General features: G+C 42.7%; 59 protein-coding genes, 1 tRNA gene, 2 pseudogenes and 2 other annotated features (1 of these 64 running past the window's edge). Of the genes and pseudogenes, 52 read left to right on the top strand and 10 right to left on the bottom strand.

From position 1 onward, the window contains the following. A protein-coding gene (htpX, locus tag ACIY14_RS04070) for a zinc metalloprotease HtpX (RefSeq protein WP_409001615.1) crosses the window boundary here: on the top strand, positions 1 to 704 show its 3' portion. 196 nt of this gene lie to the left of the window's left edge; only the last 704 of its 900 coding nucleotides appear in the window; its start codon lies beyond the left edge, outside the window; it ends in the stop codon at positions 702 to 704. Positions 705 to 748: 44 nt separating this feature from the next. Here the strand turns inward: htpX and ACIY14_RS04065 are convergent, their stop codons facing one another. Next, positions 749 to 2,308 carry an ATP-binding cassette domain-containing protein gene (locus tag ACIY14_RS04065; RefSeq protein ID WP_409001613.1) on the bottom strand — a complete coding sequence of 520 codons (1,560 nt, stop codon included), beginning with the start codon at positions 2,306 to 2,308 and terminating at the stop codon, positions 749 to 751. A 443-nt stretch (positions 2,309 to 2,751) separates the two neighbouring features. Next, complete coding sequence (locus ACIY14_RS04060) at positions 2,752 to 3,081, bottom strand: hypothetical protein (protein ID WP_049485337.1); 330 nt, start codon at positions 3,079 to 3,081, stop codon at positions 2,752 to 2,754. 167 nt (positions 3,082 to 3,248) lie between these two features. On the opposite strand from ACIY14_RS04060, the gene ACIY14_RS04055 reads away from it, so the two are divergent. The 7 genes from ACIY14_RS04055 to ACIY14_RS04025 all read left to right on the top strand — a co-directional run bounded on the left by ACIY14_RS04055 (position 3,249) and on the right by ACIY14_RS04025 (position 12,405). After that, a complete protein-coding gene (locus tag ACIY14_RS04055) occupies positions 3,249 to 3,791 on the top strand; it encodes a YceD family protein (RefSeq protein WP_409001612.1) in 543 nt (180 codons plus the stop codon). After that, positions 3,792 to 4,421, top strand: a complete 630-nt coding sequence (gene nth / locus ACIY14_RS04050; RefSeq protein ID WP_409001610.1) for an endonuclease III — start codon at positions 3,792 to 3,794, stop codon at positions 4,419 to 4,421. A gap of 211 nt (positions 4,422 to 4,632) precedes the next feature. Then, a complete protein-coding gene (pyrR, locus tag ACIY14_RS04045; RefSeq protein WP_000850018.1) occupies positions 4,633 to 5,154 on the top strand; it encodes a bifunctional pyr operon transcriptional regulator/uracil phosphoribosyltransferase PyrR in 522 nt (173 codons plus the stop codon). An 18-nt stretch (positions 5,155 to 5,172) separates the two neighbouring features. Then, positions 5,173 to 6,096 carry an aspartate carbamoyltransferase catalytic subunit gene (locus ACIY14_RS04040; protein WP_409001609.1) on the top strand — a complete coding sequence of 308 codons (924 nt, stop codon included), beginning with the start codon at positions 5,173 to 5,175 and terminating at the stop codon, positions 6,094 to 6,096. Between the two features lie 49 nt (positions 6,097 to 6,145). Then, positions 6,146 to 7,225: a carbamoyl phosphate synthase small subunit gene (locus tag ACIY14_RS04035; protein ID WP_061417970.1), complete on the top strand. Its 1,080-nt coding sequence runs from the start codon at positions 6,146 to 6,148 to the stop codon at positions 7,223 to 7,225. Positions 7,226 to 7,672: 447 nt separating this feature from the next. Continuing rightward, positions 7,673 to 10,849 (top strand): carbamoyl-phosphate synthase large subunit, encoded by a 3,177-nt coding sequence (gene carB / locus ACIY14_RS04030; RefSeq protein WP_409001608.1) that lies wholly within the window; start codon positions 7,673 to 7,675, stop codon positions 10,847 to 10,849. Positions 10,850 to 11,070: 221 nt separating this feature from the next. Beyond that, positions 11,071 to 12,405: an Nramp family divalent metal transporter gene (locus tag ACIY14_RS04025; protein WP_409001607.1), complete on the top strand. Its 1,335-nt coding sequence runs from the start codon at positions 11,071 to 11,073 to the stop codon at positions 12,403 to 12,405. Positions 12,406 to 12,521: 116 nt separating this feature from the next. On the opposite strand, the gene ACIY14_RS04020 is transcribed toward ACIY14_RS04025, so the two are convergent. Both ACIY14_RS04020 and ACIY14_RS04015 read right to left on the bottom strand, forming a co-directional pair. Continuing rightward, the gene (locus tag ACIY14_RS04020) at positions 12,522 to 12,764 is read right to left on the bottom strand and encodes a type B 50S ribosomal protein L31 (protein WP_000710762.1); all 243 of its coding nucleotides are present in this window, start codon (positions 12,762 to 12,764) and stop codon (positions 12,522 to 12,524) included. A 95-nt stretch (positions 12,765 to 12,859) separates the two neighbouring features. Further along, complete coding sequence (locus ACIY14_RS04015) at positions 12,860 to 13,795, bottom strand: DHH family phosphoesterase (protein ID WP_409001606.1); 936 nt, start codon at positions 13,793 to 13,795, stop codon at positions 12,860 to 12,862. A 103-nt stretch (positions 13,796 to 13,898) separates the two neighbouring features. Between ACIY14_RS04015 and ACIY14_RS04010 the strand changes: the two genes are divergently transcribed. From ACIY14_RS04010 to ACIY14_RS03990, 5 genes are all read left to right on the top strand, one after another. Beyond that, entirely contained in the window at positions 13,899 to 14,342 is a 444-nt protein-coding gene (locus ACIY14_RS04010) for a flavodoxin (protein WP_001162125.1), read from the top strand. A gap of 116 nt (positions 14,343 to 14,458) precedes the next feature. After that, complete coding sequence (locus ACIY14_RS04005) at positions 14,459 to 14,731, top strand: chorismate mutase (RefSeq protein WP_409001605.1); 273 nt, start codon at positions 14,459 to 14,461, stop codon at positions 14,729 to 14,731. Then, on the top strand, positions 14,724 to 15,941 hold the full coding sequence (locus ACIY14_RS04000) for a chloride channel protein (protein ID WP_409001604.1): 1,218 nt from the start codon (positions 14,724 to 14,726) through the stop codon (positions 15,939 to 15,941). Before ACIY14_RS04005 ends, ACIY14_RS04000 begins: the two co-directional genes overlap by 8 nt. A 123-nt stretch (positions 15,942 to 16,064) precedes the next feature. Further along, complete coding sequence (gene rplS / locus ACIY14_RS03995) at positions 16,065 to 16,412, top strand: 50S ribosomal protein L19 (RefSeq protein ID WP_001068669.1); 348 nt, start codon at positions 16,065 to 16,067, stop codon at positions 16,410 to 16,412. Positions 16,413 to 16,453: 41 nt separating this feature from the next. Continuing rightward, a tRNA-Arg gene (locus ACIY14_RS03990) sits at positions 16,454 to 16,525 on the top strand. A 56-nt stretch (positions 16,526 to 16,581) separates the two neighbouring features. On the opposite strand, the gene yidA is transcribed toward ACIY14_RS03990, so the two are convergent. Both yidA and ACIY14_RS03980 read right to left on the bottom strand, forming a co-directional pair. Beyond that, positions 16,582 to 17,388, bottom strand: coding sequence for a sugar-phosphatase (yidA, locus tag ACIY14_RS03985; protein WP_198464773.1), 807 nt, complete (start codon positions 17,386 to 17,388; stop codon positions 16,582 to 16,584). Between the two features lie 12 nt (positions 17,389 to 17,400). Next, positions 17,401 to 18,705, bottom strand: coding sequence for an HD domain-containing protein (locus ACIY14_RS03980; protein ID WP_409001603.1), 1,305 nt, complete (start codon positions 18,703 to 18,705; stop codon positions 17,401 to 17,403). Between the two features lie 71 nt (positions 18,706 to 18,776). On the opposite strand from ACIY14_RS03980, the gene ACIY14_RS03975 reads away from it, so the two are divergent. Continuing rightward, positions 18,777 to 19,154 carry a DUF1934 domain-containing protein gene (locus ACIY14_RS03975; protein ID WP_125840304.1) on the top strand — a complete coding sequence of 126 codons (378 nt, stop codon included), beginning with the start codon at positions 18,777 to 18,779 and terminating at the stop codon, positions 19,152 to 19,154. Positions 19,155 to 19,178: 24 nt separating this feature from the next. On the opposite strand, the gene ACIY14_RS03970 is transcribed toward ACIY14_RS03975, so the two are convergent. Both ACIY14_RS03970 and ACIY14_RS03965 read right to left on the bottom strand, forming a co-directional pair. After that, a complete protein-coding gene (locus tag ACIY14_RS03970) occupies positions 19,179 to 20,261 on the bottom strand; it encodes a DEAD/DEAH box helicase (RefSeq protein WP_409001602.1) in 1,083 nt (360 codons plus the stop codon). Next, entirely contained in the window at positions 20,258 to 21,235 is a 978-nt protein-coding gene (locus ACIY14_RS03965) for a Gfo/Idh/MocA family protein (RefSeq protein ID WP_409001601.1), read from the bottom strand. The genes ACIY14_RS03970 and ACIY14_RS03965 overlap by 4 nt, the downstream gene beginning before the upstream one ends. A 156-nt stretch (positions 21,236 to 21,391) precedes the next feature. On the opposite strand from ACIY14_RS03965, the gene ACIY14_RS03960 reads away from it, so the two are divergent. The 4 genes from ACIY14_RS03960 to rpmA all read left to right on the top strand — a co-directional run bounded on the left by ACIY14_RS03960 (position 21,392) and on the right by rpmA (position 23,280). Then, positions 21,392 to 22,087, top strand: a complete 696-nt coding sequence (locus ACIY14_RS03960; RefSeq protein WP_409001600.1) for a YoaK family protein — start codon at positions 21,392 to 21,394, stop codon at positions 22,085 to 22,087. 54 nt (positions 22,088 to 22,141) lie between these two features. Beyond that, positions 22,142 to 22,261 (top strand) — a sequence feature (ribosomal protein L21 leader region). Between the two features lie 34 nt (positions 22,262 to 22,295). Further along, positions 22,296 to 22,610, top strand: a complete 315-nt coding sequence (gene rplU, locus ACIY14_RS03955) for a 50S ribosomal protein L21 (protein WP_000109141.1) — start codon at positions 22,296 to 22,298, stop codon at positions 22,608 to 22,610. A gap of 15 nt (positions 22,611 to 22,625) precedes the next feature. After that, positions 22,626 to 22,970, top strand: a complete 345-nt coding sequence (locus ACIY14_RS03950; RefSeq protein ID WP_000613705.1) for a ribosomal-processing cysteine protease Prp — start codon at positions 22,626 to 22,628, stop codon at positions 22,968 to 22,970. A 16-nt stretch (positions 22,971 to 22,986) separates the two neighbouring features. Then, positions 22,987 to 23,280 carry a 50S ribosomal protein L27 gene (rpmA, locus tag ACIY14_RS03945; protein WP_000916509.1) on the top strand — a complete coding sequence of 98 codons (294 nt, stop codon included), beginning with the start codon at positions 22,987 to 22,989 and terminating at the stop codon, positions 23,278 to 23,280. Between the two features lie 144 nt (positions 23,281 to 23,424). On the opposite strand, the pseudogene ACIY14_RS03940 reads toward rpmA, so the two are convergent. After that, positions 23,425 to 23,520, bottom strand: a pseudogene (locus ACIY14_RS03940) (AraC family transcriptional regulator); the annotation flags it as partial. Here ACIY14_RS03940 and ACIY14_RS03935 point away from each other — a divergent pair. The 16 genes from ACIY14_RS03935 to ACIY14_RS03860 all read left to right on the top strand — a co-directional run bounded on the left by ACIY14_RS03935 (position 23,513) and on the right by ACIY14_RS03860 (position 37,046). Further along, complete coding sequence (locus ACIY14_RS03935) at positions 23,513 to 24,421, top strand: LysR family transcriptional regulator (RefSeq protein ID WP_409001599.1); 909 nt, start codon at positions 23,513 to 23,515, stop codon at positions 24,419 to 24,421. The pseudogene ACIY14_RS03940 and the gene ACIY14_RS03935 overlap by 8 nt on opposite strands. Then, complete coding sequence (gene lspA / locus ACIY14_RS03930; protein WP_409001598.1) at positions 24,418 to 24,885, top strand: signal peptidase II; 468 nt, start codon at positions 24,418 to 24,420, stop codon at positions 24,883 to 24,885. Before ACIY14_RS03935 ends, lspA begins: the two co-directional genes overlap by 4 nt. Then, positions 24,869 to 25,768 carry an RluA family pseudouridine synthase gene (locus tag ACIY14_RS03925; RefSeq protein WP_409001597.1) on the top strand — a complete coding sequence of 300 codons (900 nt, stop codon included), beginning with the start codon at positions 24,869 to 24,871 and terminating at the stop codon, positions 25,766 to 25,768. Before lspA ends, ACIY14_RS03925 begins: the two co-directional genes overlap by 17 nt. A 101-nt stretch (positions 25,769 to 25,869) precedes the next feature. Continuing rightward, entirely contained in the window at positions 25,870 to 26,979 is a 1,110-nt protein-coding gene (proB, locus tag ACIY14_RS03920) for a glutamate 5-kinase (RefSeq protein ID WP_409001596.1), read from the top strand. Positions 26,980 to 26,988: 9 nt separating this feature from the next. Then, positions 26,989 to 28,251 carry a glutamate-5-semialdehyde dehydrogenase gene (locus ACIY14_RS03915; RefSeq protein WP_409001595.1) on the top strand — a complete coding sequence of 421 codons (1,263 nt, stop codon included), beginning with the start codon at positions 26,989 to 26,991 and terminating at the stop codon, positions 28,249 to 28,251. A 3-nt stretch (positions 28,252 to 28,254) separates the two neighbouring features. After that, positions 28,255 to 29,052: a pyrroline-5-carboxylate reductase gene (gene proC, locus ACIY14_RS03910; protein WP_409001594.1), complete on the top strand. Its 798-nt coding sequence runs from the start codon at positions 28,255 to 28,257 to the stop codon at positions 29,050 to 29,052. 120 nt (positions 29,053 to 29,172) lie between these two features. Further along, a complete protein-coding gene (gene tmk, locus ACIY14_RS03905) occupies positions 29,173 to 29,811 on the top strand; it encodes a dTMP kinase (protein ID WP_409001593.1) in 639 nt (212 codons plus the stop codon). Next, positions 29,808 to 30,698: a DNA polymerase III subunit delta' gene (locus ACIY14_RS03900; RefSeq protein ID WP_409001592.1), complete on the top strand. Its 891-nt coding sequence runs from the start codon at positions 29,808 to 29,810 to the stop codon at positions 30,696 to 30,698. Before tmk ends, ACIY14_RS03900 begins: the two co-directional genes overlap by 4 nt. Before the next feature lie 36 nt (positions 30,699 to 30,734). Continuing rightward, positions 30,735 to 31,052 carry a DNA replication initiation control protein YabA gene (gene yabA / locus ACIY14_RS03895; protein ID WP_000358229.1) on the top strand — a complete coding sequence of 106 codons (318 nt, stop codon included), beginning with the start codon at positions 30,735 to 30,737 and terminating at the stop codon, positions 31,050 to 31,052. Positions 31,053 to 31,054: 2 nt separating this feature from the next. Beyond that, positions 31,055 to 31,933, top strand: coding sequence for a 16S rRNA (cytidine(1402)-2'-O)-methyltransferase (rsmI, locus tag ACIY14_RS03890; RefSeq protein ID WP_409001591.1), 879 nt, complete (start codon positions 31,055 to 31,057; stop codon positions 31,931 to 31,933). A 186-nt stretch (positions 31,934 to 32,119) separates the two neighbouring features. Next, positions 32,120 to 33,454 carry a methylenetetrahydrofolate--tRNA-(uracil(54)-C(5))-methyltransferase (FADH(2)-oxidizing) TrmFO gene (trmFO, locus tag ACIY14_RS03885; protein ID WP_409001590.1) on the top strand — a complete coding sequence of 445 codons (1,335 nt, stop codon included), beginning with the start codon at positions 32,120 to 32,122 and terminating at the stop codon, positions 33,452 to 33,454. An 83-nt stretch (positions 33,455 to 33,537) separates the two neighbouring features. Beyond that, positions 33,538 to 34,275: a UMP kinase gene (pyrH, locus tag ACIY14_RS03880; protein WP_000002996.1), complete on the top strand. Its 738-nt coding sequence runs from the start codon at positions 33,538 to 33,540 to the stop codon at positions 34,273 to 34,275. An 8-nt stretch (positions 34,276 to 34,283) separates the two neighbouring features. Beyond that, on the top strand, positions 34,284 to 34,841 hold the full coding sequence (gene frr, locus ACIY14_RS03875; protein ID WP_409001589.1) for a ribosome recycling factor: 558 nt from the start codon (positions 34,284 to 34,286) through the stop codon (positions 34,839 to 34,841). A 59-nt stretch (positions 34,842 to 34,900) separates the two neighbouring features. Further along, the gene (gene cvfB, locus ACIY14_RS03870) at positions 34,901 to 35,755 is read left to right on the top strand and encodes an RNA-binding virulence regulatory protein CvfB (RefSeq protein ID WP_409001588.1); all 855 of its coding nucleotides are present in this window, start codon (positions 34,901 to 34,903) and stop codon (positions 35,753 to 35,755) included. A gap of 8 nt (positions 35,756 to 35,763) precedes the next feature. After that, positions 35,764 to 35,979: a YozE family protein gene (locus ACIY14_RS03865; protein ID WP_001232084.1), complete on the top strand. Its 216-nt coding sequence runs from the start codon at positions 35,764 to 35,766 to the stop codon at positions 35,977 to 35,979. Positions 35,980 to 36,059: 80 nt separating this feature from the next. Beyond that, positions 36,060 to 37,046 (top strand): PhoH family protein, encoded by a 987-nt coding sequence (locus ACIY14_RS03860; RefSeq protein WP_409001587.1) that lies wholly within the window; start codon positions 36,060 to 36,062, stop codon positions 37,044 to 37,046. 51 nt (positions 37,047 to 37,097) lie between these two features. On the opposite strand, the gene ald is transcribed toward ACIY14_RS03860, so the two are convergent. Next, positions 37,098 to 38,210: an alanine dehydrogenase gene (ald, locus tag ACIY14_RS03855; RefSeq protein ID WP_409001586.1), complete on the bottom strand. Its 1,113-nt coding sequence runs from the start codon at positions 38,208 to 38,210 to the stop codon at positions 37,098 to 37,100. Between the two features lie 176 nt (positions 38,211 to 38,386). Here ald and ACIY14_RS03850 point away from each other — a divergent pair, with 176 nt between their 5' ends. From ACIY14_RS03850 to ACIY14_RS03765, 18 genes and pseudogenes are all read left to right on the top strand, one after another. Continuing rightward, positions 38,387 to 38,956, top strand: a complete 570-nt coding sequence (locus ACIY14_RS03850) for a GNAT family N-acetyltransferase (RefSeq protein WP_409001585.1) — start codon at positions 38,387 to 38,389, stop codon at positions 38,954 to 38,956. Between the two features lie 65 nt (positions 38,957 to 39,021). Next, positions 39,022 to 39,672, top strand: a complete 651-nt coding sequence (locus ACIY14_RS03845) for a helix-hairpin-helix domain-containing protein (RefSeq protein ID WP_409001584.1) — start codon at positions 39,022 to 39,024, stop codon at positions 39,670 to 39,672. After that, positions 39,656 to 41,896: a DNA internalization-related competence protein ComEC/Rec2 gene (locus ACIY14_RS03840; protein ID WP_409001583.1), complete on the top strand. Its 2,241-nt coding sequence runs from the start codon at positions 39,656 to 39,658 to the stop codon at positions 41,894 to 41,896. The genes ACIY14_RS03845 and ACIY14_RS03840 overlap by 17 nt, the downstream gene beginning before the upstream one ends. A 73-nt stretch (positions 41,897 to 41,969) precedes the next feature. Continuing rightward, positions 41,970 to 42,101 (top strand) — a sequence feature (ribosomal protein L20 leader region). 15 nt (positions 42,102 to 42,116) lie between these two features. Further along, on the top strand, positions 42,117 to 42,647 hold the full coding sequence (infC, locus tag ACIY14_RS03835) for a translation initiation factor IF-3 (RefSeq protein WP_000848184.1): 531 nt from the start codon (positions 42,117 to 42,119) through the stop codon (positions 42,645 to 42,647). A 32-nt stretch (positions 42,648 to 42,679) separates the two neighbouring features. Further along, positions 42,680 to 42,880, top strand: a complete 201-nt coding sequence (gene rpmI, locus ACIY14_RS03830; RefSeq protein WP_001125942.1) for a 50S ribosomal protein L35 — start codon at positions 42,680 to 42,682, stop codon at positions 42,878 to 42,880. Positions 42,881 to 42,931: 51 nt separating this feature from the next. After that, on the top strand, positions 42,932 to 43,291 hold the full coding sequence (rplT, locus tag ACIY14_RS03825; protein ID WP_000124830.1) for a 50S ribosomal protein L20: 360 nt from the start codon (positions 42,932 to 42,934) through the stop codon (positions 43,289 to 43,291). A 58-nt stretch (positions 43,292 to 43,349) separates the two neighbouring features. Next, positions 43,350 to 43,730 carry a VOC family protein gene (locus tag ACIY14_RS03820; protein WP_409001582.1) on the top strand — a complete coding sequence of 127 codons (381 nt, stop codon included), beginning with the start codon at positions 43,350 to 43,352 and terminating at the stop codon, positions 43,728 to 43,730. 246 nt (positions 43,731 to 43,976) lie between these two features. Next, positions 43,977 to 44,777, top strand: a complete 801-nt coding sequence (locus tag ACIY14_RS03815; RefSeq protein ID WP_409001581.1) for a dihydroorotate dehydrogenase electron transfer subunit — start codon at positions 43,977 to 43,979, stop codon at positions 44,775 to 44,777. Then, positions 44,740 to 45,726 (top strand): dihydroorotate dehydrogenase, encoded by a 987-nt coding sequence (locus ACIY14_RS03810; protein ID WP_409001580.1) that lies wholly within the window; start codon positions 44,740 to 44,742, stop codon positions 45,724 to 45,726. Before ACIY14_RS03815 ends, ACIY14_RS03810 begins: the two co-directional genes overlap by 38 nt. A gap of 110 nt (positions 45,727 to 45,836) precedes the next feature. After that, positions 45,837 to 48,089 (top strand): glucosaminidase domain-containing protein, encoded by a 2,253-nt coding sequence (locus ACIY14_RS03805; RefSeq protein ID WP_409001579.1) that lies wholly within the window; start codon positions 45,837 to 45,839, stop codon positions 48,087 to 48,089. Positions 48,090 to 48,256: 167 nt separating this feature from the next. Next, positions 48,257 to 49,276, top strand: a complete 1,020-nt coding sequence (locus ACIY14_RS03800; RefSeq protein WP_409001578.1) for a DNA/RNA non-specific endonuclease — start codon at positions 48,257 to 48,259, stop codon at positions 49,274 to 49,276. A 91-nt stretch (positions 49,277 to 49,367) separates the two neighbouring features. Next, complete coding sequence (locus tag ACIY14_RS03795; protein ID WP_000141913.1) at positions 49,368 to 49,604, top strand: DUF2829 domain-containing protein; 237 nt, start codon at positions 49,368 to 49,370, stop codon at positions 49,602 to 49,604. Beyond that, positions 49,597 to 50,295, top strand: coding sequence for a 3-oxoacyl-ACP reductase (locus ACIY14_RS03790; RefSeq protein ID WP_409001577.1), 699 nt, complete (start codon positions 49,597 to 49,599; stop codon positions 50,293 to 50,295). Before ACIY14_RS03795 ends, ACIY14_RS03790 begins: the two co-directional genes overlap by 8 nt. Before the next feature lie 10 nt (positions 50,296 to 50,305). Further along, positions 50,306 to 50,791: pseudogene (locus tag ACIY14_RS03785) on the top strand (NUDIX hydrolase); the annotation flags it as partial. Between the two features lie 9 nt (positions 50,792 to 50,800). Continuing rightward, entirely contained in the window at positions 50,801 to 51,241 is a 441-nt protein-coding gene (locus tag ACIY14_RS03780; RefSeq protein WP_409001720.1) for an ASCH domain-containing protein, read from the top strand. A gap of 121 nt (positions 51,242 to 51,362) precedes the next feature. Next, on the top strand, positions 51,363 to 53,909 hold the full coding sequence (locus ACIY14_RS03775; protein WP_409001576.1) for a M1 family metallopeptidase: 2,547 nt from the start codon (positions 51,363 to 51,365) through the stop codon (positions 53,907 to 53,909). A gap of 110 nt (positions 53,910 to 54,019) precedes the next feature. Further along, positions 54,020 to 54,694: a two-component system response regulator CiaR gene (gene ciaR, locus ACIY14_RS03770; protein WP_000590630.1), complete on the top strand. Its 675-nt coding sequence runs from the start codon at positions 54,020 to 54,022 to the stop codon at positions 54,692 to 54,694. Next, positions 54,684 to 56,021 carry a sensor histidine kinase gene (locus tag ACIY14_RS03765; RefSeq protein WP_409001575.1) on the top strand — a complete coding sequence of 446 codons (1,338 nt, stop codon included), beginning with the start codon at positions 54,684 to 54,686 and terminating at the stop codon, positions 56,019 to 56,021. Before ciaR ends, ACIY14_RS03765 begins: the two co-directional genes overlap by 11 nt. Positions 56,022 to 56,123 lie beyond the last annotated feature (102 nt).

Genomic DNA, 56,123 nt, shown 5'->3' with positions numbered 1-56,123 from the left:
TGTCTATGAATGGGGCGCGTGAGGTTGATGAGCAAACGGCGCCAGACCTCTACCATGTTGTGGAAGATATGGCCATGGTCGCTCAGATTCCCATGCCACGTGTTTTCATCATTGAGGATTCTTCTTTAAATGCCTTTGCAACAGGTTCGAATCCGCAGAATGCGGCAGTTGCAGCCACTTCAGGTCTTCTGGCTATCATGAATCGCGAGGAACTGGAAGCTGTTATGGGGCATGAGGTCAGTCATATCCGAAACTACGATATCCGCATTTCGACCATTGCTGTCGCCCTTGCCAGTGCCATTACCCTTCTGTCTAGTATGGCAGGCCGTATGATGTGGTGGGGTGGTGCTGGTCGCAGACGGAGCGATAATGATCGTGATGGCAGTGGACTTGAGATTATCATGCTTGTCATCTCTCTCTTAGCCATTGTTCTGGCACCTCTCGCTGCAACCTTGGTGCAATTAGCCATTTCCCGTCAGAGAGAATTCCTGGCGGATGCATCCAGTGTGGAGCTGACCCGCAATCCTCAAGGGATGATCAATGCACTGCGCAAGTTGGACAATAGCGAGCCAATGCATCACCATGTCGATGATGCTAGTAGTGCACTTTATATCAATGATCCCAAGAAAGGTGGCGGACTTCAAAAACTCTTTTACACCCACCCACCTATCTCAGAACGAATCGAACGCTTGAAACAAATGTAAACAAAATCCAGAGATTGGCTCTGGATTTTTGCTATATTCAAAATTTATAAATCTTGTAAATCAAGGACTTCTAAACCATCTTCTGTCATTCGATAGAGGCTCGTACAGACCTCTTTTAAGAAACGTCGATCATGAGATACAGTAATCAGCCCACCTGGATAAGTGGCAAAGAGTTTTCGGATTTCTGGTTGAGAAGTGGGAGAAAAGTTTCGTGTAGGCTCATCCAGGAGAAGAAAGTTTGGTTTGCGCAGGACTAATTCCAAGAGAAGCAGTTTACCTTGTTGACCACCAGATAAGGAACGGATTTGGTGTTGCATCTCTGGATAACTGAAATTGAGACTGGCTAAGTGGGATTGGATTTTCTGTAGTTCCTCTTTTTGCCCTGTTTGGCTGAGGTAGCCTACTGGAGATAGATTTAATTCCAGTTTTTTGTGGTAATCTTGTGGCATAAATCCAAGCGAAATCTCTCTTTTGTCGCTTAGAAGTTGATGTAATTTTGCTAAAAGAGTGGATTTGCCAACGCCATTAAGACCGATAATACCGATTTTATCTTGACCACGGACAGTTAGTTGAATTCCTCGAACCAAAACTTGCTCACCAATGGACAAATTTTCCTTCTCCAGTTGGATTAAGACTTTAGAAGCTGCTAATGGCTGTATATCTGAGAAGAATAGTTGAATTTGTTCTTCTTCAAGTGGCTTTTGGGTCATGGACTGGGCTTCCTTTTCAAAGCGTTTTTCTTGAGAGAGAACAGTTTTCATCTTTTTAGCCAGTAAGCGCCCAGCAACATCGTTTTTAGTGTTACGCAAGGCAGTTTCTACATTTTGCTTGACGCGACGATGCTTTTCCATGGTTTTGTCATAGGCTCTCTGGTCGTTAGTAGCTTGCTGGCTTTGTCTGGCAAAATTAGCCTTTCTCTGCTCACTGTAGAGATCATAGTCTAAATGCTCGACTAGCGTTTCCGCTTCTTTCCGGTGCTTGACCAGTCGTAAGTGGACAATAGTATCTGCCGTCTGAGAAAGAAAGTCTTCATCATGGGAAATGAAAATAACGGTTTGCCTCATCTTTTGTATCTGACTTTTTAGCCAATCAACCGTTTCAAGGTCTAGGTCATTTGAAGGTTCATCCAAAAATAGAATCTCAAAGGGTTTGGCTAACTCATGTATGAGCTGAATTTTCAAAGCTTCGCCACCTGATAGACTGCCAATTTCTTGGTCGCTAGCAAAACGGTCGCTATCAAAGTGCAACTCCTCCGCCAAACGATAAAGAATACTGTAGTCTAAATCAGCGGAATCTAAAAAGAAGTAATCGTGTAGAGTCCTACTTTTTAGATCCTCAGGTAACTTTTGAGGAATGTAGGCCAGTGACTGAAGGTCAGACTGGATGTCTCCCTTGATAGTGAAATCAGGAAATGCTTCCCCCATTAAAGCTCGTAGTAAGGTTGATTTGCCATTTCCTTCTTCACCAATAATAGCAACTTTTTCCCCGTCTTGGATAGTCATGCTTAAGTCAGATACAAGGTCTCGTAAATCTTTGTTTTGTGTGATGGTTAGATGATTGATTTTTATCATATTGTTGCCCTTTCTAGAATGTCCATAATGCATAACAAAAAGCTCTACTTTACCTAGTAGAGCCCAAAGTCACTGTCAAGAACGCCATTATCCATGTCAAAAATCTTGTCAACCTAGGTCAGTCTAACCCTATCCAACCTAAGAGGATCAGATGGTTAGCTTTCTAGTTTTTTGGATTTTCAAAGAGGATAAAGTACTAGAAAATCTAGTACAAAAAGAGCATGCAAAAAGAGACAAAAACAAGATCTACTAAATAAAGTTCTTTATTTGATAGACTTAGTTCTTCATGTCTCCCTTACCTCCGAGTATTAGTATCTCTATCCTATACCTTTCAGGAAATTTTGTCAATAGAAAACTGGAAATTCTAGGTTTTATACTCAATGAAAATCAAAGAGCAAACTAGGAAGCGACCCGAAGGCTTTACTTGAGTACGGCAAGGCGAAGCTGACGTAGTTTGAAGAGATTTTCGAAGAGTATCAGAATCCGAAAACAGGTCCATAAAGAGTCAGTACGTGTTTGACGTGCTCGTAATGGAACTTGTCATAGTTGCGCCAAGCAGTACGAGCTTGATCGTTTAGTTTTAGGCTCCCTAGTCCAATCAGTAGACTGGTACGTTGGTAAAATTTCTCGAGGTCGATTAAGATACTGTTGTCAAGCTTTTCCGCTTTTTTAAGTTCCTTGAGAGTGCTGTTCAGCAGTTCTTGTAGACGGAAATCATCGGCTGTACCTTGTTTGCAACTTTGGTAGCTTTTATTTAACTCGGATAGGAGTTGGTAAGCTTGGTTGATTAGTGCTTTGTCTTCCATATGAGCATCCTCCTTGCTCTGATGTATTCTTGCCTATAGTATAGCACTAAACAGAAAATATGTCATAGTAAATATGTTAAAAAGGAGATTTTAATATCAAAGTTTGGAAGGCTGACTTGTAGCCTTTTCATGGTATAATCAAGTGAGTAAATCTTTATGGAGGAAATATGAAGTTAAATATTCAAGAAATCCGTAAGCAGCCTGAAGGCCTACATTTTGAACAAGCTTTAGACCTGGCATCAGACTTGCGTGCCCGTAATCAAGAAATTTTAGATGTCAAAGATATCCTTGCGGTAGGGAAGGTCCAATACGAAGACCGCATGTATTTCTTAGATTATCAACTATCTTACACCATTGTCCTTGCTTCCAGTCGCAGTATGGAGCCAGTTGAGTTGGCTGAGTCATATCCAGTGACAGAGGTCTTCATGGAAGGAGCAACCAATCAACTAGATCAGGAAGTTTTAGATGATGATTTGGTCCTTCCTATCGAAAATGGAGAAATCGACCTTGCTGAAAGTGTTTCGGATAATATCTTGCTAAATATTCCAATCAAAGTCTTGACAGCTGAAGAAGAGGCGGGACAAGGTTTTGTGTCAGGGAATGACTGGCAAATCATGACTGAGGAAGAATACCAGGCCCAACAAGCAGTCAAGAAAGAAGAAAACAGTCCATTTGCTGGCTTGCAAGGACTATTTAATGGAGACGAGTAGATGGTTTTATCCAAGAAACGTGCTCGTCATGTCATAGAGGAAATCATTGCCCTTTTTCCAGATGCTAAGCCTAGTCTTGATTTTACCAATCATTTTGAACTCTTGGTTGCAGTGATGCTGTCAGCCCAGACCACAGATGCCGCAGTAAATAAGGCCACACCAGGCCTCTTTGCTGCCTTTCCAACGCCGCAAGCCATGTCTGTCGCGACAGAGAGTGAAATTGCTTCACACATTTCTCGCTTGGGACTGTATCGAAATAAGGCTAAATTCCTTAAAAAATGTGCCCAACAGTTACTAGACGATTTTGATAGTCAAGTGCCTCAGACTCGAGAGGAATTAGAAAGTCTAGCTGGTGTTGGTCGTAAAACAGCAAATGTAGTATTGAGTGTGGGGTTTGGAATTCCTGCTTTTGCAGTGGATACTCATGTGGAGCGTATCTGTAAGCATCACGATATCGTTAAAAAATCAGCTACGCCACTTGAAGTAGAAAAACGTGTCATGGACGTCCTACCACCAGAAGAGTGGTTAGCAGCCCACCAGGCCATGATTTACTTTGGACGAGCTATCTGTCATCCCAAAAATCCAGAATGCGATCACTATCCCCAATTATATGATTTCAGTAATGTTTGAGGGGAACTCTGAAAAAGTTTTTACTTGATTTTAAGGGTGCTTTGTGCTATAGTAAATGATAACTAAATAATCCTTTAAACCTGTCCCGTGAGGCAGGCAAGGAGCGCGATAAAGTAGAAGGGTGAAGTCTATACTGTTTACAGTAGGGCTCGCTTGGCTATACATTTCAAGTCTCCTTGTAGAAGGAGACTTTTCTTTTTGGAGGTTTGTCATGAAGACAAAAGAAGTTGTAGACGAATTGACTGTCAAACGAGCGATTACGCGAATTACTTATGAGATTATTGAGCGCAATAAAGATTTGAATAAGATTATCCTAGCGGGGATAAAAACGCGTGGTGTTTTTATCGCTCATCGTATCAAAGAACGCTTGGAGCAGTTGGAAAACATCACTGTACCTGTTGTGGAATTGGACACCAAACCTTTCCGTGATGATGTTAAAAGTGGAGAAGATACTTCTTTGATTTCTGTTGATGTGACAGACCGTGAGGTTATTTTAGTGGATGATGTACTCTATACAGGCCGTACTATCCGTGCTGCTATCGATAATATTGTCGGACATGGCCGTCCTGCGCGCGTGAGTCTTGCGGTGCTAGTAGATCGTGGACATAGAGAATTGCCTATCCGTCCAGATTACGTTGGGAAAAATATCCCAACCAGTCGTTCTGAAGAAATCATCGTAGAGATGACAGAACTTGATGGTCAAGACAGAGTTCTGATTACTGAAGAAGCTTAGAAAGCTGAAGGAGTAGCCATGTCAGAAAATCAACAAGCATTGAACCATGTGGTTTCTATGGAAGACCTCACTGTCGATCAAGTGATGAAATTGATTAAGCGAGGAATTGAGTTTAAAAATGGAGCCCAGCTTCCTTATGAAGACCATCCGATTGTTTCAAATCTTTTCTTTGAGGATTCTACACGGACACATAAGTCCTTTGAAGTGGCAGAGATTAAGCTAGGGCTGGAGCGACTTGACTTTGATGTGAAGACCAGCTCAGTAAATAAGGGTGAGACACTCTATGATACCATCTTAACCTTGTCTGCGCTTGGTGTAGATGTCTGTGTGATTCGTCACCCAGATGTCGACTATTACAGAGAGTTGATTGCGAGTCCGACGATTACGACTTCCATCATCAATGGTGGAGACGGCTCAGGTCAACATCCTAGTCAGAGCTTGCTTGATTTGATGACTATTTATGAAGAATTTGGTCACTTTGAGGGTCTCAAGGTTGCTATTGCAGGTGACTTGGACCACTCACGTGTTGCCAAATCTAATATGCAGATTTTGAAACGCTTGGGTGCTGAACTTTTCTTTGCGGGGCCTGAGGAATGGAGAAGTCAAGAGTTTGCGGACTATGGACAGTTTGTAACCATTGATGAGATTGTTGATCAGGTGGATGTTTTGATGTTACTCCGAGTTCAACATGAACGCCACGAAAGTGGAGCCGTTTTTTCAAAAGAAGACTACCATGCTCAACACGGCTTGAACCAAGAGCGCTATAATCGCTTAAAAGAAACAGCAATCATTATGCATCCTGCTCCAGTTAATCGAGATGTGGAAATTGCTGACAACTTGGTTGAAGCTCCAAAATCACGCATTGTCCAACAAATGACCAACGGTGTCTTTGTTCGAATGGCAATCTTAGAATCCGTATTGGCGAGTAGAAACGCCAACTAAAACACAAGACGTTAAAAGACGCCAGTGAGCGTCCACGAGAGGTGAAAATATGACAAAAAGACTTCTAGTATTAGAAGATGGCACAGTTTTTGAAGGCAAGGCCTTCGGAGCAGATATTGATGTAACAGGCGAAATCGTCTTTAACACAGGGATGACCGGCTATCAAGAATCCATTACAGACCAGTCTTATAATGGACAAATCTTGACCTTTACCTATCCTTTGGTGGGAAATTATGGAATTAACCGTGATGATTATGAATCCATCATTCCAACTTGTAAAGGAGTTGTTGTTTTCGAAGAAGCGCGTAGAGCAAGTAACTGGCGCAACCAAATGACCTTGGATGAATTTTTGAAAGCCAAGAAAATCCCTGGTATTTCAGGAATTGACACCCGTGCTCTGACAAAAATTATCCGTAAGCATGGTACCATGCGTGCAACCCTTACACATGTTGGCGATACCATGGACCATATCACAGCCCAGCTCCAAGCAACAGTCTTGCCGACAGACAATATCAAGCAGGTTTCTACTAAAACTTCCTATCCAGCTCCTGGAGTTGGTTTGAGCGTGGTGCTAGTGGATTTTGGACTCAAGCACTCAATCCTACGTGAACTTTCTAAGCGTAACTGTAACGTGACGGTCGTTCCGTATTCAACAACGGCGGAAGAAATTCTCCACCTCAATCCTGACGGAGTTATGTTGTCAAATGGTCCAGGTAACCCAGAAGACGTTCCAGAAGCACTGGACATGATTCGTGGTGTGCAAGGGAAAATTCCAATCTTTGGTATCTGTATGGGACACCAACTCTTTGCTATGGCAAACGGGGCTAAGACCTACAAGATGAAGTTTGGTCACCGTGGATTTAACCACGCGGTACGTGAGATTGCAACAGGACGTGTAGACTTTACCAGCCAAAACCATGGTTATGCAGTTAGCCGTGAGGACTTGCCAGAGCATTTGATCATTACCCACGAAGAAATCAATGACAAGTCAGTTGAAGGAGTTCGTCACAGATACCAACCAGGTTTCTCTGTTCAATTCCACCCAGATGCAGCTCCTGGTCCACATGACGCAAGCTACCTATTTGACGAGTTTATCGAGATGATGGAAGCCTTTAAACAAGCAAACTAAGAACGAGTAAAAGCTCGTCGGAGAATTTATGTAACTGAACACGGACGGAAAGCTAGGAATTTAGAGAAACCAACTTGGATTGTCAATCCTTCCTTGGTTTCCTAAAATTCAATCGCTTTCTATTCGTCCTTTGTATCTTATTTAATGGCAACCTGAGAGTTGCCGAATAGAAAGGCAGGTCGTTTCTTTTAGTCGCTACCAGGCGAACTAAAAACTCCCTGCACTAGATTTTTTATCGAAAAATATCGTTTCTCTAAAAAATCGTCGTAGAATTTATTTAATGGCAACCCGAGAGTTGCCGAATAGAAAGGAGAAGATACATTGTTCGCGGAAGTGAACACGCCCTAAGAACTGTGTGAAAAAGATAAACATCGTCTTGACGCTAAAGGCGTCTGCACCGAGTTTCCTATTTTCACTTTGTTCTTGACGGGCTTTGTATCATAAACTATGCCTAAACGTACTGATATTCAAAAAATTATGGTGATTGGTTCTGGTCCGATTATTATTGGTCAGGCTGCTGAGTTTGACTACGCTGGGACCCAGGCCTGCTTGTCTTTGAAAGAGGAAGGTTATGAAGTTGTCTTGGTGAACTCAAACCCTGCCACTATCATGACGGACAAGGAGATTGCGGACAAGGTCTACATCGAACCGATTACACTGGAGTTTGTGACACGTATTCTCCGTAAGGAACGCCCAGATGCTTTGCTTCCAACTCTTGGTGGTCAAACAGGGCTCAATATGGCCATGGAATTATCTAAAAATGGTATCCTAGATGAACTTGGTGTCGAACTTCTGGGTACTAAATTATCGGCCATCGACCAAGCTGAGGACCGTGACCTCTTTAAACAATTGATGGAAGAGCTTGAGCAACCCATTCCAGAATCTGAAATTGTTAACACAGTAGAAGAAGCAGTTGCCTTTGCAGCAACAATCGGTTACCCAGTTATCGTCCGTCCAGCCTTTACCCTAGGTGGTACTGGTGGTGGTATGTGTGCCAACGAGGAAGAACTACGTGAAATCGCTGAAAATGGGTTGAAATTGTCACCTGTTACCCAATGTTTGATTGAACGTTCAATCGCAGGTTTCAAGGAAATCGAGTACGAAGTCATGCGCGATTCAGCTGACAATGCCCTCGTTGTTTGTAACATGGAAAACTTTGACCCAGTTGGAATTCATACAGGGGATTCCATTGTATTCGCCCCTGCGCAAACCATGTCAGACTATGAAAACCAAATGCTACGTGACGCGAGCTTGAGCATTATTCGCGCCCTCAAGATTGAAGGTGGGTGTAACGTTCAGCTGGCCCTTGATCCCCACAGCTTCAAGTACTATGTCATCGAAGTAAACCCTCGTGTATCGCGTTCGTCAGCCCTTGCTTCTAAGGCGACAGGTTACCCAATTGCTAAGTTGGCTGCCAAGATTGCAGTTGGCTTGACCCTAGATGAGGTTATCAACCCAGTTACAGGTTCAACCTATGCCATGTTTGAGCCAGCCCTCGACTATGTAGTTGCCAAGATTCCTCGTTTCCCATTTGACAAGTTTGAAAAGGGCGAACGCCGTCTTGGTACACAGATGAAGGCGACTGGGGAAGTTATGGCGATCGGTCGTAACATCGAGGAATCTCTTCTAAAAGCCTGTCGCTCACTTGAAATTGGGGTTCACCACAATGAAATGCCGGAGCTTGCTTCTGTTTCTGATGATGCCTTGATTGAAAAGGTTGTGAAAGCCCAAGATGACCGTCTCTTCTACGTTTCAGAAGCTATTCGCCGTGGTTACACACCAGAAGAAATTGCTGAATTGACCAAGATTGATATCTTCTATCTTGATAAACTCTTGCACATCTTTGAAATTGAGCAAGAATTGGGTGTCCATCCACAAGATCTAGAAGTCTTGAAAACTGCTAAACTTAATGGTTTCTCAGACCGTAAGATTGCGGAACTCTGGAAAACGACAGCTGACCAAGTTCGCCAAGTTCGCTTGGAAAACAAGATTGTCCCAGTTTACAAGATGGTCGATACTTGTGCGGCAGAATTCGACTCTGAAACACCATATTTCTATTCAACCTATGGATGGGAAAATGAGTCTATCAAATCTGACAAGGAATCTGTTCTAGTTCTAGGTTCAGGTCCAATCCGTATCGGACAAGGAGTTGAGTTTGACTACGCAACCGTTCACTCGGTTAAGGCTATCCAGGCAGCTGGTTATGAAGCCATCATCATGAACTCGAACCCAGAGACCGTTTCGACAGACTTCTCTGTGTCTGACAAGCTCTACTTTGAACCATTGACATTCGAAGATGTCATGAATGTCATTGACTTGGAGCAACCAAAAGGCGTTATCGTTCAGTTTGGTGGTCAAACAGCTATCAACCTTGCGGAGCCTTTGGCAAAAGCAGGTGTGACCATCCTTGGTACGCAAGTCGCTGACCTAGACCGTGCAGAAGACCGCGACCTCTTCGAGCAAGCCCTCAAGGATTTGGACATTCCACAGCCACCAGGACAGACAGCAACCAATGAAGAAGAGGCAGTGCTTGCAGCACGCAAGATTGGTTTCCCAGTCCTTGTTCGCCCGTCTTATGTCTTGGGTGGACGTGCCATGGAAATTGTTGAAAACGAAGAAGACCTTCGTTCTTACATGCGAACTGCTGTTAAGGCTAGTCCAGACCACCCAGTTCTTGTTGACTCTTACATCGTTGGGCAAGAGTGTGAAGTTGATGCCATCTCAGACGGAGAAAATGTCCTTATCCCTGGTATCATGGAGCATATCGAACGTGCTGGTGTCCACTCAGGTGACTCAATGGCCGTTTACCCACCGCAAACCTTGTCGCAAAAGGTTCAAGAAACCATTGCAGACTATACCAAACGCCTAGCAATCGGTCTTAACTGTCTCGGAATGATGAACATTCAGTTTGTAATTAAGGATGAAAAAGTCTACGTTATTGAGGTCAATCCACGTGCCAGCCGTACGGTGCCCTTCCTTTCTAAGGTAACTAATATTCCTATGGCTCAGGTAGCGACTAAGCTCATTCTTGGTCAAAGTCTTGAAGAACTTGGCTACCAAGATGGCCTTTATCCAGAAAGCACTCGCGTTCATATCAAGGCGCCTGTCTTCTCCTTTACGAAACTAGCTAAGGTAGATAGCTTGCTCGGGCCTGAAATGAAGTCAACAGGGGAAGTTATGGGTTCTGATACAACTCTTGAAAAAGCTTTGTACAAGGCTTTTGAAGCTTCTTATCTTCACTTGCCAACCTTTGGAAATGTGGTCTTTACCATTGCTGTTGATGCCAAAGAAGAGGCCTTGGACTTGGCTCGTCGTTTCCAAAATATCGGCTATGGTATCCTCGCAACAGAAGGGACAGCAACCTTCTTTGCCAGTCATGGACTTCAAGCCCAACCTGTTGGTAAGATTGGTGACGATGAACATGATATCCCAAGCTATGTCCGTAAAGGAAAAATCCAAGCTATCATCAATACTGTCGGAACCAAACGAACTGCTGATGAAGATGGTGAGCAAATCCGCCGTTCAGCCATTGAACACGGGGTGCCCCTCTTTACAGCCCTAGATACAGCCAATGCCATGCTCAAAGTACTGGAAAGCCGTAGTTTTGTCACAGAAGCGATCTAGTTGAGAAATATTTTTCACAGTTTTAAAGCCAGCGTCAAAAAACGCTGGCTTTTACAATACTGATATTGTTTATTTCAACTATCATTTGTTTTCTTAGGAATCATTCAAAAATGTGATATAATAAGGGTGAATTGGAAATAGGTAAACTATTTTCATCATTCTTTCAAAAAAATATTCTATTAAGAAATATGTAAAGACAGATTAGAAAGTGGGAAATCCCTATGTCCTCTTATGAAAAAGTCTCTCTTTCTGAGATCAATCAATCTATTGAGACTCCAAATAACAATCATTTTTGGCAAAATCTAAAAGCATTCTTAGGACCTGGTGCACTTGTGGCAGTTGGCTACATGGATCCAGGAAACTGGATCACCAGCGTGGTTGGTGGTGCCTCCTACAAATATAGTCTCTTATTTGTTATTTTGATTTCTTCCATCATTGCTATGCAGTTACAACAGATGGCTGGAAAGCTCGGTATCGTAACTAAGATGGACCTAGCACAGGCAACAGCTCATCATGCTCCCAAGTGGCTTCGCTATAGTTTGTGGGTGATTTTAGAATTAGCTTTAATGGCGACAGACTTGGCTGAGGTTCTAGGTTCAGCGATTGCCTTAAATCTTTTGTTTAAAATACCGATTATGATTGCTATCCTTCTAACCGTTTTAGATGTATTTTTGTTACTTTTATTGATGAAATTTGGCTTCAAAAAAATTGAAGCCATTGTTACGACTCTTATTTTAACCATATTAGCCATCTTTACCTATCTTGTGGCCTTATCTAATCCAAGTATCCAGGGGATCATTGGTGGTTATTTGCCAACTTCAACTTTATTCGAAACACCGTTACCAGGTCATGAAAGTCAATTGACCTTGGCTCTAGGGATTGTAGGTGCGACAGTCATGCCCCATAATCTCTATCTTCATTCCTCTCTATCCCAAACAAGGAAAATCAATCACAAAGATAAGAAGGATGTTCGAAAAGCAGTTCGCTTTATGACCTGGGATTCAAATCTTCAGTTGTCCCTAGCCTTTATTGTCAATTCCTTACTTCTCATTTTAGGGGCCTCCCTCTTTTTCGGTCATGCATCTGAAATTTCAGCTTTCTCCCAAATGTACAATGCTTTACAGGATTCGACAATAGCAGGAGCGATAGCCAGTTCCACTCTGTCAACTTTATTTGCTCTAGCCCTCTTAGCAAGTGGTCAAAATTCGACCATTACAGGCACTTTGACAGGACAGATTGTCATGGAAGGTTTCTTACATCTAAGATTGCCTCAGTGGCTTATCCGTATCGGTACCCGTATTTTTGCCTTGCTACCTGTGATTATAGTCGCCGTTTTATTTGGGTATCAGGAAAAAACCTTGGATCAGTTATTGGTTTATTCACAGGTCTTTCTTTCAATAGCTCTTCCGTTTTCAATCTTCCCCTTAATCTATCTGACTTCTAAGAAGTCACTGATGGGAGAATTTACCAATGCCAAGTGGAACACCATCCTAGGTTACGCAGTTTCTATTATCTTAACCATTCTCAATATCAAACTTCTTTTCGATATTTTTTAAACTTGTTTGAAATTAGTTCTCGGCACTAGCTTAAAGCTTGATATTGAGATAATAGTAGCAGTTGATTCATAAAAAGAAGTAAAAAAAAAGAACAGTTGAAACTGTTCTTTTTCTTATTATTTGAGACCGTATTTTTTGTTGAAACGATCCACACGTCCATCTGCTTGAGTGAACTTTTGACGTCCAGTGTAGAATGGGTGTGAGTCTGATGAAATTTCCACACGGATCAATGGGTAAGTTTCGCCTTCGAACTCAACAGTTTCGTTAGAGCGTTTAGTTGAACCGCTAAGGAATTTGTAACCAGTAGTTGTGTCCATGAAGACAACTGGGCGATATTCTGGATGGATATCTTTTTTCATTTTGCAATATTTCCTTTCTGCCATGGTCTCTTTGCGAGCCATAGATTGTTACCCTACTAGTCTATCAGATTCTGAAAAGTTTGGCAAGTATTTTATCAGTTTTTAAGCAAGTTTTTTAACTTTTGATAGATGATTTCGTTTTCTTCTAGACTATAGGAATTGGCGCCACTAGCTAATGGATGTCCTCCTCCGTCGTGTTCTTTGGCAATTTCATTGATAGGGGTGATTTTACTGCGCATACGCACACGGAAGTGACCGTCAACTTGCTCAACAAAGATGGCCCAAGCCTTAACGGTATCAATTCGACCAGGTGCCCCAACAATCGCTGCTGTTTCAGCATCCGTAACCTTATATTTTTCCAAGATGTCTTGAGTAAGCAGAACGCGTGCAGCCCCATTCTCATCAACTTCTAAGTGATCATAAACATACCCTTGCAATTTTGCAATCTTGAAGCTCATGGTATCCATTTGACGAGACAATCCAGCAAAGTCAAAATCAATCTCTCGGAGCTGGGCAGCTATTTTAAAGGTACGAGCACTAGTTGACGGGTAGAGAAAACGGCCCGTGTCCCCGACAATTCCTGCATAGAGAAGTCGTGCTGCTTCACTAGACAAAGTTAGCTGATTTTCTTGAGCAAATAATGCAATCATTTCACTGGCACTGCTCGAACTTGTATCCACCCAAGATAGGTCACCATAGATATCATCATTTGGATGGTGATCGATTTTGATGGTGAAAGCAGCTTGTTCGTAGCGTTTATCATCGATACGAGGACGATTCGCTGTATCACAAATAATAGCAAGAGCACCTTGGTAGTCACTATCTTGGACAGTATCCATTTCTGCCATCCAGGTTAGAGTTGGTTCGTTAAAACCGACTGCTTTGATGGTCTTTTCTGGAAAATGGTGTGTAAGAAGAACTTTTAAGCCTACCTGACTCCCTAAGGCATCAGGGTCTGGCTTCATATGACGATGAATAATAATGGTATCGTATTCTTTGATTTTCTTTAAAATTTGCTGGCAAATTTCCATAAATAACCTCAATTCTTTCTCATTTCATTGTAGCACAAGAATTTTTATTTTTAAAATGAAAAAGATATGATATAATGGAGAAAGATAAATTGAGGAGGACGATATGGCATTAGCAAAAATTGTATTTGCCAGTATGACCGGTAATACCGAAGAGATTGCAGATATTGTAGCAGACAAATTACGTGACTTGGGCTTGGATGTCGATGTTGATGAATGTACGACTGTTGACGCTTCAGACTTCTTGGAAGCGGATATCGCAATCGTTGCGACCTATACTTATGGTGATGGAGAATTGCCAGATGAGATGATGGACTTTTATGAAGACCTAGCAGACCTCAACTTAAATGGCAAAATCTACGGAGTGGTCGGTTCAGGAGATACCTTCTACGACGAATTCTGTAAGGCTGTTGATGACTTTGATCGTGTATTTGTAGCGACAGGAGCAGAAAAAGGTTCAGAATGTGTCAAAGTTGATCTTTCTGCTGAGGAAGAAGACATCGAACGCTTGGAACAATTCGCAGAAGAATTGGCTGCAAAAGTAGGATAAGAATCAAACTGCGCTGACTAGAAGGAGTCAGTGCGTTTTTTATTAGTTATTTTGGGATTTTACTAGCCTATTTGGTGGCTTTTTGATACAATAATTCAAATAAAGGAGGAGACACTATGGATTTAAATAGTATTCGGCAAGAAATTGATCAAATCGATCAAGAGCTTGTAGCCTTGCTGGAAAAACGGATGGTTTGTGTCGGTCAGATTGTAGAATATAAGGAGCAAAAGGGACTCCCTGTGCTCGACCAGGGAAGGGAAAGAGAAGTGCTAGAAAAAGTCGGTTCTCTTGTGATGGATGAGCAGTATCGCACGACCATTCAAGCCCAGTTTCAAGATATGATGAAACACTCTAGAACTTACCAAGAGGAGGTCAGGGCGCGTGACTAGTCTATCCATCAAGGAAAAAGCAAAACAGTATATGGTGCTGACAGGGATGGCCCTCTTCATTGGTCTCTTGGTCGGTACCATTGATGTGATTTTTGGCCAAGGCCTTCTCCTAATCGGAGATGTTCGAAGCCAGCACTGGCCCTTGATTCTTTTCCTAGCTTTAGCAGGGCTTGTCATCGTTTATCTCTATAAACGTTTTGGTGGCAAGGCATCAAAAGGGATGGGCCTAGTTTTTGATGTTGGGCACGCGCGTGAGGAGGAAATCCCCGTGGTCTTGGTGCCTTTGATCATGCTGACGACCTGGATGAGCCACCTCTTTGGTGGTTCGGTTGGTCGGGAAGGCGTAGCTGTCCAGATTGGAGCAACCCTTTCGCATCGTTTTGCCCGTCATATCAAGATAGCCGATGCTTCACGTATTTTTCTTATGACCGGGATGGCAGCAGGTTTTGCGGGGCTCTTTCAGACGCCACTAGCTGCTACCTTCTTTGCCCTTGAAGTTTTGACCGTTGGGGAATTTCAGCTGATTGCCCTCTATCCAGCTCTCATCGCCTCGATCGTGGCGAGCTTCACCTCTCATGCTCTTGGCTTGGAGAAATTTGCTGTGCCACTCAAGGAAACGTTGAGCTGGACACCAGAGACCTTGATCAAAGTTGCCCTTCTTGGCTTGGCTTTTGGCCTCGCTGGGAAGCTCTTTGCAGTTAGCCTTTCTTGGTTGAAAAAAACAGTCGCTCAAGTCTTGCCTAATCCGTATATCCGGATTGCTGTCATAGGGGCTGGACTCAGCTTGGTCCTCTTGACGCTTCAGCTGACCAAGGTAGGCTCTTATAGTGGGCTCGGAACCAATTTGATTGATGTAGCCTTTCATCAGGGGAGTGCGCAGCCTTATGACTGGATCCTCAAGCTCCTCTTTACCGTGGTGACTATCTCTGCTGGATACCAAGGAGGAGAAGTGACGCCGCTCTTTGCGATCGGAGCTACGCTTGGCGTTTTTCTCGCACCTATACTGGGGCTTCCAGTCTTGGTCGTTGCTGCTATCGGTTATGCCAGTGTCTTTGGTAGTGCGACTACAACCTTGCTCGCACCAATCTTGATCGGAGGAGAAGTCTTTGGCTATGGCAATCTTCCTTTCTTTGTGATTGCTTGTGCCATCGCCTATTGCCTGCCGAAAGAGTGGAGCATTTATTCCGGTCAAAAAGTTGCAAAAAAGTAGAGAAAAGAGCTTTACAAACCTGAAAATATCTGATATGATAGTTTCTGTGTGTAATGGACGCACAAAAATACAGTTTATCCGCTGAGGAAGGTTCCTCAAGATTGACAAAGATAGGAGAATAAAATGAATCCATTAATCCAAAGCTTGACTGAGGGTCAACTTCGTACAGATATCCCATCATTCCGTCCTGGTGACACTGTTCGTGTACACGCGAAAGTTGTCGAAGGTAACCGTGAACGTATCCAGATTTTTGAAGGTGTTGTTATCGCACGTAAAGGTGCTGGCATCTCAGAAAACTACACAGTTCGTAAAATCTCTAACGGTGTAGGTGTTGAGCGTATTTTCCCAATCCACACTCCACGTGTTGAAAAGATCGAAGTTGTTCGTTACGGTAAAGTACGTCGTGCGAAATTGTACTACTTGCGTGCACTTCAAGGTAAGGCAGCTCGTATCAAAGAAATCCGTCGTTAATTCGACTAAAAACTCTGCTTTTTCAGCAGAGTTTTTATCTAGCTCCCTTAGTTCAATGGATATAACAACTCCCTCCTAAGGAGTAGTTGCAGGTTCGATTCCTGCAGGGGGCAGTAAGTAGATATCAAAAAACCGCTCAGCTGAGCGGTTTTTGTCTATTCTTACCCTTCTACAGTACCCACGTACGGATGGCATGGGCTACGCCAGATTCGTCATTTGTTTTGGTGATGTATTTGGCGATTTTTTTGAGTTCTGGATTTCCATTTTCCATAACAACGGGGTTGCCAACGACTTCCAGCATGGCACGGTCATTTTCTTCGTCCCCGATCGCCATGGTTTCATCTTTGGTCAATCCGAGTTTTTCAGCTAGGTGAGTGATGGCTGAGCCCTTGTCTACATTCTTTTTAAGGAGTTCGAGGTAGAAAGGAGCAGATTTGTTGATGGAGTAGCGTTCGTAAAATTCTGCTGGGATTTTTTCAATCGCAGCATCGAGAATCTCAGGTTCATCGATAAACATACATTTGACGATTTCCTTGTCAGCCATTTCTTCAGGAGTGCGGTAGAAAATAGGCATGCTGACGAGGGTTGATTCGTGCACCGTGTATTTTCCGATATTGCGATTGGCAGTATAGATTCCGTCCTTGGTAATCGCGTGCATGTGGACACCGAGCTTACGACTGAGGAATTCCATATCCAGATAATCCTCATAAGTCAAGGATTCACTGATAATCTCATGGCCAGTAGCAGTCTCTTGGACAAGGGCACCGTTGAAGGTCACTACATAGTCACCTTGGTCTCTCAGCTGCAAGTCGTCCAGAAGTTTGGCAACGCCTGCGATAGGGCGGCCCGTTGCAATCACGACTTTGACACCGGCTTGTTTGGCGTCTTGGATGGCAGAAAAGACTTCCGGAGTGATCTCCTTTTTACTGTTGACTAGGGTACCATCGATATCAACGGCGATTAGTTTAATACTCATAAATTTCCTCTTCTAGTTTTTATTTGGGGTAAAATGATCGTTCTCAATCAAGTGTAAAAATTGCTGGGTAATGCTAGCAAAGATACTGTTTTGGTCCAACATTTCTTTTGGAAAATAGAAACGATTATCTCCGTGGCGACTGCCAGCAAGGGATTGGACGATAGGAGACAGGCTAGAGAGTTCCGCCAGTTCACCATTTTTCTGTAAAATCTCAATCTGAGTCCGTGGATTTTCAGATTCGGGACGATAGATATCATAAGGAAGGTCAAAGTTCTTATGAATGGCAGTGTAGTAGTCTGGATCAAAACCGATTTCTTCAACCAGTTGTCTCATGGTTGCGAGTTGGTCTTGGTCTTCTTGTGAAAAGGTGATGGATTTAAAGACCTTGCGGTTGACAAAGCGTTGCGACAAGTCTGCTAGTATCTTGTCAGGACTGGTCATCCAGAGTTGGAAGTAGGTATTCATCACGCCATCATCCAGAGCCAGATAGTCAGATAGATCAACTTTCTTTTCAAAAAAAGGTAGCAAATGAGGAGAAGTGCGTGCAAAGAAGTCCTTGTCTTCAGGATAGAGTTCCTTGGCACGTTTGAGGAGATTCTGTAGGAGAACTTCCATGGCCCGAGTTGCTGGGTGGAAATAAACCTGCATATACATCTGGTAGCGACTGAGGACATAGTCTTCAATAGCGTGCATGCCATTGCGCTGAAAGGCGATCCCATTTTCGACTGGGCGAATCACTCGGAGGATCCGTGTCAGGTCAAATTCCCCATAAGATGCTCCTGTAAAATAGGAGTCGCGCAAGAGATAGTCCATACGGTCCGCATCAATCTGACTAGAAATGAGCTGTACGACCTGCTTGTTAGGATAGGTATGGTCGATGACGCTAGCCACCTTTTTGGGGAAATCAGGTGCCACTTGTAGCAGGACTTTGTGAATCTCTGTCTCAGGACTTTGGATGATTTCCTGGGTAATGGCTTCATGATCTGTATCAAAGAGATGCTCAAAAGTATGGGAATAGGCACCATGCCCGAGGTCATGAAGGAGCGCAGCGGTCATGGTCAAGAGAGATTCAGCAGGATCCCATTCTTCAGGATATTTTTCTTCAAAAATCTCCGTGATACGACGAGCGATCTCATAGACTCCTAGACAGTGGGAAAAGCGACTGTGTTCTCCACCATGGAAAGTATAGCTGGAAGTCCCTAGCTGTTTGATACGACGCAGACGTTGAAATTCTTTTGTATTGATCAAGTCATAGATGACCTGGTTGTTTACATGGATATAGTTGTGAACAGGGTCACGGAATACTTTTTCGTTCATATGACCATTATAGCAAAAAGCTAGAGTTTTTGGTAAAATAGTAGGACAAGAGACAAGAAAGAGGACCTGATGTGAAGATTCGGATGCGAAATACGATTCAGTTTGATGAACAGTTGGAAGTGATTGACCAGCTCTATAACGTGGAAGTGCGTGAAAAAGGAGATTTTACCTATTTACTCTTTTATAATGAGGAAAAGGAAAAAGTTGTTCTCAAGTTTCATGAAGAAGAACTAGTGATGACCCGTTTCTCGAGTCCGAAGGCTATCATGCGTTTTCTAAAAGATAGTGATAGCTTGGCCTATATTCCTACTCCGATGGGGATGCAAGAGTTTATCATTCAAACGAATCACTACAAACTGGATGGGCAAAAGATTGAGCTAGCCTATCAAATGCAAAATCAAGAGGGACATCCCTTTGCCAGCTATCAATTAGAAATTACTTGGGGATAAGAAAAAGGTTGGCGGAAGCCAACCTTATTTTATATAGAGTTCTTGATTTTTTAGGACAATTTCACGCACACTTGCGAATTTCTTGAGTTTTTTAAGGTCTTCAGGATGGGTTACCAGAGTGATAACATAGCCTTCTTTACCCATGCGACCTGTACGGCCAGCACGGTGGGTATAGGTTTCCATATCTCTAGGGACGTCGAAGTTGACAACACATTCCAAGCTATCAATGTCAATACCACGAGCCAGAAGGTCAGTTGCAAGGAGCAGGGTTAGCTGTTTGTCTTTAAACTTTTCTAAGATGACTTTTCGAAATTTAACATTGACATCGCTAGCAAGGGAAACAACCAAGATATCCCGATACTGCAATTTCTCCTCTGCACTTCCAAGGTCTGACAAACTGTTAAAGAAGACAAGGGCACGAAAATCCTCTACATGAGCCAGTTTTCGTAGCATATCCACTCGGTGACGTTGGTCCACCTGCATGTAGAAGTGTTGGATGTTGTCCAACTTTTGGTCAGAAAGATCAATGGTGCGCGTGTTTGGAGCAATCTTTTCTTGGTCAAACTTGGTCGTAGCACTCATGTAGATGAGTTGATGGTCACGAGGTGCGTAGTGGGTGATTTTCTCGACAAAGTGAATCTGAGAATCATCGAGCAATTGGTCAAATTCATCCAGGATGAGGGTTTCCACATTCATCATCTTGATTTTTTTCAATTTAATCAACTCAAAGATACGGCCAGGAGTTCCGATGAGAATTTCTGGTCCTTTTTTAAGGCGTTCAATCTGGCGTTTTTGACTGGAACCTGATAAGAAGAGCTGAGCAGTCAAGCCGATAGCTTCAGCCCACGTTTTACATACGTCAAAAATCTGCCCAGCCAGTTCTGTATTTGGTGCTAGAATCAAGAGTTGCTGGGCTTTTTTCTTTTGTAGTCTGAGAAGGCTTGGTAGGAGGTAAGCGAGGGTCTTACCAGTTCCTGTTGGGCTCACTCCTAGGAGGTTTTCTCCAGCAAGTATAGGCTCAAATAGTTGAGTTTGAATGGGGGTAAATTCTTGGAAACCGAGTTGGTCACTCAATTCCTGCCATTCAGTCGGTAGTTTGGTTTTCATTTTTCTGCCTCAAATCTAATGCCAGCAGTCTGGCGCATGGTATAGAGTAGCTCATGAATAGAGCTTGCATCATCCAGCCAAGTCTGGTAGATCGTCTGGTCTGGTTGCTGGATCATCTGAGCAAACGCAGCAACTTCCTCAGTCATCGTATGAGGAGCCTGTTGGATAGGGAGTTGAACTTGATTTCCTTGGTGGTCGCTAAAAATAGCTGAGCGGACATGTTCAATCGTGTTAAGGGTCAAGGTTCCATCTGCTGTGTAAATCTCACAAGGAAGATTGGAAGTGATGTTTTTCCCAGCTTTGATATGAACTTGAAAGTCAGGGTAGAAGAGGATACCGTCTCCATTTAGGTCAATGCTATTGTCAAGCTGTTGAGCTTGATAAATCGCGTCTTGAGCCTTTCCAAAGAGGCGAACGGCAGCATAGAGAGGATAAATCCCCAGGTCCATAAGGGCTCCACCAGCAAAACGGTCTGAAAAGACATTTGGAGTGTTTCCAGCCAATAAGTCAGGCATCTTGGAAGAATACTTGGCATAGTTGAAATCTGCTCCCCAAATTTGCTTGTCTGCCAAAAAAACCTTAATAGTAGTAAAAGCTTCCTCGTGGTAATTACGAGTCGCTTCAAAGATAAAACAGTGATTTTTCTCAGCTGTCTGTCTCAAATCCAGCCACTCTTGTGGCTGAGTGACAGCTGGTTTTTCAAGAATGACATGCTTGCCAGCAGACAAGGCGGCCTTGGCTTGAACAAAATGCAAGGAGTTTGGACTGGCGATATAGACCACATCAAAGGAAGACTTAAAGAAGTCTTCTAATTGATCAAAGAGTTGGATATTTTCATAGCGAGAAGCAAAGGTTGCGGCAGTTTCTAGTTTTCTAGAATAGACTGCAACCAGCTGGTATTCTCCGCTAGCATGGGCTGTTTCTATGAAATGATGGCTGATAGCCCCTGTTCCGATGACACCTAATTTAAGCATAAATACTCCTTTTCCGACTTCAAATTCTTCCTTCATTATAACATAGAAAAGAAGGACTATCCAACAGATGATAAAAATTTTCAAATGGGCTACGAATTTCTTGGAGAAAGTGGTACAATATTTAGATAAGTAGATGAAATGAGAAGGGGGGAGAAAATGAGATTATTACCAATAAGAAAAATATCACGTCAGTCTAAGAGGCTAGCGCTTTTTTTGACTTTTTGTGCAGGATATGTCGATGCCTATACATTTATCGTGCGAGGGAATACCCTAGTAGCAGGCCAAACAGGGAATGTGGTTTTTCTATCAGTTGAATTAATCCAAGACAATGTTTCAGATGTTAGGGACAAGGTCCTCACTTTACTAGCTTTCATGATGGGGGTCTTTTTACTAACAGTTTATAAGGAAAAATTGAGAATTGTTAAAAAGCCAATTTTGTCCGTAATTCCACTTGCAGTCCTGTCCCTAATTATTGGCTTTGTGCCGCAAACTGTAGAAAATATCTATCTCGTACCGCCATTGGCCTTCTGTATGGGACTGGTGACAACTGCTTTTGGAGAAGTATCAGGGATTGCCTATAATAATGCTTTTATGACGGGGAATATTAAACGTACCATGTTGGCTTTTGGAGATTATTTCCGGACCAAGCATACGCCTTTCCTACGAGAGGGCTTGATTTTTATTAGCTTGCTTAGCAGTTTTGTCTTCGGAGTTGTTTTTTCAGCTTATTTGACGATTTACTATCAGGAGAAGACAATTCTAGGTGTTCCTCTTATGATGAGTATCTTTTACTTCAGCATGCTTTTTGCTTCTTGGAGAAAAAAAGGAGAGAAAAAACTTAATTTTAATTGATTTTACTTGTAAGAAAAAAGAAGATATGCTATAATCGAAGAGTTGACTATGCACAGTCCTGTGCAACCGCACGAACATCGTTGCTCATCGTATACAAAATTTAAACTTTGTTATACTTAGAGCTCTTCTTTTAAGTGGTTCGTCCCACGATGCTAGGCGAGTCTTCACAAAAATACGGGGAAACCCTAAAAATCATAGGAGGTGCATAATGAGCACATACGCAATTATCAAAACTGGCGGAAAACAAGTTAAAGTTGAAGTTGGTCAAGCAGTTTACGTTGAAAAATTGAACGTTGAAGCTGGTCAAGAAGTTACTTTTAACGAAGTTGTTCTTGTTGGTGGTGAAAACACTGTTGTCGGAACTCCACTTGTTGCTGGAGCTACTGTAGTTGGAACTGTTGAAAAACAAGGAAAACAAAAGAAAGTTGTTACTTACAAGTACAAACCTAAAAAAGGTAGCCACCGTAAACAAGGCCACCGTCAACCATATACAAAAGTTGTCATCAACGCGATCAACGCTTAATTTTAAGGAGAACACATGATACAAGCAGTCTTTGAGAGAGCCGAAGATGGCGAGCTGAGGAGTGCGGAAATTACTGGACACGCCGAAAGTGGCGAATACGGCTTAGATGTCGTGTGTGCATCGGTTTCTACGCTTGCCATTAACTTTGTCAATTCCATTGAGAAATTTGCAGGCTATGAACCAATCTTAGAATTAAACGAAGATGAAGGTGGTTATCTGAAGGTTGAAATACCAGCGGATCTTCCTTCGCACCAGAGAGAAATGACCCAGTTATTCTTCGAATCATTTTTCTTAGGTATGGCAAACTTATCGGAGAACTCTTCTGAGTTCGTCCAAACCAGAGTTATCACAGAAAACTAACACGGAGGAAAACATTATGTTAAAAATGACTCTTAACAACTTGCAACTTTTCGCCCACAAAAAGGGTGGGGGTTCTACATCAAACGGACGTGATTCACAAGCGAAACGTCTTGGAGCTAAAGCAGCTGACGGACAAACTGTAACAGGTGGATCAATCCTTTACCGTCAACGTGGTACACACATCTATCCAGGTGTAAACGTTGGACGTGGTGGAGACGATACTTTGTTCGCTAAAGTTGAAGGCGTAGTACGCTTTGAACGTAAAGGTCGCGATAAAAAACAAGTTTCTGTTTACCCAATCGCAAAATAAAAAGGTCCAGTGAACCTTTTTATCCCGAACCTTAAAATGAAAAGGTGAGGAAGCTAGAAGTAGCATTAAATAAGGCTTTCCGAGTTTTCGGAGAGCCTATTTTTTGTTTTGATATCTATATTGAATTTAATAGAGAATAGTTAGATTTAAACTTGCGATGGACACTTTTTTCTTTTTTGGAAAAATTCTGAAATATGGTATAATGAACAGATAGAGAAGTTGGGGGTAAAAGATGAACATTCAACAATTACGCTATGTTGTGGCTATCGCTAATAGCGGTACTTTCCGTGAAGCTGCTGAAAAGATGTATGTTAGTCAGCCGAGTCTGTCTATTTCTGTGCGCGATTTGGAAAAAGAGTTAGGCTTTAAAATTTTCCGTCGGACGAGTTCAGGAACGTTTTTGACACGTCGTGGTATGGAATTTTATGAGAAAGCGCAAGAATTAGTCAAAGGCTTTGATGTTTTTCAAAATCAGTATGCCAATCCTGAGGAAGAAAAGGATGAATTTTCCATTGCCAGCCAGCACTATGACTTCTTGCCACCGACTATTACGGCCTTTTCAAAACGTTATCCTGATTATAAGAACTTTCGTATTTTTGAGTCTACCACAGTTCAAATTTTAGACGAAGTGGCCCAAGGGCATAGTGAGATTGGGATTATCTACCTCAACAACCAAAATAAAAAGGGCATCATGCAACGGGTTGAAAAGCTTGGTTTAGAAGTTATTGAACTAATTCCTTTCCAGACTCACATTTATCTTCGTGAAGGACATCCTTTGGCGGAAAAAGAAGAACTGGTCATGGAGGATTTAGCGGATTTGCCAACAGTTCGCTTTACTCAGGAAAAGGACGAGTACCTTTACTATTCAGAGAACTTTGTCGATACCAGCGCTAGCTCGCAGATGTTCAATGTGACAGACCGTGCTACCTTAAATGGCATTTTAGAGCGAACGGATGCTTATGCGACTGGGTCTGGATTTTTGGATAGTGACAGTGTCAATGGCATTACAGTTATTCGTCTCAAGGATAATTTAGATAACCACATGGTTTATGTCAAACGGGAAGAAGTGGAGCTTAGTCAAGCTGGGACTCTTTTCGTAGAAGTCATGCAAGAATATTTTGATCAGAAGAGGAAATCATGAAAAAAAGAGGAATAGTGGCAGTGATTGTACTGCTTTTGATTGGGTTGGATCAGTTGGTCAAAAATTATGTTGTCCAACGGATTCCACTGGGAGAAGTTCGTTCGTGGATACCCAATCTCGTTAGCTTGACCTACCTGCAAAATAGAGGAGCAGCCTTCTCCATGCTGCAAAATCAGCAGTGGTTATTTGCTGTCATTACACTGGTTGTCATGGCAGGCGCTATTTGGTATCTACATAAACACATGGAGGACTCTCTCTGGCTAGTTTTTGGGCTGACTTTGATAATCGCGGGAGGTCTGGGCAACTTTATCGACAGAATGAGTCAAGGTTTTGTAGTGGATATGTTTCACCTAGACTTTATCAACTTTGCGATTTTCAATGTGGCTGACAGCTATTTGACAGTTGGCGTGATCGTTTTATTGATTGCAATGCTTAAAGAGGAAGTAAATGGAAATAAAAATTGAAACTGGTGGGCAACGTTTAGACAAGGCACTGTCTGACCTGACAGAATTGTCACGCAGTCTCGCTAATGAACAAATCAAGGCTGGACAAGTCTTGGTGAATGGGCAAGCCAAGAAAGCAAAATACACTGTCCAAGAGGGGGATATCGTCACCTACCATGTGCCAGAACCAGAGGTTTTAGAGTATGTGGCTGAGGATATTCCGCTAGAAATCATCTACCAAGATGAGGATGTAGCTGTTGTCAACAAACCTCAAGGGATGGTGGTCCATCCGAGTGCCGGTCATACTAGCGGAACCTTGGTCAATGCCCTCATGTACCATATCAAGGACCTGTCAGGTATCAATGGGGTTCTCCGACCGGGAATTGTTCACCGTATTGACAAGGACACGTCTGGTCTCCTCATGATTGCTAAGAATGATGAGGCCCACTTAGCACTTGCCCAAGAACTCAAGGATAAGAAGTCTCTCCGCAAATACTGGGCGATTGTTCATGGCAATCTTCCCAATGATCGTGGTGTGATTGAAGCACCGATTGGTCGGAGCGAAAAAGACCGTAAGAAACAGGCTGTGACTGCTAAAGGAAAGCCTGCAGTGACGCGTTTCCACGTTTTGGAACGTTTTGGTGATTATACTTTAGTGGAGTTGCAACTGGAAACAGGACGCACCCACCAAATCCGTGTTCATATGGCTTATATTGGCTATCCGGTCGCTGGGGATGAGGTCTATGGTCCTCGTAAGACACTTAAGGGACATGGACAATTTCTCCATGCTAAGACTCTAGGCTTTACCCATCCGAGAACAGGTGAAACCTTGGAGTTCACAGCAGATATTCCAGAGATTTTTAAAGAAACGCTGGAAAGATTGCGTAAAACTGAGAATAGATAAAAGAGTTGAGATGCCTTGCCTCAACCTTTTTTATTTCAAGTCTTTTCTATTTTAAAGTATTCATGTTATAATGGATAAATATGAAGAATCGGAGTGAGTATATGAAGTACAAACGAATCGTCTTTAAGGTAGGGACTTCCTCCTTGACAAATGAAGACGGGAGTTTATCAAGAAGTAAAGTAAAGGCAATTACCCAGCAATTAGCTATGCTGCATGAAGCTGGGCATGAGTTGATTTTAGTCTCATCTGGGGCAGTAGCGGCTGGATTTGGTGCTTTGGGTTTTAAAAAACGTCCGACCAAGATTGCAGATAAACAAGCTTCGGCTGCAGTTGGTCAGGGACTTTTGTTGGAGGAATACACAACCAACCTCCTCATGCGCCAAATCGTTTCTGCACAAATTTTGCTTACCCAGGATGATTTTGTAGATAAACGTCGCTATAAGAACGCCCACCAGGCCTTGTCTGTATTGCTTCATCGTGGTGCAATTCCCATCATCAATGAAAATGACAGTGTCGTCATTGACGAACTCAAGGTGGGTGATAATGACACCCTGAGTGCCCAGGTAGCAGCTATGGTTCAAGCGGATCTTTTGGTTCTCTTGACTGATGTGGACGGCCTCTATACTGGAAATCCTAATTTGGATCCAACAGCTAAGCGTTTGGAGAGAATTGAGACCATCAATCATGAGATTATTGATATGGCTGGTGGAGCAGGTTCGTCTAATGGTACTGGGGGTATGCTGACAAAAATCAAAGCTGCAACTATTGCGACGGAGTCGGGTGTACCAGTCTATATTTGTTCTTCCATGAAATCTGATGCCATGATTGAAGCAGCGGAGGAGACTGAGGATGGTTCCTTCTTCGTTGCGCAAGAGAAGGGACTTCGTACTCAGAAACAATGGCTAGCCTTCTATGCTCAAAGTCAAGGAACGATTTGGGTAGATGGTGGAGCTGCAGAAGCACTTTCAAAAAACGGAAAAAGTCTCCTTTTATCAGGTGTGGTAGAAGTGGAAGGGAACTTCTCTTACCACGATATTGTCACAGTAGCGGATAAAGAAACAGGTCAATCTCTTGGAAAGGGATGTGTCCAATTTGGCGTCTCAGCCCTAGAAGATATGCTTCGTTCTCAAAAAGCTAAGGGAGTCTTGATTCACCGTGATGACTGGATTTCCATTACGCCTGAAATCCAGCTACTCTTTACAGAATTTTAGAGGTGAACGATGGTAAGGACACAAGAACAATTTGAACAGGTACAAGCTGTTAAAAAATCGATTAACACAGCTAGTGAAACAGTGAAAAACCAAGCCCTGCTAGCCATGGCAGATCATTTATTGGCTGCTACTGAGGAGATTTTAGTGGCAAATGCCCTCGATATGGAATCAGCAAAGGGGAAAATCTCAGATGTCATGCTGGATCGTCTTTATTTGGATGCAGGACGTATAGAAGCGATGGCAAGAGGGATTCGTGAAGTGGTTGCTTTACCAGATCCCATTGGTGAAGTCCTAGAGACAAGTCGTCTTGAAAATGGCTTGCTTATTACCAAGAAACGTGTGGCTATGGGTGTTATTGGTATTATCTATGAAAGCCGTCCAAATGTGACGTCTGACGCGGCTGCTTTGGCTCTTAAGAGTGGAAATGCGGTTGTTCTTCGTAGTGGCAAGGATGCCTATCAAACTGCCCATGCCATTGTCACAGCCTTGAAGAAAGGCTTGGAGACGACTACCATTCATCCTGATGTGATTCAACTGGTGGAAGATACTAGTCGTGAAAGTAGCTATGCCATGATGAAGGCCAAGGGTTATCTAGACCTTCTCATTCCTCGTGGAGGGGCTGGCTTGATTAATGCTGTGGTTGAAAATGCTATCGTCCCTGTTATCGAGACAGGAACTGGAATTGTCCATGTCTATGTGGACAAGGATGCCGATGAATCCAAGGCTTTATCTATCATCAACAATGCTAAAACCAGTCGTCCTTCTGTCTGCAATGCTATGGAGGTTCTACTGGTTCATGAAGACAAGGTAGCAGATTTCCTTCCTCGCTTGGAGCAAGTTCTGGTTGCAGAACGAAAAGAAGCTGGACTGGAACCAATTCAATTCCGCCTAGATAGCAAAGCAAGTCAGTTTCTTTCAGGTCGAGCAGCTGAGGCCCAAGACTTTGACACCGAGTTTTTAGATTATATCTTAGCGGTTAAGGTCGTGAGCAGTCTAGAAGAAGCGGTTGAGCATATTGAAGCCCACAGTACCCATCATTCGGACGCCATTGTGACAGAAAATGCAGAAGCTGCGGCTTACTTTACAAATCAAGTAGACTCAGCGGCAGTTTATGTCAATGCTTCAACGCGTTTCACGGATGGAGGCCAGTTTGGTCTTGGATGTGAAATGGGGATTTCTACTCAGAAACTGCACGCGCGTGGTCCAATGGGCTTGAAAGAGTTGACCAGCTACAAGTATGTGGTTACTGGTGACGGACAGATAAGGGAGTAAGAGATGAAAATTGGATTTATCGGTTTGGGAAATATGGGAGCTAGTTTGGCCAAGGCTGTCTTGCAGACCAAGACGGGTGAACAGATTCTCCTTGCCAATCGTAGTCAAGCAAAAGTAGATGCTTTTATCGCCAACTTCGGCGGTCAGGCTTCCAGCAATGAAGAAATTTTTGCAGAAGCAGATGTGATTTTTTTAGGAGTAAAGCCAGCCCAGTTTTCTGAACTGCTGGCTCAATACCAGACCATCCTTGAAAAGAGAGAGAGCCTTCTCTTGATTTCCATGGCAGCTGGATTGACCTTGGAAAAACTAGCCAGACTTTTGCCGATTCACCACCGAATCATTCGCATCATGCCTAATACACCAGTTGCTATCGGCCAAGGAGTAATTAGTTACGCTTTATCAGAAAACTGTCGTGCTGAGGACAAGGAAATCTTTTGTCAGCTTTTAGCCAAGGCTGGTCTCTTGGTTGAGCTGGGAGATGGCTTAATCGATGCGGCGACAGGTCTTGCAGGTTGTGGACCAGCCTTTGTCTACCTCTTTATCGAGGCTATGGCAGATGCGGGTGTACAGACAGGATTACCAAGAGAAATGGCTTTGAAAATGGCAGCCCAAACAGTAGTTGGCGCTGGACAAATGGTTCTCGAAAGCCAGCAACATCCTGGAGTATTGAAAGACCAAGTTTGCAGCCCAGGAGGTTCGACTATCGCGGGTGTAGCAAGTCTGGAAGAACATGCCTTTAGAGGTACAGTCATGGACGCAGTTCATCAATCTTACAAACGAACACAAGAACTAGGTAAATAAGAGGTTGGATGACTACCAGCCTCTTTTATGGTCGATTGAATGGAGAAGACTCAAAAAGATTGTCACAAAAACCTATTTTTTTGATAGAATAGAAGGTAGAAAAAAAGAAATGAGTTAGACATGTCAAAAGGATTTTTAGTCTCTCTTGAGGGACCAGAGGGAGCAGGAAAGACCAGTGTTTTAGAGGCTCTACTCCCAATTTTAGAGGAAAAAGGAGTAGAAGTGTTGACGACCCGTGAGCCAGGTGGAGTCTTGATTGGGGAGAAGATTCGTCAAGTGATTTTGGATCCAAGTCATACTCAGATGGATCCTAAAACAGAGCTTCTTCTCTATATCGCCAGTCGCAGACAACACTTGGTGGAAAAAGTTCTCCCAGCCCTTGAAGCCGGCAAGTTGGTCATTATGGACCGCTTCATCGATAGTTCCGTTGCTTATCAAGGATTTGGTCGTGGCTTGGATATTGATGCCATTGATTGGCTCAATTACTTTGCGACAGATGGCCTTAAACCCGATTTGACCCTCTATTTTGACATCGAGGTGGAAGACGGGCTGGCTCGCATTGCTGCCAATAGTGATCGTGAGGTCAATCGTTTAGACTTGGAAGGTTTGGACTTGCATAAAAAAGTCCGTCAAGGCTACCTCTCTCTTCTGGAAAAAGAAGGAAATCGCATTGTCAAGATTGATGCGAGTCTTCCTTTGGAGCAAGTTGTGGAAGCTACCAAAACTGTCTTGTTTGAGAGAATGGGATTGGCAAAATGAAACAAGATCAACTAAAGGCTTGGCAACCAGAGCAGTTTGACCGCTTTGTCCGTATTTTAGAACAAGACCAGCTCAATCACGCCTATCTTTTTTCCGGTTTCTTTGGTAGTTTGGAAATGACGCAATTTTTGGCTAAAAGTCTCTTTTGTAGGGATAAGGTAGGCGTTTTACCATGTGAGAATTGCCGAAACTGCAAGCTAATTGAACAGGAAGAATTTCCTGATGTCACCTTGATTAAACCGGTCAATCAGGTCATCAAGACAGAACGCATTCGAGAATTGGTGGGGCAGTTTTCTCAAGCAGGGATTGAAAGCCAGCAACAGGTCTTTATCATCGAGCAGGCGGAGAAAATGCATCCTAATGCAGCCAACTCTCTGCTCAAGGTCATCGAAGAACCCCAGAGTGAAGTTTACATTTTCTTCTTAACTAGTGATGAGGAAAAGATTTTACCGACCATCCGTAGTCGGACCCAGATTTTCCATTTTAAAAAGCAAGAAGAAAAGCTCATCCATCAATTAGAACAAGCAGGTCTAGTCAAGAAAAAAGCGACCCTCTTAGCCCAGTTTTGTCAATCACGAGCTGAAGAAGAAAAGTTGGTCAATCAAGTAAGTTTTTGGACCTTAGTCGATGAAAGTGAGCGCCTGCTGACTTGGTTAGTAGCCAAGAAAAAAGAGAGTTATTTGCAGGTAGCTAAATTAGCCAGCTTAGCAGATGACAAGGAAAAGCAGGATCAGGTTTTGCGAATCCTCGAAGTTCTCTGTGGGCAGGATCTCTTGCAAGCAAGGATTCGACAGATTTTACAAGATTTGCTAGAAGCTAGAAAAATGTGGCAAGCCAATGTAAGCTTTCAAAATGCCATGGAATATCTGGTCTTGAAAGAAATATAAACTCAATGAAGAATAAAGAAAGGAAAGGGCTGGTTTATGGATAAGAAAGAATTATTTGATGCGCTGGACGATTTTTCCCAACAGTTATTGGTGACCTTGGCTGACGTGGAAGCCATCAAGAAAAATCTCAAGAGCTTAGTAGAGGAAAATACAGCTCTTCGCTTGGAAAATAGTAAGTTGCGCGAACGCTTAGGCGAGGTGGAAGCAGATACACCTGTTAAGGCCAAGCATGTTCGTGAAAGCGTCCGTCGAATCTATAAGGACGGTTTTCACGTATGTAATGATTTTTATGGACAACGCCGAGAACAGGACGAGGAATGTATGTTCTGTGACGAGTTGTTGTACAGGGAGTAGGCATGCAGATTCAAAAAAGTTTTAAGGGGCAATCTCTATATGGCAAACTTTATCTAGTGGCAACGCCGATTGGCAATCTAGATGACATGACCTTTCGTGCCATTCAGACCTTGAAAGAGGTGGACTGGATTGCTGCTGAGGACACGCGCAATACAGGGCTTTTGCTCAAGCATTTTGATATTTCCACTAAGCAGATCAGTTTTCACGAGCACAATGCCAAGGAAAAGATTCCTGACTTGATTGGTTTCCTGAAAGCAGGACAAAGTATTGCTCAGGTCTCCGATGCGGGTCTGCCTAGCATCTCTGACCCTGGTCATGATTTAGTCAAGACAGCCATCGAGGAAGAGATTGCAGTTGTCACAGTTCCAGGTGCCTCTGCAGGGATTTCTGCCTTGATTGCTAGTGGATTGGCGCCACAGCCACATATCTTTTACGGTTTCTTACCGAGAAAATCAGGCCAGCAAAAGCAATTTTTCGACTCGAAAAAAGATTATCCTGAAACTCAGATTTTTTACGAATCGCCCCATCGTGTGGCAGATACATTGGAAAATATGCTAGAAGTCTATGGTGACCGCTCGGTGGTCTTGGTTAGAGAATTGACCAAAATCTATGAAGAATACCAACGAGGAACGATTTCTGAATTGCTGGTAAGCATCGCTGAGACGCCGCTTAAGGGCGAGTGCCTTCTCATCGTTGAAGGTGCCAGTCAGGATGTAGAGGAAAAGGATGAGGAAGACTTGTTCTTAGAAATCCAAGCCCGCATCCAGCGAGGTATGAAGAAAAATCAAGCCATTAAGGAAGTTGCGAAACTCTACCAGTGGAATAAAAGTCAGCTTTACGCTACCTACCACGATTGGGAAGAAAATCAAGAAAATGACTAAACAGGGAAGTTTGCCTTCTTCCCTTTTTTTGTTATACTAGTAGAAGAAAAATTAGAAAGATTTGTGGGAGTGAAAAAGTCCGGGGGACTTTTTCAGCTTGAGCCAAGAAACTCGAAAGTTAGATAAGTCCGATTGGCTTTTTCAATGTGAAGCTTGTCCTCACACTCCCAAAGAGGTATTAGTGTCGTGTCTCAATCTTATATCAATGTTATTGGTGCTGGTTTGGCAGGTTCTGAAGCAGCCTACCAAATCGCAGAACGTGGTATTCCAGTTAAACTTTATGAAATGCGTGGTGTCAAGTCAACACCTCAGCACAAAACAGACAATTTTGCGGAGTTGGTTTGTTCCAATTCTCTTCGTGGCGATGCCCTGACTAATGCTGTCGGTCTTCTCAAGGAAGAAATGCGTCGCTTGGGTTCTGTTATATTGGAATCAGCAGAAGCTACACGTGTTCCTGCAGGTGGGGCGCTTGCGGTGGACCGTGAGGGTTTCTCTCAAATGGTGACTGAGAAAGTAGCTAACCATCCCTTAATCGAAGTGGTTCGCGATGAAATTACAGAATTGCCGACAGATGTTATTACGGTAGTCGCTACTGGTCCTTTGACAAGTGATGCCCTAGCTGAAAAAATTCATGCCCTTAATGATGGTGCTGGTTTCTATTTCTACGATGCGGCAGCGCCTATTATCGATGTCAACACTATTGATATGAGCAAGGTCTATCTCAAATCTCGTTATGATAAGGGAGAAGCTGCCTATCTCAATGCGCCTATGACCAAGCAAGAGTTTATGGATTTCCATGAAGCCTTGGTTCATGCGGAAGAAGCACCGCTCAATTCTTTTGAAAAAGAAAAGTACTTTGAAGGTTGTATGCCGATCGAAGTCATGGCTAAGCGTGGTATTAAAACCATGCTCTACGGTCCTATGAAACCAGTTGGTCTGGAGTATCCAGAGGACTACACAGGCCCTCGTGATGGGGAGTTTAAGACTCCGTATGCGGTTGTTCAGCTTCGTCAGGATAATGCGGCTGGTAGCCTCTACAATATCGTCGGTTTCCAGACTCATCTCAAATGGGGAGAGCAAAAACGTGTCTTTCAAATGATTCCAGGTCTTGAAAATGCGGAATTTGTCCGTTATGGGGTCATGCACCGCAATTCTTACATGGATTCACCAAATCTTCTTGAACAGACTTACCGTTCTAAGAAACAGCCAAATCTCTTCTTTGCTGGTCAAATGACGGGTGTGGAAGGCTATGTTGAGTCAGCAGCTTCAGGCTTGGTTGCAGGTATTAACGCAGCTCGACTCTTCAAGGGAGAAAGCGAGGCTATTTTCCCAGAGACAACAGCGATTGGAAGTCTGGCTCATTACATCACTCATGCAGATAGCAAACATTTCCAACCAATGAACGTCAATTTCGGGATTATCAAGGAGTTAGAAGGCGAGCGTATCCGTGATAAGAAGGCTCGTTATGAAAAAATTGCAGAGCGTGCCCTTACCGACTTAGAGGAATTTTTAACTGTCTAATTTTTTTCAAAGAATTGCTCATGATACTATAAAAATCTTAGAAATTGTGATAAAATAGGTAGGATAAAAAAAGGAGAGTAAAAATGGCGAATCCCAAGTATAAACGTATTTTAATCAAGTTATCAGGTGAAGCCCTTGCCGGTGAACGTGGCGTAGGGATTGATATCCAAACAGTTCAAACAATCGCAAAAGAGATTCAAGAAGTTCATAGCTTAGGTATCGAAATTGCCCTTGTTATTGGTGGAGGAAATCTCTGGCGTGGAGAACCTGCTGCAGAAGCAGGAATGGACCGTGTTCAGGCAGATTACACTGGAATGCTTGGGACTGTTATGAATGCTCTTGTGATGGCAGATTCATTGCAACAAGTTGGCGTCGATACGCGTGTGCAAACTGCCATTGCTATGCAACAAGTTGCAGAACCTTACGTACGTGGACGTGCCCTTCGTCATCTTGAAAAAGGCCGTATTGTTATCTTTGGTGCCGGAATTGGTTCACCTTACTTCTCAACAGATACAACAGCGGCTCTTCGTGCAGCTGAAATCGAAGCAGATGCCATTCTTATGGCTAAAAACGGTGTCGATGGTGTTTACAATGCCGATCCTAAGAAAGACAAGACAGCCGTTAAGTTTGAAGAATTGACCCACCGTGATGTTATCAATAAAGGTCTTCGTATCATGGACTCAACTGCTTCAACCCTCTCTATGGATAACGACATTGACTTGGTTGTTTTCAACATGAACCAACCAGGCAACATCAAACGTGTCGTATTTGGTGAAAATATCGGAACAACAGTTTCAAACAATATCGAAGAAAAGGAATAAGAAAGATTATGGCTAACGCAATTGTAGAAAAAGCTAAAGAGAGAATGGCCCAGTCTCACCAATCACTCGCTCGTGAATTTGGTGGTATTCGTGCCGGTCGTGCCAACGCAAGCTTGCTAGACCGTATCCACGTAGAATACTATGGGGTAGAAACTCCTCTTAACCAAATCGCTTCAATTACCATTCCAGAAGCGCGTGTCTTGTTGGTAACACCATTTGACAAGTCTTCATTGAAAGACATCGAACGCGCCTTGAACGCTTCTGATCTTGGTATCACACCAGCTAATGACGGCTCTGTGATTCGCTTGGTTATCCCAGCTTTGACAGAAGAAACTCGTCGTGACCTTGCCAAAGAAGTGAAAAAGGTCGGTGAAAATGCTAAAGTAGCTATTCGTAACATCCGTCGTGATGCTATGGACGAAGCTAAGAAACAAGAAAAAGCAAAAGAAATCACTGAAGACGAATTGAAGACTCTTGAAAAAGATATTCAAAAAGTAACAGACGATGCTGTGAAACACATCGATGATATGACTGCCAATAAAGAAAAAGAACTTTTGGAAGTCTAAAAATAAAGAGAAAAACTCAGTTGGCATTGCTGGCTGAGTTTTATTCGAAAGAAGGAAATATGAATACAAATCTTGCAAGTTTTATCGTTGGACTCATCATCGATGAAAATGACCGTTTTTACTTTGTGCAAAAGGATGGTCAAACCTATGCACTTGCCAAGGAAGAAGGGCAACATACAGTAGGGGATACGGTTAAAGGTTTTGCTTATACGGATATGAAACAAAAGCTCCGCTTGACCACTCTAGAAGTGACTGCGACTCAGGATCAATTTGGTTGGGGAGCCGTAACGGAAGTTCGTAAAGACTTGGGTGTCTTTGTAGATACAGGTCTGCCCGATAAGGAAATTGTGGTTTCGCTTGATATTCTCCCTGAACTTAAGGAACTCTGGCCAAAGAAGGGGGATCAACTCTACATCCGTCTCGAAGTGGACAAGAAAGATCGAATCTGGGGCCTCTTGGCCTATCAAGAAGACTTCCAACGCCTGGCTCGTCCTGCTTACAACAACATGCAGAACCAAAACTGGCCAGCCATTGTTTATCGTCTCAAGCTGTCAGGGACCTTTGTCTATCTGCCAGAGAATAACATGCTTGGTTTTATTCACCCAAGTGAACGCTACGCAGAGCCACGTTTGGGGCAAGTGTTAGATGTGCGTGTCATTGGTTTCCGTGAAGTGGATCGTACTTTGAACCTATCCCTCAAACCACGTTCCTTTGAAATGTTGGAAAATGATGCCCAGATGATTTTGACCTACTTGGAAAGCAATGGCGGTTTCATGACCTTGAATGATAAGTCTTCTCCAGAGGACATCAAGGCAACCTTTGGTATCTCTAAAGGTCAGTTCAAGAAAGCACTTGGTGGCTTGATGAAGGCTGGTAAAATCAAGCAAGATCAGTTTGGGACAGAGTTGATTTAGGGAGACATATGAGAAAATCATTTTACACTTGGCTCATGACCGAGCGCAATCCGAAAAGTAACAGTCCAAAAGCCATTTTGGCAGACCTCGCTTTTGAGGAGTCAGCCTTCCCAAAACACACGGATGATTTTGATGAGGTGAGTCGCTTTTTGGAGGAGCATGCCAGTTTCTCTTTTAACCTAGGAGACTTTGACGCCATCTGGCAAGAATACTTAGAACACTAGAGACAATGAGATAAGGCTAGTATTTTATTGTTCTCTTTGCTATAATAAAAAGAAATAAAAGGATTAGAGAGGTTCTTTATTTGAAGGAACATTCAATAGACATTCAACTGAGTCATCCAGATGACCTGTTTCATCTTTTTGGTTCCAATGAGCGCCATCTTCGTTTGATGGAAGAAGAGCTTGATGTTGTTATTCATGCCCGTACGGAGATTGTGCAGGTTTTGGGAGAAGAAGCTGCATGTGAGGAAGCCCGTCAGGTTATCCAAGCCTTGATGGTTTTGGTGAATCGTGGAATGACCGTTGGTACGCCAGATGTGGTGACTGCGATTAATATGGTCAAAAACGATGAAATCGACAAGTTTGTCGCCCTTTACGAAGAAGAAATCATCAAGGATAATACTGGGAAGCCTATCCGTGTCAAAACCTTGGGTCAAAAACTTTATGTGGACAGTGTCAAACAGCATGATGTGACCTTTGGAATCGGACCAGCAGGGACTGGGAAGACCTTTCTTGCAGTGACCTTGGCAGTGACAGCCCTTAAACGTGGGCAGGTCAAGCGGATTATCCTGACTCGTCCAGCAGTCGAAGCAGGTGAGAGTCTAGGATTTCTTCCGGGGGATCTCAAAGAGAAGGTCGATCCTTACCTTCGACCTGTTTACGATGCCTTGTATCAGATTCTGGGCAAAGACCAAACGACTCGTCTCATGGAGCGTGAAATTATAGAAATCGCGCCCCTTGCCTACATGCGTGGACGGACTTTGGATGATGCCTTTGTCATTCTCGATGAGGCGCAAAATACGACCATCATGCAGATGAAGATGTTCCTGACGCGTTTAGGCTTTAATTCTAAGATGATTGTCAATGGAGATATCAGCCAGATTGACCTTCCGCGTAATGTCAAGTCCGGTTTGATTGATGCCCAAGAAAAGCTCAAGAACATTCACCAAATTGACTTTGTTCATTTTTCAGCTAAGGATGTGGTTCGCCATCCAGTTGTCGCTCAGATTATCCGAGCCTATGAACCAGCTCCAGTTAAGGTTGAAGAAAAGAAGGAAGAAACAGAATAGCAAAAAAAGCAGTTCAGATGTGAACTGCTCTTTTTTAATGAGTGTCTAGCTTTAAACAAGTTCGTCGATAGACGTATGATCTTTATCGAGGCCTTGAGCAACTGGGAGGCTGGTCAAGTAACCTTGATAAGTGGTCACACCTTGACGTAAGCCTTCGTCTTCAGAGATTGCTTGTGCGAATCCTTTGCCAGCAAGAGCTTCGATATAAGGAAGAGTGACATTGGTTAGGGCGATGGTTGAAGTACGAGCAACCGCACCAGGGATATTGGCAACGGCATAGTGGAGAACACCGTATTTTTCATAGACAGGTTCATCGTGCGTTGTCACACGGTCAGCTGTCTCAATAACACCACCTTGGTCAACGGCAACGTCAACGATGACAGAGCCTGGACGCATTTGTTTGACCATCTCATCTGTCACCAATTTCGGAGCCTTGGCACCAGGGATGAGAACTGCACCAATCACCACATCTGCATCTCTCACACTTGCTTCGATGTTGAAAGAATTTGACATAAGAGTTTGAATTTGGTTACCAAAGACTTCTTCTAGAACTGAGAGACGTTTCGCACTGATGTCTAAAATAGTTACTTGGGCACCAAGTCCAAGGGCGATGCGGGCAGCATGTGTCCCGACGACACCGCCACCGATGATGGTTACTTTTCCTTTTGGAACACCTGGTACACCACCAAGTAGGACACCAGAGCCACCAGCTTGCTTAGTAAGGAAGTGAGCTCCGATTTGAACAGCCATACGACCTGCAACCTCACTCATAGGAACGAGGAGTGGTAGTTGTCCTTGATTGTCACGGACAGTTTCATAGGCAATTCCTGTTGTTTTGGCTGCTAGCATGGCATCTGCTAATTCTGGGGCAGCGGCCATGTGCAAGTAGGTGAAGAGGAGAAGATCGTCGCGTAAATAACCATATTCAGAAGTTAGTGGTTCTTTTACTTTCACGACCAACTCTGCTGCCCAAGCTTCACCAGCAGTAGCGACAATCTCAGCTCCTTGCTTTTGATAGTCCGCATCAGTAAATCCTGAACCGAGACCAGCATTTGTTTCGATGAGAACACGATGTCCACGGGTGATCAAACTGTGGACACCAGCAGGAGTGAGGGCAACGCGGTTTTCGTTATTTTTAATTTCTTTTGGGATTCCGATTAACATAGAGATAACCTACCTTTCAATTAACGGGATTGTTTTAGTTGTCACATTTCGGTTCATAAATCAAAAATGTGATGGTTTTATTGTATATGAAACCGCTTCAAAAATCAAGAAAAACTTGTCATCCAAATTTATTTATGCTAGACTAGTGAGAATCAAGCTTTAATGGAGGGAAAAGTATGGAATCAATATTTGTGAAATTTGCCCAGTATCCATCTATAGAAACGGAGCGTTTATTGCTCCGACCTGTAACCTTGGATGATGCAGAAGCTATGTTTGAGTATGCCTCAGACAGAGAAAATACACGCTACACTTTTCCAACAAATCAAAGCTTAGAAGAAACCAAGAACAACATCGCTCAGTTCTACTTAACCAATCCCTTGGGACGGTGGGGAATCGAACTAAAAAGCAATGGTCAGTTTATCGGAACCATTGACTTGCACAAGATTGATACTGTTCTTAAGAAGGCAGCCATTGGCTACATTATCAATAAAAAATATTGGAATCAAGGATTGACGACAGAAGCCAATCGTGCCGTGATTGAGCTAGCTTTTGAGAAGATTGGAATGAACAAGTTAGTTGCTTTACATGATAAGGATAATCCCGCATCAGGAAAGGTTATGGAAAAATCAGGTATGCGCTTTTCCCACGAAGAACCCTATGCTAGAATAGATAAAAACGAACCTGGAAGATTCGTAACAGATGTCCATTATGTCTTAACCAAGGAAGATTATTTTGCAAATAAGTAAGCAGTTGAAAAGATTTTTCAGCTGTTTTTTCTTTCTCTTACGAATAACTTAAGAGAGGAGAAAATATGGAAGCAATTATCGAGAAAATCAAAGAGTATAAAATCATTGTCATCTGTGCTGGTTTAGGTTTAGCTTTAGGCGGATTTCTCCTGCTAAAGCCATCTACACAAAAAACCGTCACAGAAACAAATTTGCAGGCTGAAGTCGCGGCCGTTTCAAAGGATTCATCGGCTGAAAAAGAAGAAAAGAAGGAAGAAAAGGAAGATCCGCTTGAACAAGATCTAATCACAGTAGATGTCAAAGGTGCGGTTAAATCGCCAGGGATTTATGACTTGCCAGTAGGGAGTCGAGTCCATGATGCCGTTCAAAAGGCTGGTGGCTTGACAGAGGAGGCAGATAGCAAGTCGCTCAATCTAGCCCAGAAAATCAGTGATGAGGCTCTGGTCTACGTTCCTACAAAGGGAGAGGAAGGAGCTAGTCAGCAGACTGGTTCGGGAACGTCTCCTTCGACAAGTAAGGATAAGAAGGTCAACCTCAATAAAGCTAGTCTGGAAGAACTCAAGCAGGTCAAAGGACTGGGTGGTAAACGAGCCCAGGATATTATCGACCATCGTGAGGCAAATGGCAAGTTTAAGTCGGTAGACGAACTCAAGAAGGTCTCTGGCATTGGCGCTAAGACCATAGAAAAGTTAAAAGACTATGTTACAGTGGACTAAGAGTTTTCCTATTCCCCTAATCTATCTGGGTTTTCTATTACTTTGGCTTTACTATGCCATTTTCTCAGTATCTTATCTTGCTTTACTAGGCTTTGTTTTTTTGCTGATTTGTCTCTTTTTCCAATTTCCTTGGAAATCGGCTGGTAAAGTTCTAGCTATTTGTGGAGTTTTTGGATTTTGGTTTCTGTTTCAAAACTGGCAACAGACACAAGCTAGTCAAAACCTAGTGGATTCTGTTGAGAAGGTACGGATTTTGCCTGACACTATTAAGGTCAATGGAGATAGTCTGTCCTTTCGGGGAAAGGCTGAAGGCCTCACCTTCCAAGTTTACTATAAACTCCAGTCCGAGGAGGAGAAAGAGCACTTTCAAGTCTTGACAGATATTTATGAGATAGAACTAGAAGGAAAACTGTCCGAGCCAGAAGGGCAGAGAAATTTTGGTGGTTTTGACTACCAAGCTTATCTGAAGACTCAGGGGATTTACCAGACACTGACTATCAAGAGCATCCAGTCACTTAAAAAGGTTAGCAGTTGGGATATAGGTGAAAACCTGTCCAGCTTACGTCGAAAGGCTGTTGTTTGGATCAAGAGCTATTTTCCCGACCCTATGCGCAACTATATGACAGGTCTTCTTTTCGGACATCTAGATACTGACTTCGAGGAGATGAATGAGCTTTATTCCAGTCTTGGAATTATCCATCTCTTTGCTTTGTCGGGTATGCAGGTGGGCTTTTTCATGGATGCCTTTAAGAAACTCCTCTTACGATTGGGCTTGACTCAAGAAAAGTGGAAATGGTTGGCTTATCCATTCTCTTTGGTCTATGCAGGGCTGACAGGATTCTCTGCTTCGGTCATCCGCAGTCTCTTGCAAAAGTTACTAGCTCAACATGGTGTTAAGGGCTTAGACAATTTTGCCTTAACGGTTCTTGTCCTCTTTATCATCATGCCCAACTTTTTCCTGACAGCAGGAGGTGTCTTGTCCTGTGCCTACGCCTTTATCTTGACCATGACCAGCAAAGAAGGCGAGGGGTTCAAGGCTGTGGTCAGAGAAAGTCTGGTCATTTCCTTGGGAATATTGCCCATTTTATCCTTTTATTTTGCAGAATTTCAGCCTTGGTCTATCCTTTTGACCTTTGTCTTTTCCTTTCTGTTTGATGTGGTCTTCTTGCCACTCTTGTCCATCTTATTCATTCTGTCCTTCGTTTACCCAGTCACTCAGTTTAATCTTGTCTTTGAGTGGTTGGAGGGCGTCATTCGCTTGGTTTCACAGCTGGCAAGTAGGCCTCTAGTTTTTGGTCAACCTAACGCATGGCTGTTGATTCTACTGTTAATTTCCTTGGCAATACTGTATGATTTTAGGAAAAACATCAAAAGACTAGCAGAATTCAGTCTCCTTATTGTGGGCCTCTTTTTCTTGACCAAGCATCCGCTGGAAAATGAAATCACCGTGCTGGATGTTGGGCAAGGGGAAAGTATTTTTCTAAGAGATGTAACTGGAAAAACCATCCTCATAGATGTGGGTGGAAAGGCAGAATCTGATAAGAAAATAGAGAATTGGCAAGAAAAAGCGACGACTAGCAATGCCCAGCGAACCTTAATTCCCTATCTAAAAAGTCGTGGAGTAGACAAGATTGACCAGCTGATTTTGACCAACACAGAGAAGGAACATGTTGGAGATTTTCTGGAGGTGACCAAGGCTTTCCATGTCGGGGAGATTTTAGTATCAAAAGGAAGTCTGACACAGAAGGAATTTGTAGCAGAACTACAAGCGACTCAAACCAAGGTACGCAGTGTGACAGCAGGGGAGAATTTACCGATTTTTGGCAGTTACTTAGAAGTCCTATCTCCAAGGAAGGTTGGATATGGGGATCGTGATGATTCCCTGGTTCTTTATGGAAGACTTTTGGATAAGCACTTTCTCTTTACTGGAAACTTGAAAGAGAAGGGAGAGAAGGAACTTTTAAAGCAATACCCTACCTTAGAGGTGGATATCTTGAAGGCAGGTCAACATGGTTCAAAGACTTCATCAAGTCCAGCTTTTTTAGAGAAGCTCAAACCGCAAATTACTCTCATCTCAGTTGGTAAGAACAATCGTGCCAAACTCCCCCATCAGGAAATCTTGACACGATTGGAATCCATCAAGAGTAAGATTTACAGAACCGATCAGCAAGGAGCCATTCGCTTTAAAGGATGGAATAGTTGGCGAATGGAAACAGTGCGATAAAATAGATAAAGTTTTTCGAAAAAATGACTTTTTATCTTGACAAGGGATAGAAAACTTGGTATCATATAAAAGTTGAGAAAAGCAGAAGTGAGAGCTTCTCGCCTTGTGACATCAAGTTGCCTGGCCCTACGGATGAAAAGTTTCTAAGAAACGCTATCATAACGTGCGGGCTTGTATCATTACGAGTCCGCTCTTGTTTTTCTCTAATAATAAAAAAGAGGTGAAAACCATAGCAAAGCAAGACTTATTCATCAATGATGAAATTCGTGTACGTGAAGTTCGCTTGATCGGTCTTGAGGGAGAACAGCTAGGCATCAAGCCACTCAGCGAAGCGCAAGCATTGGCTGATAGTGCAAATGTTGACTTAGTATTGATTCAACCCCAAGCAAAACCGCCTGTTGCTAAAATTATGGACTACGGTAAGTTCAAATTTGAGTATCAGAAAAAGCAAAAAGAACAACGTAAAAAACAAAGTGTTGTTACTGTGAAAGAAGTTCGTCTTAGTCCAACTATTGACAAGGGTGACTTTGATACAAAACTTCGCAATGCACGCAAGTTCCTTGAAAAAGGAAATAAAGTTAAGGTATCTATTCGCTTTAAAGGGCGTATGATCACCCATAAAGAGATTGGTGCAAAAGTTTTAGCCGAGTTTGCTGAAGCAACACAAGATATTGCAATCATCGAACAACGAGCTAAGATGGATGGACGCCAAATGTTCATGCAGTTGGCGCCAGCAACTGACAAAAAATAATTGTCAGAAAGTTAAATAAAGGAGAAAAAATCATGCCAAAACAAAAAACACACCGCGCATCAGCTAAACGTTTCAAACGTACAGGTTCTGGTGGACTTAAACGTTTCCGTGCTTACACTTCTCACCGTTTCCACGGAAAAACTAAGAAACAACGTCGTCATCTTCGTAAAGCATCTATGGTGCATTCAGGAGATTTCAAACGTATCAAAGCAATGCTTACTCGTTTGAAATAATAGCCTAACAGTAAGTAAACAATTCTAAGAAATATTTGGAGGAAATAAAACATGGCACGTGTTAAAGGTGGCGTTGTATCACGCAAACGTCGTAAACGTATTCTTAAATTAGCAAAAGGTTACTATGGAGCTAAACACATCTTGTTCCGTACTGCAAAAGAACAAGTAATGAACTCTTACTACTATGCATACCGTGACCGTCGTCAGAAAAAACGTGACTTCCGTAAATTGTGGATCACTCGTATCAATGCGGCAGCTCGTTTGAACGGACTTTCATACTCACAATTGATGCATGGTTTGAAATTGGCTGAAATCGAAGTTAACCGTAAAATGCTTGCTGATTTGGCTGTTAACGATGCAGCAGCTTTCACAGCTCTTGCAGATGCAGCGAAAGCAAAACTTGGTAAATAATCACTTTTAAGACTGGTACAGGATTGTCCCAGTCTTTTTTGACATAAAGGAGAGAAAGATGGCTTCAAAAATGCTACATACGTGTTTGCGAGTAGAAAATCTTGAAAAATCAATCGCATTTTATCAAGACGCTTTTGGTTTTAAAGAATTACGTCGCAAGGATTTTCCAGATTATGCCTTTACCATTGTCTATCTAGGACTTGAGGGTGATGACTACGAGTTGGAATTGACCTATAACTATGACCACGGCCCTTACGTGGTAGGAGATGGCTTCGCCCATATCGCCCTTAGTACACCTGATCTTGAAGCTCTTCATCAAGAACATAGTGCTAAAGGCTATGAGGTGACAGCCCCTAATGGACTTCCAGGAACTCAACCAAACTATTACTTTGTAAAGGATCCTGACGGTTACAAGATCGAAGTCATTCGTGAAAAATAATTGAGTAATGTCAAGTAGAATGTTCGTTTTCTACTTGACTTTTTTTCTTTGAAAGAGTATACTAATACAAATTTAACCTTTAAGGGGAGTCCAGAGAGACTCACAAGGTGTCAGATAAAAGGACTAGGGGACTCTCTGTGGAGATTTTTTAAGTGTGCGCATGAGTTCTAGCCTAACCTAACTGAGGCCTTGCTACTGCAAGGTCTTTTCTTTATCTGGTCCCCTTAAATTTAAGGAGGAAAAGTCATGAATCCCACATGTAAGAAACGTTTGGGTGCCATTCGTTTGGAAACCATGAAGGTGGTCGCACAAGAGGAAATTGCACCAGCAATCTTTGAATTAGTTCTAGAAGGGGAGATGGTTGAAGCCATGCGAGCCGGCCAATTTCTTCATCTGCGTGTGCCTGATGACGCCCATCTCTTGCGCCGCCCTATTTCAATTTCGTCTATTGACAAAGCAAACAAGCAGTGTCACCTCATTTATCGGATTGAGGGAGCTGGGACAGCTATTTTTTCAACCTTACGTCAGGGAGATACTCTTGATGTGATGGGGCCTCAGGGAAATGGGTTTGACTTGTCTGATTTAGACAATCAGAGTCAAGTTCTCCTCATTGGTGGTGGGATTGGTGTTCCGCCCTTGCTTGAGGTTGCCAAGGAATTGCATGCGCGTGGGGTGAAAGTAGTGACAGTCCTCGGTTTTGCCAACAAGGATGCTGTTATTCTCGAAACCGAATTGGCCCAATATGGTCAGGTCTTTGTAACGACAGATGATGGTTCTTATGGCATTAAGGGAAATGTATCTGTTGTCATCAATGATTTAGACAGTCAATTTGATGCGGTTTACTCATGTGGGGCACCTGGAATGATGAAGTATATCAATCAAACCTTTTATGACCACCCAAGAGCCTACCTATCTCTGGAATCTCGTATGGCTTGTGGGATGGGGGCTTGCTATGCCTGTGTCCTAAAAGTGCCAGATAGTGAGACCGTCAGTCAACGCGTCTGTGAAGATGGCCCTGTTTTCCGCACAGGAACAGTTTTATTATAAGGAGAAAATTATGACTAACAAACGTTTACAAGTTTCTCTCCCTGGTTTGGATTTGAAAAATCCGATTATACCAGCATCAGGCTGTTTTGGTTTTGGTCAAGAGTATGCCAAGTACTATGATTTAGACCTTTTAGGCTCCATTATGATCAAAGCAACGACACTTGAACCCCGTTTTGGCAATCCTACTCCGAGAGTAGCTGAGACACCTGCTGGTATGCTCAATGCAATCGGTTTACAAAATCCTGGTTTAGAAGCTGTTTTGGCTGAAAAACTCCCTTGGTTGGAAAGAGAATACCCAAATCTTCCTATCATCGCCAATGTAGCTGGCTTTTCAAAACAAGAGTACGCTGCCGTTTCTCGAGGAATTTCCAAGGCAGCAAATGTAAAAGCTATCGAGCTTAATATCTCTTGTCCGAATGTGGATCATGGCAATCATGGACTTTTGATTGGGCAAGATCCTGACTTGGCTTATGAAGTGGTAAAAGCGGCTGTGGAAGCCTCTGATGTGCCAGTCTATGTCAAGCTTACTCCTAGTGTAACAGATATTGTCACCGTCGCCAAAGCCGCAGAAGATGCAGGGGCAAGTGGCTTAACCATGATCAATACTCTAGTCGGTATGCGCTTTAACCTCAAAACTCGCAAACCAATCTTGGCCAATGGAACGGGTGGAATGTCTGGCCCAGCAGTTTTTCCAGTAGCCCTCAAACTCATCCGTCAAGTTGCCCAAACAACAGACCTGCCCATCATTGGAATGGGAGGAGTGGATTCGGCAGAAGCTGCACTAGAAATGTATCTGGCTGGAGCGTCTGCCATCGGAGTTGGAACAGCCAACTTTACCAATCCTTATGCTTGTCCTGATATCATCGAAAATTTACCAAAAGTCATGGATAAATATGGCATTAGCAGCTTGGAAGATCTCCGTCAGGAAGTCAAAGCTAGTCTGAGATAAGCTAGAACATCTTTATCGTCAATAAGACACAGAATCTTCATCAATTTGTAATATTTCCGTCGATTAACTATGTTACAATAAGGCTTAGAAAACGTTATTGGAGCATTTAAATGAAACGATGGAAAGTGGCCCTAGTAAGTGCTGGCTTATTGGGGTGTTTTTTTACTGTACTAGAAACAGCTAAAGCAGATGAAGGGACTTGGAAAGGAAAGACCTACCTCAAAGCTGATGGAAAACAAGTAACCAACCAGTGGCTCTTTGACCAAACGTATCAGAATTGGTTTTATCTTAAGGCTGATGGACAACGTGCAGAAAACGGCTGGCTGACTGTTGGTGGTAAGGATTACTATTTTAACGAGACCGGAAAATTAGCCACAAAAATTTGGATCAACCAGTACTATGTGGCTGAAAGTGGTGCTAGGGTCAAGAATCAATGGGTGTTTGACCAAGAAAAACAATCCTGGTATTATCTCAAGTCGGATGGTCAAAAAGCTCAAAATGAGTGGATTCAACAAGGTCAGGAAAAATATTACCTTAAAGAAGATGGGAAAATGGCCAAAGATGAGTGGGTCACTCAAGGTGGAAACGAGTACTACGTTAATTCTCAAGGTAAAATGCTGAGAGGTACTTGGCTTGGTAAGAACTATTTGTCAGAAAATGGTAATAAGGTCAAACAAGGTTGGATTTATGATGACAACTATAGCAGTTGGTTCTACATTCAACAAGATGGTACCTATGCTGAAAATGGCTGGCAAACCATAGATGGAAAGGACTACCATTTCAAATTTGGAGGCTATCTTTCTACCGAGCGCTGGATTGGCCGCTTCTATGTTGCAAAGAGTGGAGCCAAACTGAAATCGGAATGGCTCTTTGATAAGAATTACGATTCTTGGTTTTACTTGAAAGCAGACGGTAGCTATGCCGAAAAAGGCTGGGAAACGATTAAAGGTAAAGATTACCATTTCAAATTTGGAGGCTATCTTTCTACTGAACGTTGGATTGACCGCTTCTATGTTGCAAAGAGTGGAGCTAAACTGAAATCCGAATGGCTCTTTGACAAAAATTATAACTCGTGGTTTTACTTGAAAGCAGACGGAACCTATGCTGAAAAAGGCTGGGAAACGATCAAAGGCAAGGATTACCATTTCAAATCCGGTGGCTACCTCTCCACAGAAACTTGGATTGACCGCAGCTATGTGACGAGCAGTGGAGCAAAAGCAGGTAAAGGTTGGCTCTTTGACAAGGATTATAACTCTTGGTTCTATATCAACTCTGATGGAAATTATGCTGATAAAGAATGGATCTGGGATAATGGTTATTACTATCTCAAATCTGGCGGTTATATGGCTGCAAGTGAGTGGGTGTGGTACAAGAACAATTGGTTCTACCTCAAGTCAAATGGGAAGATGGCTGAGAAAGAATTAATCTACGATTCCTCCGACCAATCCTGGTATTACCTTAAATCAGGCGGTTACATGGCAAGAAATGAGACTGTAGATGGTCATACTTTGGATGCCTCAGGTAAATGGCATGTTGCGGATAAGACCAAATACTACAAAGTTAAACCAATCACGGCTTATGTCTATAGTGCATCTGGAGAAATATTGAGTTACATTAACCAAGGAAGCATCGTTTCACTGGATAGCTCGACGCGAAAAGGTGGCCGACTTGCAGTTTCGATTTCTGGCTTGTCTGGCTATATGAATCAAAGTGATTTGACAGCAGTGGATGAAGGAAGCGAATTTATCCCTCATTATACTACTGATGGGAAATTCCTCTACCATGAACTCTCTCCTTATACGAGTATCAAAGTAGCTCCACACACATCTGCTATGGTTATTGGTAAGAAGTACTACTCAACTGACGGAGAGCATTTTGATGGCTTTACCATTAAAAATCCTTTCCTTTATAAAAACTTGAGAGAACCAAGTAATTATAGTGCAGCTGAATTGGATAAACTGTATTCCTTGATGAACTTGCAGGATAGTCCTCTAGCAGGTAAAGGAGCGACTTTCAAAGAAGCCGAGGAACGCTACGGTGTCAACGCCCTTTACTTGATGGCACATAGCGCTCTTGAAAGTGCGTGGGGACGCAGTCAAATTGCCAGAGATAAGAACAACTTCTTTGGTATTGCAGCCTATGATACTAGCCCATATCTCTCAGCCAAGAGCTTTGATGATGTGGACAAAGGAATCCTTGGAGCTGCCAAGTGGATTCGTGAGAATTACATCGACTACGGCAGAGACCACCTCGGAAACAAAGCAACCGGAATGAATGTTCGCTATGCTTCTGATCCATACTGGGGTGAGAAAATAGCCAGCATCATGATGACCATCAATAGCAAACTTGGTGGGAAAGACTAATCAAAATAAACCAACGGTAACTACTGAAAAGTGGTTATCGTTTTTGTTTTGGACATTGGAGGAGAAATAGTATAATAACAGTCTCTTTAGTCTTGAATAATTAACAAAATGATAGTAAAATATAATAGGAGATATTAATCTAATCACCATATAAAAAGGAGATTTTTATGAAAAAGCTACTATCCTTCTCAATTGCCTTGCTTTCAATCACAACCCTAGTTGCTTGTTCTGGACATAAGGCAGAATCAAAGGCCCCAGAAGAAAAAATTGAACAGAAGCAAATCAAGTTTGATGAGAAGTTGTTTAAAGAAACTGGACTCTTGCCTTTTAAAAATGAGAAGCAACTAGAACTTGGAGAATTAGATTCTAAATCACGCGCAACGAGTGCTCACATTCAACTTAAGGACAGCGATGAGCCAAATGAGAAGAGAGAGTCCAAGTTGACTTATGATCCAGTTGGATGGCACAATTATAAATTCTTTTATGGTGATGGTAAAAAAGAAGCTTGGTTGATGAGTAGAGGTCATCTGATTGGTTATCAGTTTAGCGGATTAAACGATGAAAAGAGGAATCTGGTTCCAATGACTAACTGGCTCAATGCTGGAAATTATTCTGGAACAGATGACCAAAACCAAAGTAGCATGCTTTATTATGAAAATCGATTGGACTCCTGGTTGGCCAATCATCCGAACTACTATCTTGACTACAAGGTGACCCCAATCTATCAAAAGGACGAATTGATCCCGAGACAGATTGAATTGCAGTATGTGGGAATAGATGAAAATGGCAAACTCTTGGAAATCAAGGTGGGTGGTAGTAAAGAAAAGGTTGATCAGTATTCTGTGACGCATGTTATTCTAGACAATGTTTCAGCTAATGCGGAAATCAATTATTTGGATGGTACTGCCAAAAATACAGTTGAAAACAAAGAAGAAAAAGCCAAGAAGGAAGCTGAGGAAAAAGCCAAGAAAGAGGCTGAGGAAAAAGAAGCAGCTGAAAAGAAAGCAAAAGAAGAAGAGCAAGAAAAAGCTCGCCAAGCCGCACAAGAAAAGGAAGAAAGCCAGGAATCAAACTCGCAATCAACAAATTCAGGTGGCTACTTCAGAGATAGAAAAGGGAGATGGCACAGACCAAATGGTAAATTTGCTTCTAAGAAAGAAATCAGAGAAGCTGGATTGCAGTGGTAGGAAGAACTTAGTAGATATACAGTCAAAAAGCCGTTGGAAAACGGTTTTTTGTTATAATTAAATTAATAATGTAGCATTAAAGGAGAACATCATGACTTTTGAAGAAATCCTGCCTGGATTAAAGGCTAAGAAAAAATATGTACGAACTGGTTGGGGAGGGGCTGAGAACTATGTCCAACTCTTTGACACTATCGAACAAAACGGGGTTGCACTTGAAGTGACGCCCTATTTCCTAATTAACGTGTCTGGAGAAGGGGAAGGTTTTTCCATGTGGAGCCCGACACCTTGTGATGTTTTGGCGACGGACTGGGTAGAAGTGCATGACTAGACGTGTATTGATTACAGGGGTGAGCTCAGGTATCGGTCTAGCTCAAGCTCGCCTCTTTTTAAAGAATGGCTATCAAGTTTATGGAGTTGACCAAGGCGAAAATCCACTTTTACAGGGTGATTTCCACTTTTTACAGAGAGATTTGACCTTGGACTTGGATCCTGTTTTTGACTGGTGTCCTCAGGTGGATGTCTTGTACAATACTGCAGGAGTTTTGGATGATTATAAGCCACTTTTGGAACAATCAGCCCAGGAAATTCATGAGATTTTTGAAATCAACTATGTGACTCCTGTTGAGTTGACTCGCTATTATTTGACGCAAATGCTTGAAAATAAAAAAGGAGTTATTATCAATATGTGTTCCATTGCTTCAAGCCTAGCTGGTGGAGGTGGTCATGCCTATACTTCCTCTAAGCATGCCTTAGCTGGCTTTACCAAGCAGTTGGCTCTAGACTATGCAGAAGCTGGGATTCAGGTATTTGGAATTGCTCCTGGTGCAGTCAAAACGGGAATGACCGCTGCCGACTTTGAACCAGGAGGCTTGGCAGCCTGGGTAGCTAGTGAAACGCCAATCAAGCGCTGGATTGAGCCAGAGGAAGTAGCAGCCCTTAGCCTTTTCTTAGCAAGTGGAAAAGCAAGCGCCATGCAAGGACAAATCCTGACGATTGATGGTGGATGGACTTTGAAGTAGGAGGAGTTAGATGGAAATCAAAAATCACTTTGGCGTCTACGGAGTCTGTCTTCAAGACGGGAAATTGTTTTGCATTGAGAAAACGAGAGGACCCTATCAACAGCGCTATGATCTACCGGGTGGTAGTCAAGAACCAGGTGAGGGTTTGACAGAAACTCTCAAGAGAGAAGTTCTTGAAGAGACAGGATATTCTCTTAGCAGATACTCTAATCCTAGGATGTATGACGTGATGGTTCAAGAAGAGGGGCAAGACTTCGCCGTACACCATATCATGGCCTTTTATGATATCGCACTCAATTTTGAGAGCTCTCAGAAGTCAATTTCTCAGGAGGTTCATGATGGAAGCAATGATTCAGCAAACGTCATTTGGTTGAATTTGGAAGAAATTACCGAAGAAAATGCCTCACCCTTAGTATTGAAGGTGAAGGCAGAGTTACGAGGATTTCCAGATTTAGACATGACAAGCTATAAAAATTGGAAGGTAAAAGAAAAAAAGGAGCAACCCATGACACCGCAAGAAATGTGGAATGCATACAAGAAAATCAATCCCTCGATCGGAGATGAGATTGATGCTTGGGCTTTTGGAGTAGAAGCCGATCTCTTGGCAGATTTGGTTTTAAAAGGTGAAAAGACGGCAACTGCATCAGCCTTTGATCTTTATTCAGTTGATAACGAACCCCTGCCACAAGAAGGGACCTTTGATATCATTCTAGATAGCCAAGATCGGGCTGTCTGTATTATCGAAATTACAAAGGTTTCCGTTCAGCCTTTCAATCAAGTTTCTGCTGAACATGCCTATAAGGAAGGGGAAGGTGATAAATCCCTAGCTTATTGGCGTCAGGTTCATGAAGACTGTTTCGCCGAGTGGATGAGAGAGGCTGGGCTGACTTTTACGCCTGATAGTAAGGTCGTTTTAGAAGAATTTCGCAAGGTTTATCCACAGTAAACTTTAGTAAAAAGAAAGTTTTGGAAATCACCGTCCAATCCTTTTTTCTAAAGCAAAACATGATATAATAAGTTTGTTTGAAGAAGAGCAGCAGCTCTTAAACTTAGAATAGGAGAAAACTATGCAAGCAGTTGAACATTTTATTAAGCAATTTGTTCCTGAACATTATGATTTATTTTTAGACTTGAGTCGTGAGACCAAAACGTTTTCTGGTAAGGTGACCATTACTGGTCAAGCACAGAGTGACCGTATTTCCCTTCACCAAAAAGACTTGGAAATCACTTCTGTTGAAGTTGCAGGTCAGGCTCGTCCATTTACAGTTGACCATGATAATGAAGCCCTTCATATCGAACTGGCTGAGGCTGGTCAAGTTAAATTGATTATCGCTTTTTCAGGAAAAATTACAGACAACATGACAGGGATTTACCCATCTTACTACACTGTTGATGGAGTGAAGAAGGAAGTCTTGTCTACTCAGTTCGAAAGCCACTTTGCTCGCGAAGCCTTCCCATGTGTGGATGAGCCAGAAGCCAAAGCAACCTTTGATCTCGCTCTTCGTTTTGACCAAGCAGAAGGTGAAGTAGCCTTGTCAAATATGCCTGAGATTGATGTTGAAAACCGTAAGGAAACAGGTATCTGGAAGTTTGCGACGACACCTCGCATGTCTTCTTATTTATTAGCCTTTGTTGCGGGAGACTTACAAGGAGTTACTGCTACAACTAAAAATGGCACCCTTGTTGGTGTCTACTCAACCAAAGCTCATCCACTTTCTAACCTTGATTTCTCTTTGGATATCGCAGTTCGCTCGATTGAGTTTTACGAAGATTACTACGGAGTTAAATATCCAATTCCTCAATCACTCCACATCGCCCTTCCTGACTTCTCAGCAGGTGCTATGGAAAACTGGGGTCTGGTCACTTACCGTGAAGTTTACTTGGTTGTGGATGAGAACTCAACCTTTGCTAGCCGTCAACAGGTAGCCCTTGTCATTGCCCATGAGCTTGCTCACCAATGGTTTGGTAACCTCGTGACTATGAAATGGTGGGATGACCTCTGGCTCAATGAAAGCTTCGCCAACATGATGGAATATGTCTGCGTGGATGCCATCGAGCCAAGTTGGAATATCTTTGAGGACTTCCAAACAGGTGGTGTTCCAGCGGCGCTTAAACGCGATGCGACGGATGGCGTTCAGTCTGTTCATGTCGAAGTCAAACACCCAGATGAAATCAATACACTCTTTGACGGAGCTATCGTCTATGCCAAAGGAAGTCGCCTCATGCACATGCTTCGTCGTTGGCTAGGTGATGCCGATTTTGCCAAAGGTTTGCATGCCTACTTTGAAAAACACCAATATGGAAATACCATTGGTCGTGACCTATGGAATGCTCTTGGACAGGCTTCAGGCCGTGATGTCGCAGCCTTCATGGATTCTTGGTTGGAACAACCTGGTTATCCAGTTCTCACTGTCAAAGTTGAAAATGATGTCTTGAAGATTTCACAAAAACAATTCTTTATCGGTGAGCACGAAGACAAGAACCGTCTCTGGGTTGTGCCACTGAACAGCAACTGGAAAGGCTTGCCAGATACACTCGAAACTGAAAGTATCGAGATTCCTGGCTACGCCGCTCTTCTTGCTGAAAATGAAGGAGCTCTTCGTCTCAATACTGAAAATACGGCTCACTACATTACCGACTATCAAGGAGACTTGTTAGAAGCTGTTCTTGCTGAGCTAGAGACTCTTGATAATACAAGCAAACTCCAAATCGTTCAAGAACGTCGTTTGCTTGCTGAAGCAGGGAACATTTCTTATGCAGACTTGCTTCCAGTCCTTGATAAACTTGCCAAGGAAGAGTCTTACCTTGTAGTTTCAGCCATATCTCAAGTGATTGCTGCCCTTGAGCGCTTTATCGATGAAGGAACAGAAGCTGAAACTGCCTTCAAAGCATTGGTTGCTAAATTGGCTCGTCACAACTATGACCGTCTTGGTTTTGAAGCTAAAGATGGGGAATCAGATGAGGATGAATTGGTTCGTCAGTTGACCGTTTCTATGATGATTCGCTCAAATGATGCAGAAGCTAGTCAAGTCGCTAGTCAAATCTTTGCAGCTCACAAGGAAAATCTTGCAGGACTTCCAGCAGCAATCCGTGCTCAAGTTCTCATCAATGAAATGAAACACCATGAGACTAAGGACTTGGTCGCAACTTATCTGGGCCTCTACACTCATGCGACGGATGCGGTCTTTAAACGCCAGTTGGCAGGAGCTCTTGCATACAGTACAGATGGGGACAATATCCAAACCTTGATTGGTTCATGGAAAGATAAATTTGTAGTCAAACCACAAGATCTTTCTTCATGGTACCTCCAATTCCTCGGACACAAGGCTACTCAAGAAACTGTTTGGGTTTGGGCGCGTGAAAACTGGGATTGGATCAAGGCAGCCCTTGGTGGTGACATGAGCTTTGATAGTTTTGTCATCTTCCCATCACATATCTTTAAAACAGATCAACGTTTGGCAGAGTACAAAGAATTCTTTGAACCACAACTCTCTGACCTCGCTCTTAGCCGAAACATCCGTATGGGAATTAAGGATATCGCAGCACGTGTTGACTTGATTCAGCGTGAGAAAGCAGCAGTAGAAGCTGTTGTAGCCAAATATGCTAAAGCTTAATTCGTTCGAAATGTAAATAAAAAACTCAACTTTCTATCTGAAAACAAGAGAGAGTTGAGTTTTTTTTAAGGCAATTTTGGTATAATAATCATAACAAGGAGGAGTTTCTGATGATAAAAATCTTATTAGTAGAAGATGACCTAGGCCTGTCAAACTCAGTATTTGACTTTTTAGATGATTTTGCAGATGTCATGCAGGTCTTTGATGGAGAAGAAGGTCTCTACGAAGCTGAGAGTGGCGTTTATGACTTGATTCTGCTTGACCTGATGTTGCCTGAAAAAAATGGCTTCCAAGTTTTGAAAGAATTGCGTGAAAAAGGGATTACCACACCAGTCCTTATCATGACTGCCAAAGAGAGTTTGGATGACAAGGGACATGGTTTTGAGTTGGGAGCGGATGACTACCTCACCAAACCCTTCTACCTTGAAGAACTCAAAATGCGGATTCAAGCCCTTCTTAAACGTTCAGGTAAGTTTAACGAAAATACATTGACCTATGGGGATATTGTCGTCAACCTTTCAACGAATGAAGTAAAAGTGGAAGATACTCCTGTGGAATTGCTCGGAAAAGAGTTTGAGTTATTGGTTTACTTCCTTCAAAATCAAAATGTTATTCTTCCCAAGACACAAATTTTTGACCGTCTATGGGGATTTGATAGCGATACGACTATTTCCGTTGTAGAAGTCTATGTTTCAAAAGTTCGTAAGAAACTGAAGGGAACAGCCTTTGCTGAAAATCTTCAAACCTTGCGTAGTGTCGGGTATATTTTAAAAGATGTTCAATAAACTAAAAAAAACATGGTATGCAGATGATTTCAGCTATTTCATTCGAAACTTTGGAGTGTTCACTCTGATTTTCTCTGCTATGACCTTGATTATCCTCCAGGTCATGCACTCGAGTCTCTACACTTCTGTAGATGAAAAACTACAAGCCCTTAGCACTAGCCCTCAAGCTGTTATCCAATTAGCCCTTAATCGGGCAACTGAAGAAGTCAAAGATATTCAACCAGCAACAGCGGATGCCAGCAAGGCTGAAATCAAACCCAATGTCAGCTCCAATACGGAAGTCTTGCTCTTTGATAAGGATTTTAACCAACTCTTACTGGGCAATCGCTTTTTAGGTTTGGACAAGATCAAGCTGGACAAGAAAGAGTTAAATCACATTCGCCAAATTCAAGTTGTCAATAGCTACGGTCAGGAAGAAACCTACCGGATGATCTTGATGGAAACCAATTCATCCACTGTTTCAAGTAATGTCAAATATGCGGCGGTTTTAATTAATACTAGCCAGCTTGAGCAAATCAGCCAAAACCACGAGCATTTAATTGTTGTAGTTATGGCCAGTTTCTGGCTCCTATCTTTAATTGCCAGTGTTTACCTGGCACGTGTCAGTGTAAAACCTCTGCTGGAAAGTATGCAAAAGCAGAAGTCCTTTGTTGAAAATGCGAGCCACGAACTGAGAACGCCTTTGGCCGTTTTACAAAATCGTTTAGAGACTCTCTTTCGAAAACCAGAAGCAACGATTATGGAATCCAGCGAAAGTATCGCTTCTAGTCTTGAAGAAGTTCGCAACATGCGTTTCCTCACGACCAATCTTCTCAACCTTGCACGTCGCGATGATGGAATTAAACCAGAAATAGCAGAAGTATCACCACAGTTCTTTAAGACGACCTTTGCTAACTATGAGTTGATTGCTTCTGAAAATGATCGTATTTTTGAGTATGAAAATCGGATTTATCGTCCCTTCATGACTGATCAGTTGCTCCTAAAACAGCTCATGACTATCTTGTTTGATAATGCTATCAAGTATACTGAAGAAGATGGAAAAATTGAGTTTGTGGTCCATGCTACGGATCGCCACCTCTATCTATCAGTAACGGATAACGGAATTGGGATCTCAGCTGCTGATAAGAAGAAAATCTTTGACCGCTTTTATCGTGTAGACAAGGCGAGAACCCGTCAGAAAGGTGGTTTTGGTCTAGGACTATCTTTGGCCAAGCAGATCGTAGATGCCTTACGAGGAACGATTACCGTTAAAGATAACAAACCTAGAGGAACGATTTTTGAAGTTAAAATTGCTATCCAATCTCCTCCCAAACGTAAGAATAAATAAAAAGACAGTTTTATGAACTGCACCCCAAAAGTTAGACAGAAAAAATCTAACTTTTGGGGTGTTTTATTATGAAATTGAGTTATGAAGATAAAGTTCAGATCT

This window comes from Streptococcus sp. ST16 (genome assembly GCF_046098135.1).
Lineage (GTDB): Bacteria > Bacillota > Bacilli > Lactobacillales > Streptococcaceae > Streptococcus.
The sequence above is the reverse complement of the archived record's forward strand: the minus strand, read 5'-3'. Positions and strand labels throughout refer to the sequence as shown.

Coding starts and splice junctions, on each gene's coding strand:
- tmk (WP_409001593.1), top strand. CDS start 29,173: ATGTCAAAAGGATTTTTAGTCTCTCTTGAGGGACCAGAGGGAGCAGGA.
- ACIY14_RS03840 (WP_409001583.1), top strand. CDS start 39,656: ATGTTACAGTGGACTAAGAGTTTTCCTATTCCCCTAATCTATCTGGGT.
- ACIY14_RS03815 (WP_409001581.1), top strand. CDS start 43,977: ATGAATCCCACATGTAAGAAACGTTTGGGTGCCATTCGTTTGGAAACC.
- ACIY14_RS03850 (WP_409001585.1), top strand. CDS start 38,387: ATGGAATCAATATTTGTGAAATTTGCCCAGTATCCATCTATAGAAACG.
- ald (WP_409001586.1), bottom strand. CDS start 38,210: ATGTTAATCGGAATCCCAAAAGAAATTAAAAATAACGAAAACCGCGTT.
- ACIY14_RS04020 (WP_000710762.1), bottom strand. CDS start 12,764: ATGAAAAAAGATATCCATCCAGAATATCGCCCAGTTGTCTTCATGGAC.
- ACIY14_RS03805 (WP_409001579.1), top strand. CDS start 45,837: ATGAAACGATGGAAAGTGGCCCTAGTAAGTGCTGGCTTATTGGGGTGT.
- lspA (WP_409001598.1), top strand. CDS start 24,418: ATGAAAAAAAGAGGAATAGTGGCAGTGATTGTACTGCTTTTGATTGGG.
- ACIY14_RS03950 (WP_000613705.1), top strand. CDS start 22,626: ATGATACAAGCAGTCTTTGAGAGAGCCGAAGATGGCGAGCTGAGGAGT.
- ACIY14_RS04015 (WP_409001606.1), bottom strand. CDS start 13,795: ATGGAAATTTGCCAGCAAATTTTAAAGAAAATCAAAGAATACGATACC.
- ACIY14_RS03900 (WP_409001592.1), top strand. CDS start 29,808: ATGAAACAAGATCAACTAAAGGCTTGGCAACCAGAGCAGTTTGACCGC.
- ACIY14_RS04005 (WP_409001605.1), top strand. CDS start 14,459: ATGGATTTAAATAGTATTCGGCAAGAAATTGATCAAATCGATCAAGAG.
- ACIY14_RS03780 (WP_409001720.1), top strand. CDS start 50,801: ATGACACCGCAAGAAATGTGGAATGCATACAAGAAAATCAATCCCTCG.
- ACIY14_RS04010 (WP_001162125.1), top strand. CDS start 13,899: ATGGCATTAGCAAAAATTGTATTTGCCAGTATGACCGGTAATACCGAA.
- ACIY14_RS03865 (WP_001232084.1), top strand. CDS start 35,764: ATGAGAAAATCATTTTACACTTGGCTCATGACCGAGCGCAATCCGAAA.
- ACIY14_RS03925 (WP_409001597.1), top strand. CDS start 24,869: ATGGAAATAAAAATTGAAACTGGTGGGCAACGTTTAGACAAGGCACTG.
- ACIY14_RS03800 (WP_409001578.1), top strand. CDS start 48,257: ATGAAAAAGCTACTATCCTTCTCAATTGCCTTGCTTTCAATCACAACC.
- rplT (WP_000124830.1), top strand. CDS start 42,932: ATGGCACGTGTTAAAGGTGGCGTTGTATCACGCAAACGTCGTAAACGT.
- yabA (WP_000358229.1), top strand. CDS start 30,735: ATGGATAAGAAAGAATTATTTGATGCGCTGGACGATTTTTCCCAACAG.
- ACIY14_RS03965 (WP_409001601.1), bottom strand. CDS start 21,235: ATGCTTAAATTAGGTGTCATCGGAACAGGGGCTATCAGCCATCATTTC.
- ACIY14_RS03795 (WP_000141913.1), top strand. CDS start 49,368: ATGACTTTTGAAGAAATCCTGCCTGGATTAAAGGCTAAGAAAAAATAT.
- rplU (WP_000109141.1), top strand. CDS start 22,296: ATGAGCACATACGCAATTATCAAAACTGGCGGAAAACAAGTTAAAGTT.
- ACIY14_RS04025 (WP_409001607.1), top strand. CDS start 11,071: ATGTCCTCTTATGAAAAAGTCTCTCTTTCTGAGATCAATCAATCTATT.
- ACIY14_RS04040 (WP_409001609.1), top strand. CDS start 5,173: ATGTCAGAAAATCAACAAGCATTGAACCATGTGGTTTCTATGGAAGAC.
- ACIY14_RS03775 (WP_409001576.1), top strand. CDS start 51,363: ATGCAAGCAGTTGAACATTTTATTAAGCAATTTGTTCCTGAACATTAT.
- ACIY14_RS03810 (WP_409001580.1), top strand. CDS start 44,740: ATGGCCCTGTTTTCCGCACAGGAACAGTTTTATTATAAGGAGAAAATT.
- ACIY14_RS04035 (WP_061417970.1), top strand. CDS start 6,146: ATGACAAAAAGACTTCTAGTATTAGAAGATGGCACAGTTTTTGAAGGC.
- frr (WP_409001589.1), top strand. CDS start 34,284: ATGGCTAACGCAATTGTAGAAAAAGCTAAAGAGAGAATGGCCCAGTCT.
- rsmI (WP_409001591.1), top strand. CDS start 31,055: ATGCAGATTCAAAAAAGTTTTAAGGGGCAATCTCTATATGGCAAACTT.
- ACIY14_RS04065 (WP_409001613.1), bottom strand. CDS start 2,308: ATGCATTATGGACATTCTAGAAAGGGCAACAATATGATAAAAATCAAT.
- ACIY14_RS03845 (WP_409001584.1), top strand. CDS start 39,022: ATGGAAGCAATTATCGAGAAAATCAAAGAGTATAAAATCATTGTCATC.
- yidA (WP_198464773.1), bottom strand. CDS start 17,388: ATGAGTATTAAACTAATCGCCGTTGATATCGATGGTACCCTAGTCAAC.
- proB (WP_409001596.1), top strand. CDS start 25,870: ATGAAGTACAAACGAATCGTCTTTAAGGTAGGGACTTCCTCCTTGACA.
- rpmA (WP_000916509.1), top strand. CDS start 22,987: ATGTTAAAAATGACTCTTAACAACTTGCAACTTTTCGCCCACAAAAAG.
- cvfB (WP_409001588.1), top strand. CDS start 34,901: ATGAATACAAATCTTGCAAGTTTTATCGTTGGACTCATCATCGATGAA.
- rplS (WP_001068669.1), top strand. CDS start 16,065: ATGAATCCATTAATCCAAAGCTTGACTGAGGGTCAACTTCGTACAGAT.
- nth (WP_409001610.1), top strand. CDS start 3,792: ATGGTTTTATCCAAGAAACGTGCTCGTCATGTCATAGAGGAAATCATT.
- carB (WP_409001608.1), top strand. CDS start 7,673: ATGCCTAAACGTACTGATATTCAAAAAATTATGGTGATTGGTTCTGGT.
- pyrR (WP_000850018.1), top strand. CDS start 4,633: ATGAAGACAAAAGAAGTTGTAGACGAATTGACTGTCAAACGAGCGATT.
- ACIY14_RS04060 (WP_049485337.1), bottom strand. CDS start 3,081: ATGGAAGACAAAGCACTAATCAACCAAGCTTACCAACTCCTATCCGAG.
- proC (WP_409001594.1), top strand. CDS start 28,255: ATGAAAATTGGATTTATCGGTTTGGGAAATATGGGAGCTAGTTTGGCC.
- ACIY14_RS03790 (WP_409001577.1), top strand. CDS start 49,597: ATGACTAGACGTGTATTGATTACAGGGGTGAGCTCAGGTATCGGTCTA.
- ACIY14_RS03820 (WP_409001582.1), top strand. CDS start 43,350: ATGGCTTCAAAAATGCTACATACGTGTTTGCGAGTAGAAAATCTTGAA.
- ACIY14_RS03960 (WP_409001600.1), top strand. CDS start 21,392: ATGAGATTATTACCAATAAGAAAAATATCACGTCAGTCTAAGAGGCTA.
- ACIY14_RS03765 (WP_409001575.1), top strand. CDS start 54,684: ATGTTCAATAAACTAAAAAAAACATGGTATGCAGATGATTTCAGCTAT.
- pyrH (WP_000002996.1), top strand. CDS start 33,538: ATGGCGAATCCCAAGTATAAACGTATTTTAATCAAGTTATCAGGTGAA.
- ACIY14_RS03915 (WP_409001595.1), top strand. CDS start 26,989: ATGGTAAGGACACAAGAACAATTTGAACAGGTACAAGCTGTTAAAAAA.
- ACIY14_RS04055 (WP_409001612.1), top strand. CDS start 3,249: ATGAAGTTAAATATTCAAGAAATCCGTAAGCAGCCTGAAGGCCTACAT.
- ACIY14_RS03970 (WP_409001602.1), bottom strand. CDS start 20,261: ATGAAAACCAAACTACCGACTGAATGGCAGGAATTGAGTGACCAACTC.
- ACIY14_RS03935 (WP_409001599.1), top strand. CDS start 23,513: ATGAACATTCAACAATTACGCTATGTTGTGGCTATCGCTAATAGCGGT.
- ACIY14_RS03980 (WP_409001603.1), bottom strand. CDS start 18,705: ATGAACGAAAAAGTATTCCGTGACCCTGTTCACAACTATATCCATGTA.
- rpmI (WP_001125942.1), top strand. CDS start 42,680: ATGCCAAAACAAAAAACACACCGCGCATCAGCTAAACGTTTCAAACGT.
- ciaR (WP_000590630.1), top strand. CDS start 54,020: ATGATAAAAATCTTATTAGTAGAAGATGACCTAGGCCTGTCAAACTCA.